Below are 56,114 nucleotides of genomic sequence, written 5' to 3'. Positions count from 1 at the left end.
AGATACAGCAGGTACTGGGTGAACACGGACTGGTCGAGACCCATGTCCGCCCTGATTCGGGCGAGGTCCTCGGTGCTGGCCAGCGGGCCGGCCATCGAGTAGGCGGGGTCGCCGGGTGCCATCCGGATGAGGACGAACACGGTGGTCAGTGTCAGGAAGACGGCAAGCGCGCTCTGTGCAAGGCGTTTTGCGACGTAGCGGGGCATGGCCGCCGTCAGGACCCTCGGGACACGGGAGGTCGGGGTCCGGCGGGGCGCCGGTGATGCCGAGCCGGCGGGCTGGGCTGCAAATGCCGTGTCGGCGGCGTGCTGCGTCATGAGGTCACCGGCCGTTCGGTGTCTGCGTGAGGGGTCATCGTCGACCTTTCGATAACGCCGGCGATGGAGGTGTCGACACCGCGGCGTGTCGGGTACAGCAGCTTCGTGTGTAACTCAGCTCACAATCGCACTAATGCGCGTTGTGCGCAAGTCTTGCCCGCCATCTTGCGCATCTCAAGCAACTCTGAGTAGAGTTCGGATGTGCCGGCGATCACATCGCGTGATGATCAACCATCTCGCGCCGTGCCTGATCGCCGCGCCCCACACCCTTAGTCCCGAGAGGTCGACGATGACCAATTCTCTTTTCGAACAGCGTTTTTCGAGGAGAACGCTGCTCCGGTCGGGTCTCCTCCTCGGTGCCGGCCTCACGCTCGGATCCGCCGCTGGATGCGCGACACCGACGGGAACCCCCGGACCGAGGACGGTGAGCCTGGCCCTGAACCGATCGCTCGTGAGCCTCGACAACAAGCTGAACCAGTTCGATGCCGCACTCACCGTGCAGCGCGGCGTGCGGCAGGCCCTCACCGAGATCGACCGGAACCTGCGGCCCCAGCTGGTTCTGGCCGATCGGTTCGAACTCGTCTCGCCCACCCAGTGGTACGTGCACCTGCGGCCCGGAATCCGCTATTCGGACGGCAGTCCGGTGCAGGTGCGGGATGTCGCGACAGCGTTGCAGATGTACAGCCAGGTGGACGGGTCATTCGTCGGCGGGTTCTTCCCCGAGTGGCCGACGGTCGACCAGATCGACGACACCAGCTTCACCCTGAACACCGAGCGTCCGGTCCCGGTGCTCGACTACCTCATGTCGAATATCCTCATCACCCCGGCGGCCGCGAACGTGCCGGAGGAACTGCAGTCCGGCGTGGGATCCGGACCGTACGTCGTGACGGAGAGTGACCGCGGCACCGGAAACTACACCCTGGTGCGCAACGAGAACTACTGGGGAACACCGGCACAGATCGAATCGGTGCGTGTCCGCTTCGTTCCGGACGAGTCGAACCGTGTCGTGACCTTGCGGAGCGGCGAGGTCGACGTGATCGACTCGATCACCCCCGATGCGGCCGACCAGCTCGCCGGTCTGTCGGGTGTCGCGATCGATCGGATCGACGGTGTCCGGCTCAATCAGCTCTTCTTCAATTTCCGGAAACCCCAGGGGCACCCGCTGGCCGACGCGCGGGTGCGCAGGGCGCTGACGTATGCGATCGACGGGCGGGCCCTCGTCGACCAGGTTCTGCAGGGCTCCGCCACCCAGTCGCGCGGCGTCATTCCCCTCACTCTCGACGGTGCCGTCGAGACCGGTGAGTACAGCTACGACCCGGCCCGCGCCCGCGGGGAACTCGACGCTCTCGGAATCCGGGATCTGGAGTTGAAGATCATCTGGGAGACGGGCGAGTTCGCGGCCGACACCGACATCATGGAGTCGGTGCTGCAGATGCTGTCCGCGGTAGGCGTGCGAACCACCCTCCAGCAGTTCGAACCCGGCGGCGACATCTCGCAGTGGCGGCAGGGCAAGGTCGGCGACTGGGACGTGCTGGGCAACGGCTTCCCGAGCCCGACCGGACTGGCCCTCACCATCATGCAGGGCATGTACGCCGGCACCGCGGAGAAGGAAGCGACCCGGGATACCTACCACGGATACATCTTTCCCGAGATCACCCGGACCATCACCCAGGCCTCGGAGGAGGCCGACGCCGTCCGGCGCGCCGAACTCCTCGCGGACGCGCAGCGCCAGATCTGGGACACGTGCCCGTGCCTGTGGGCGTTCGTTCCGAAAGCGGTTCTCGCGCGCCGCTCGCGGATCGACGGTGTCGCGCTGCGCCCGACGAACTCCTATGACCTCAGTGTCGCGGCGCTGCGTGCCCAGACGTGACGTGACCGCTGCCCCGAGAACTCGCCCGCCCCTATCCACGCACTGGAGACGCAGATGACCACACCGAGTCCCGCAACCGATACCCGAGCCACCGACGGCGTCGTCCGTGACGTCGAGACGGGTCGACGCGACGCGCTGCTTCCCGCACCGCAGGTGCAGAACCACGCGGCGAATCTCACCGTCCTGCCGGACGGCTCCCTCGGTTGCGTGTGGTTCGCGGGCACCCAGGAGGGCGTGCCGGACATCAGCGTCTGGTTCTCCCGGCTCGCCCCGGATGCAGACGCGTGGTCGGAGCCGGTGCAGCTGTCCGGCGATCCGACTCGTTCGGAACAGAATCCTGTTCTCCACGTGACGAATACGGAAACCGTGTGGCTACTGTGGACGTCCCAGCACGCCGGCAACCAGGACACCGCACGTGTCATGCGGCGCATCTCCGCCGACGGCGGCCGAACGTGGGGCGAGGCGCACACGCTGCTGCCGGAGACGGACGCCGGCGGTGTGTTCGTGCGACAGCCGGTGGTTGCGCTCCCGACCGGGCGGCTTCTGCTCCCCGTGTTCCACTGCGTCCGTATCGAGGGCCGGAAGTGGGTGGGCGATCGCGACTACAGCAGCGTGATGATCTCCGACGATCACGGCGACTCCTGGCGTGAGGTGACTGTGCGGGGCAGCGTCGGCTGCGTGCACATGAACATCGGCCGCCTCGCCGACGGCACCCTCGTGGCCCTCTATCGCAGCCGCTGGGCGGACTCGATCTACCGCAGCGTCTCGACGGACGACGGCGATACCTGGACCCAGCCGGAGGCGACCGAGCTTCCCAACAACAACTCGTCCGTTCAGTTCGTCGTGCTTCCGGGCGACCGTCTCGCCCTGGTGTTCAACGAGTCCAGCGCGGCGAACGCCACCGCGCGGCGGACGTCCCTGTACGACGAGATCGACGACGACGGTCTCGCCGACGGGGTGCCCGAGCAGGCGGACACGGAGCTCGAGCCGCTCGACGACGGGGACAGTCGCAGCGCGTTCTGGGGTGCGCCCCGCGCCCCGATGACGCTGGCGATGTCCGAGGACGGGGGCCGGACGTGGCCGGTTCGCCGCGACATCGAGATCGGCGACGGGTACTGCCTGTCCAACAATTCTCGTGACGGGCTGAACCGCGAGTACTCGTACCCCAGCATCACCGCCGGGAACGACGGCCGCCTGCACGTCGCGTTCACCCGGTTCCGGCAGGCGATCGAGTACGTCGAGCTCGATCAGGCCTGGGTCGCCGACGGGAGCCGGTCGTGACGCACGGCGACTCGAAGCGTGCGGTCGTGACCGGGGTCAGCTCCGGCATCGGCGCCGCCACCGCCCGGCAGCTTCTCGGCGACGGATGGTCGGTCACCGGATTCAGCCGACGCGACCCCGGCATCGACGACGACCGATTCTCTTGGACGGCCGTCGATCTCGGCGACCTCGACGCACTCTCGGAGCACGCGGCCGCGGCCGGTTCGGTGGACGCCGTCGTGCACGCGGCCGGTCTGCAATCGTCAGCACCTCTCGGGAAACTGCAGGTCGACGACGGCCTGAAGATGTGGCGGATTCACGTCGCAGCCGCGGAGGTTCTCGTCAATGCACTCGCTCCGTCGATGCGCAACGGTGGCCGGGTGGTCCTGGTCGGCAGCCGCACGATGTCCGGAGCGGCGGGCAAGAGTCAGTACGTCGCCACCAAGTCGGCACTCGTGGGAATGTCGCGGTCCTGGGCTGCGGAGTTGGTGGACAGAGCGATCACTGTCAACGTGGTTGCCCCTGGTCCGACGGACACCCCGATGCTGAACGATCCGGCTCGCACGTCGACGCCTCCGCGGGTCCCACCGCTCGGTCGCTTCATCGCCCCCGACGAGGTGGCGGGACTGATCGGATTCCTCCTGGGACCGTACGGCGGGAGCATCACGGGTCAGGCCATCGTGCAGTGCGCGGGAGCATCCCTGTGAACGTTCTGCGCGTAACGCGCAAAACTGCTACCATAAACTGCACGAAACACGCATATTCTCCATCGAAGGCGGCATCATGAGACCGAAATCGATCGGATCCGATCCGACCGTCGCGGTCCTCGCCGACGACCTGTCCGGTGCCGCTGAAGTGGCGAGCGCGTTCCTCCATCGGAGTGCGCCCGTATCGCTCCTTCTCGGCGCCGCCGAAACTCATGAACCGGGCGGAGTCGTCATCGCGGATCTCGATACGCGGTCGATGAGCCCGGAGGATGCGGCACGCGCGGTTCGACACGCGCTCGCCGGAGTTCCGTCCGATGCGCTCGTGGTGAAGAAGATCGACTCACTACTCCGCGGAAACATCGGGCCCGAGGTGGGAATCCTCGCCGACACCGGTCCGGTGGTCGTCGCAGCAGGGCTGCCGGCACTCGGCCGGACCGTTCGCCATGGCGTCGTGCACGTCGGAGCGACGCCGCTCCACCGGGCTGGGGTGTGGTCGGCGGAATCCACGCCGCCGCCGGAGTCGATAGCCGGTCTCTTTCCGGACAGTCCCACGCAGTGCGTGCGCCGCGGTCCCGGTGTCGAACGGTCGCTCGCCCGCGCGGTGTCCGCCGGAGCCATCGCGATCTGCGACCTCGAGACCGACGAGGATCTCGACTCGATCGTCCACGCCTGCCGGGCAATCCCCAGAGTGCGACTGGTCGGGACTTCCGCCCTCGCGGCGGCGGTGGCACGCACGCTGCCGCTCCGGCACGTCCCCACCACGGCGGCCAGGCGGGCGGAATCCGTCCTGATCGTCGTCGGGACCGCAGAACCCGTTGCCGTGCAACAGGTTGCGTCGCTGGTCGCCGACGGTGTGCGGCACGTGCCGGTCGACGCGACGCAACTTCTCCGCGGCGATGTGGACACGACACCACTGCGGCACGTTCTCGACGACGGGCCTACGGTCGTGACGGTCTCCGGCGCCGTGGAGCCGTCGAATGGCCGGGCGTTGTCGGCGGCGCTCGGACGGCTGGTCGCGGCCCTGCAGAACGACCGCCGAGCCGACCTCGTGCTCACCGGCGGTGAGACGGCCCGCGCCGTCGTCGACGCGCTGGGGATCACGTCGCTTCGACCGGTCCACGAAGTGCACCACGGCGCCGTCGCCTCCCTGGCGTCCGACGGACGGCGAGTCGTCACGAGGCCCGGCAGCTTCGGCGACCCGACCAGTCTCTCCGCGATCGCGGCCTACCTGCGCGGCGCTCAGCCGCCCACCCATACCCCCACACAGCGAGGACCTCACATGACAGCGTCAACTGATACCGCGAACCTTCCCGTCGTCGCCGTCACCATGGGCGACGGCGCCGGAATCGGCCCCGAGGTGATCGTTCCCGCCTTGCTGGACGAGGCCACCCGGTCCTGGTGCACACCCGTCGTCATCGGCGACGCGAAGCGGCTTCGTCTCGCGGCGAATGTGCTCGGCCTCGACGTCGACATCGTGACCGTCGAGTCGGTCGCGGACGCGCAGTCGGTACCCGGGCGCGTCAACGTCATCGATCTCGACCTCCTTCCCGACGACCTGCCGTGGGGTGAACTGTCGCCGGTCGCCGGTCACGCGGCGTACGAGTACATTCGCGTCGCCAGCGAACTCGCGGTGCGCGGGGAGGTGCAGGCCATCTGCACGGCCCCGCTCAACAAGGAGGCGCTGCATGCCGCCGGCCACATCTTCCCGGGCCACACGGAACTTCTCGCGCACCTCACCGGCACCGAGGAGGTGTCGATGATGCTGTCGACGCCGAAGCTGAAGGTGATCCACGTGACCACCCACATCGGACTGCTCGACGCCGTCGCGAAGATCGAACCCGGACTCGTCGAGCGGACGATCCGGCGCGGGCACGACGCGCTGGTGCGCTCCGGAATCCCGGAGCCGAAGATCGGGGTCTGCGGCATCAACCCGCACGCCGGGGAGCACGGGCTGTTCGGCTACGGAGAAGAAGAACAGAAGATCATTCCCGCGGTCGAGGTGCTGAAGGCGGACGGCATCGACGTCCACGGTCCGTTGCCTGCGGATACCGCATTCTTCCTCGCGGGACGCGGGGACTACGACCTCATCGTGGCGATGTATCACGACCAGGGGCACGGGCCGGTCAAGGTCCTCGGCATCGAGGCGGGGGTCAACATCACGGTGGGACTGCCCGTCATCCGGACCTCCGTCGACCACGGCACCGCCTTCGACATCGCAGGCAAGGGTATTGCGGAGGCCGGTAGTATGGTCGAAGCTCTTCGTCAGGCTGCCGAATTGGCAACCAGCACAGCGGTTGTGAAGTAGGGGGACGAAACATGGCGGTTCGCGAGTCGGAAGCACGCCGATCCGAGATCGTGCGACTGGCCCGCTCGAGCGGGTTGGCGAGTGTCGACGACCTGTCGGCGCAGTTCGGTGTCACCGCCTCCACCATCCGGCGGGACCTGAGCCAGCTCACGTCCCAGGGTCTGATCGCCCGGACCTACGGTGGGGCGATCGCCCTCGACCCCCAGCAGGAATCGTCACTCCGCCAGCGCGCGCTCGAGGGATTCGACGCGAAGCGTGCGATCGCGGAATGGGCCGCCAACCAGGTTCGGCCGGGCGAGACGATCCTTCTCGACGCCGGCACCACCGTGGGCGCGATGGGGGAGTTCCTACGCGACATCGACGACATCACCGTCATCGCTGCGGGCCTGACCGCCCTCGAATCGCTCGCCGACGCGGACTCCGTGCGCGTCGAGTGCATCGGCGGAACACTCCGGCACCTCAGCCAGGGGTTCGTCGGGCCGTTGGCCGAGGCCACGCTCCAACGAGTCACCTTCGACCGCGCGTTTCTCGGCGCGGACGCCGTCACCGCGGATCTGGGGATCTGTGAAGCAGAACTGGAACAGACGCGCCTCAAGGAGATCATGATCGCCCGTGCCGACGAGGTGTACGTGCTCGCTCACGCGGCGAAGCTCGGGCAGCGCCCCTTCCACGCCTGGGCACCGATCCCGCCGGGAACCACGATCGTCACCGACGCCTCGGCCGCGACCGGGGAGACGGCGCCTTTCGAAGCCGCGGGGATGCGGGTCGTGCGCGTCTGAGGAAGGGCGACGGGGACTTACCGCTTGTCCTTCTTCGCTTGCCGTCGTGCGCCTGCGGCGATAGTGGATGCTTCGAACTTCCTGCGGCCGGAGGATTTCCGGGTGGCGTCGACGCGTGCCTTGCCGGACGAGGCGACCTTTCCGTCGCTGTCGCCGAGCTCGCTGAAGGATGGGGCGTCGCTGCGGGCGCGGGCGAGTCGCGCGTCCTTCAAGTCCCGAGCGCTGGCGCGGGCCGCCGTCGCCAATTGGCCGCTCACCCTGCTCAGCGCGGCCTCGAAGACCTCCACCTTGTCGGCATTGCGCGTGTTTGCCGCCTTACCGGCCCCACGCGCACCCTTGTCCGCGACCTTCGCCGCGCCTTCTTGGCGGTACAGCTTGACGTGCTTGTTGCGGGCACGGCGAACTCGGGTGTGCAATTTGATCAGCTTGTCCTCGTCCAAGTCGGCCATCTGTGCCTTCTTGGTCTCGCGGATCAGGACGAACTCGTCTTCGGACAGTGAGTTCAGGATCTTCTTCATGTCTGCTCCGATCCGGCCACAGGCCGTGAGTTGTAGTCATGGTAACTGGGAAACGTTCGTGCCGGTCCGTTTCCGCGAGGTCGAGGTCGCTTGCCGAAAAAGGCGCTGATTGGTCTGTGCAAGTTGCCATTCCGTTTGCGCGCACAACCGGTCCACCCGATCCGGGTCGAGACGGTCGCACACGAAATCCCAGTGCACCGCCACCTGGTCGCCCACAGTGAGGTCGTTCACGAAAGTTCCGTCGGGAACGCGGTAGTCGGCCCGGTCGTCCTGTTCGGGCCCGAGGGACAGCCGGCTGCCGTCCCAGGACAAACGGCGGGATCGGACGACGGCACGGTCGGTGTCGAGACCGATCACCTCACCCCAGCGGATGCGGCACGAGTCGAGAACCTGCAGCGGCTGAGGCATTCCGGTGTCCAGTAGCCGCGACCACGGGTACACGCCGAACACGTGAAAGTTGTGGGTGGGCGCCGCCTCACCGAGCAGGTCCTCGGTGAGGTGCTTCCAGTAGTGTCCGGCCTGAGATGCGAGGCGGGCGAGCAGTGCCGCGCCGAACTCGGCCCGGTCGATGCGGTCGGAGAGTTCGCCCGAGGTCCAGTAGGCTCGAACGACGTTCTCGTCCAAGGGATCCGGGATTCCGGCGAGCTGGGCGATCACCTCCTGGTACGGCCAGGCGCCGCTGAACTGCTTCGCCAGCACCACCACGTCGGTGTCCGGCGCCGCACCGCACGCGACCGCCTGCAGTCGCTCCGAACCGGGAGGGCCGCAGTAGCCCAAGGCATTCGGGGCGTGCGCATATTGCGCGAACACGCGGTGCCCGGACGGCATCCTGTGTTCGCGCCGCATCACCGGTCAGCCTCGCTGACCCAGCAATTGGGCCGTCTCGCGGTGGAGTCGGCCGAAGTTGTAGTACGCGGCGCACGCACCCTCGGGGGACACCATGCACGTGCCGATCGGCGTCTCCGGAGTGCAGGCCGTCCCGAAGACCTTGCATTCCCACGGTTTGATGACGCCCTTGAGAACCTCACCGCACTGGCACGCCTTCGGATCCGCCACCCGCACACCCGGCATCGAGAACTTCTCCTCGGCGTCGAACTCGGCGTAGTTCCGGTGGACCTTGAGCGCGCTCTGCGAGATGAAACCGAGTCCGCGCCACTCGAAGTGCGGGCGCAGTTCGAACGTCTCGGCCATCAGCTTCAGCGCCTGCACGTTGCCCTCCGCGCGCACCACCCGCTTGTACTGGTTCTCGATCTCGCAGCGGCCCTCTCGGATCTGCTGCAGCAGCATGTGTACCGACGCGAGGATGTCGAGTGGCTCGAAGCCCGCGACCACCATCGGTTTGCCGTACACCTCGGACACGAACCGGTACGGGCGCAACCCCACCACGGTGGACACGTGGCCCGGTCCGAGGAAGCCCGACAACCGCAGGTCGGGCGACTCGAGGATCGCCTTGATCGGCGGCACGATCGTGACGTGGTTGCAGAACACACTGAAGTTCTTCACGCCCAGCGCCCGCGCGCGCACCAACGTCACCGCGGTGGACGGAGCCGTCGTCTCGAACCCGACGGCGAAGAACACCACCTGGTGGTCGGGATTGTCGAGCGCCACCTTGAGCGCGTCCAGCGGCGAGTACACGAAGCGGACGTCCGCGCCGCGGGCCTTGGCCTCGATGAGATTGCCCTTGGATCCGGGCACCCGCATCATGTCGCCGAACGTCGTGAAGATGACGCCGGGCTGTTCGGCCAGCCACATGGCGTCGTCGACGCGGCCCATGGGGATGACGCACACCGGACATCCCGGTCCGTGCACCAGTTCGACCGACTCCGGCAGGAGATGCTCGATGCCGTGCCGGTAGATGGTGTGAGTGTGGCCGCCGCACACCTCCATGAACTTGAACTCGTCGCCACGGGCCAGTTCGGTGATGGATTTGACCAGGGCGCGAGCCGCCGCCGGGTCCCGGAATTCGTCGACGAACTTCATCCCTGTTACCTCGTTCTTGCTGTTGTCACGCGATTTCGGACGAGTTGAACGCGTCGATCTCGTTCACGTAGTCGGCGCCCATCTTCTGCACCTGATCCAACGTCAGCTGCGCCTCGATCTCGTCGATCTTCGCCATCGCGAAACCGACGTGCACGAGCACCCAGTCACCGACGACGAGACCTTCTTCGGCGAGCAGTCGCACACTGATCGTTCTCTGGACGCCGTTCACATCCACCTTGGCCAGATGCTGTTCGGCGTCGACGATGTCGACCACCTGACCGGGTATCCCCAGACACATCGTGGTTCTCCTTCTCGGGCTGTTCTTCAGCAGATTCGGGGAAGCGGGTCGCCGACGAGCATGTCGACGATCCGGCTGCCGCCGAACGAGGTTCGCAGTGCGACGATGCCCGGCGGTTCGGCCAGGATCTCGCCGACCACGGTGGCATCGGCTCCCCGCGGGTGGGCTCGCATCGCCGCGACGGCCGCATCCGCCTCGTCCGCCGCGACGATGGCGACGAACTTGCCCTCGTTCGCGACGTACAGCGGGTCGATGCCGAGCATGTCGCAGGCGCCCAGCACCTGCGGCTCGATGGGCAGGGACTGCTCGTCCACGATCACGGCGAGCTGGCAGGCGTGAGCGAGTTCGTTGCACACGGTGCCGACGCCGCCGCGGGTGGCGTCCCGCATCCACCGCGTCGACGGGGCCGCGTCCAGCAGCGTCTCCACCAGCGAGTTCACCGGGGCCGTGTCGGAGGCGATGTCGGCCTCGATAGCCAGGTCACCGCGGGCGAGCATGACCGCCATGCCGTGTTCGCCGATGGTGCCCGACAACAGCACCTTGTCGCCCGCACGCACGAGATCGGCCGACAGCCGCCTGCCCTCCGGGATGACACCGACACCGGCGGTGGAGATGTAGACGCCGTCGGCGGCGCCCTTGCCGACGACCTTGGTGTCGCCGGTGACGATCTGCACTCCGGACAGGACGGCCGCTTCGCTCATGTCGGCGACGATCTCCCGCAGTTCGGCGATCGGGAAACCCTCCTCGATGACGAACGCCGCCGACAACCACCGGGGGCGCGCGCCGGACACGGCGAGGTCGTTGACGGTCCCGTGCACCGCGAGATGCCCGATGGAACCGCCGGGAAAACGCAATGGCTGGACCACGTACGAGTCGGTGGAGAACGCGAGCCGCTCACCCGAGGGCATGGTGAGCGCGGCCGCGTCACCGAGTTGCTCGAGTTCCTCGTTGCGGAACGCCTCGACGAACACCGCGTCGACGAGGGCCGCCGACGACTTCCCGCCCGCACCGTGAGCGAGGGTCACCACCTCGTCCAGCAGCCGCGGCCGGCGCTGCCGGAACTTGTCGATCCGCTCGAGGACCCGGTCTTCGCGTTCCGCCGAGGTGGCCGGTTCGGTGGTGCTCATGAAGCCTCCACGGAGTTGGGAGCGGGCCGCGTCATGTGTTCCTGGGCCACCGACCACAGCCGGTACCCGAGCATCGCGTGGCTCTCCTGGATCCGGTGGATGCTCTGCGAGTGGACGGTGTAGCAGAAGTCGAGTTCGCCGGCGGACGCCATCGCCGCCATCCGGCCGCCCTCGTGCCCGGCGAACCCGATGGTCAGCAGGCCTCTCTGCTTCGCCTCGGTGAGCGCGGTCATCAGGTCGTCGGAGTTGCCCGACGTCGACAGTGCGATGGCGACGTCGCGGTCGCGGGCGTGGGCGATGATCTGCCGCTTGAAGATCAGATCGAAGCCGACGTCGTTGCCCAGCGCCGTCACCACGGCCTGATCGGCGGCGAGCGACCATGCCGCCACCGGGCGTCCGCGGGCGGGACGGCTGAACAGCGATGCCAGCGTGGCGGCGTCGGTGGAGCTGCCACCGTTGCCGAACGTGTAGAGCCGGCCGCCGCGACGGAACCTGTCGGCCATGTCGATCCCGGCAGCGGTCAGTCCGTCGCCGTACTCGTCGAGGGACTCCTTCTGCAGGCGAGCGCTCTCGGCGGCCTTCCCCCGCGCGGACGCCGCGAGGTCGTCGAGGAGGCTCTGGGCGTCGGTTTCCTCCGAGTCGATGAACGGGTAGAGGAAGCTGGTGCTCTCCGAGTCGTGCGTCGTCATCGGTTCGCCTCCTGACCTGCGTCGTCGAGTCGGGTGATCGCGGCCCCCGCATGCACCAGCACGAGGTCGTTCGGCTGGACGTCGCCGAGGATGCTCACGTCCACCCATTCCTCGCCCGCGGCCGTGCGGACCAGGGCGGGCCCCAGCGGTTCGGCCGGCTCGATCACCACCTCGCCGAGACGACCCTCGTCGCTGCACGTGACGCAGACCGTCTCGTCGCACTCCTCGGCGTCGGGCTTCAGCAGTCCCGAGTGCTCGAAGCAGACATGGGTGAGTTCCCACAGCAGGTGATACATGAGGACGAACCGCCCGGTGGCCGGCACCATCGGATCCTCCGAGTCGACCCAGAGGATGTGGTTCGCCGCACCGGCCGGAGGTCGGGGGCCTGCCCCGATCCACAGCGTCATCGCGCCCCACGCCGGTGCGCGGCGCATCGCGTCGACCACGGCGGGCTCGTTCGCCGACGCCACGGCCAGCAGGATGTCGCCGGGCCTGCTCGCCACCCGTGCCTGCGCCACCGGATCGGGTTCGACGAGTGCCACCGACGGCAGCGCCCGTTTGCCCATGATCACGGGATGGACGAATTCGACGGCGACGTGATGGGCGTGCGGCTCCCACTGGGGTGAGATCACCCAGAGCGTCGCGCCGTCATGGAATCTGCGGGCGAGTGACAATGCTGCGGCAGCGAGATCCGCAGACAGGTCCGTGTCGACAAGGTGCCCGCCCGCCTCTGCGGTGGTGGTCATTCACTAGCTCCCGTCCCGGACCGGCCGGTCGGGGGCTGCCGACGTCACGGTCCGCGCATGGTCGCCGCGGCACCGATCACCGCCTGGCCGAGGGAGAGTCCTCCGTCGTTGGGAGGCACCCGGTGGTGGGTGAGGACTCGATAACCGCTGCTCTCCCAGTGTGCTCTCACCTGTGCGAGGAATAAACGGTTTTGAAAGACTCCTCCGGTGAGTCCGATCGTCGACGCTCCGGTCGCGGTGGCGGCCCGGTCGACGAGGTCGGCGGTCGCGGCGGCGAGGGCATGGTGGAAGCCGAGTGCGAGCGCCGCGGGCGGGGTCCCGTCGCGGAGACCGGTAACCAGTCCGGACACCAGAAGAGGCAGTCTGAGCTGGTCGTTCTCCACGTCCATGGCCAGGGGAGCCGGGTGCGGGGCCGTCCGGGCGAGGGCCTCGAGTTCGATGGCCGCCTGCGCCTCGTAGGTGACCCGGTGCCGGACCCCCAGCAGCGACGCGACTCCGTCGAACAGGCGGCCCGCGCTCGTCGTCCTGACGCAACCGAGACCCGACCGAAGTTGCGACTCCACGGCCGCGCGTTCCGCGGTGGGGATCGCCTCGACGCACGGCAGCCCGTCGACGTCGGTGATCCCGCACTCGTGCAGCAGAGCCAGCGCCACCCGCACCGGATTCCGGACCGCGGCGTCACCGCCCGGCAGTGAGAAGGGCTGGACGTGTCCCACCCGCCTCGTGTCGAGGATGTTCGGGCCGACCAGGAGGAGTTCGCCGCCCCACACGGTGGTGTCGCAGCCGTACCCCGTCCCGTCGAACGCGACACCGAGCACCGTCGTCCCGACCAGTCCGTGTTCGGCCATCAGCGACGCGACGTGCGCGTGGTGGTGCTGCACGGTGAGCAGGGGGACACCGGTCCTCTCGCTGTAGCGCCGGGCCCAGTGGTGCGTCGAATATCCGGGGTGCCGGTCGGCGACCACGGCCTCCGGCGTGATCCCGTGCAGATGCGTCAGCTGTCGCACCGACGTCTCGAAGGCGCGCTGACTCTCCAGGCTGCCCATGTCACCGAGGTGCGCCGAGCAGAACGCGTAGTCCTGCCGGGTCAGGCAGAAGGTGTTCTTGATCTCCGCGCCCACCGCGAGGATCTCCGGGCCGTGCGCGGGAAGCACGACCGGCAGCGGTGCGAACCCGCGCGAGCGGCGGATCGGCAGCACCGCGCCCGCCTCCACCGCCAGGACCGAATCCTCGCAGGGCACCGCGATGCGGCGGTCGTGCATCAGGAACACGTCGGCGATGTCCCGCAGACGGGTACGGGCGTCGTCGTTGTCGAAACAGAGAGGTTCGCCGCTCAGGTTGCCGGACGTCATGACGAGCACGCGCGGTGGGTCGACGTGGCTGCCCGGCGTCCGGGTGAACAGGAGATGGTGCAGCGGGGTGTAGGGGAGCATCACCCCGAGATCGTCGATCCCGGGTGCGATGCCGTCGGCAACCGACACAGTGTTCTTCTTGCGCAGCAACAGGATCGGCCGGGCCGCGTGTCGAAGCAGTGCGCTCTCGGGCTCGGAGATCTCGCACAGCTCGGCGGCGGCGGACAGGTCCGCGGTCATCACCGCGAACGGCTTGTCCGGGCGGTGCTTGCGCGCCCGCAGGGTCTCGACGGCGGTGGGGTCGGCGGCATCGCAGACGAGATGGAATCCGCCGAGGCCCTTGACCGCCACGATCCGGCCGTCCCGCAACGCCCCCTGCACCGCGGTGAGGACGGCGTCGTCCCCGTCGACCCGGTGCCCGTCGACCTCGGCGAACAGGTGCGGACCGCAGTCGGGGCAGCACACCGGTTGCGCGTGGAACCGTCGATCCGCGGGGTCCCGGTACTCGGCGAGGCACGCCGCGCACAGCGGGAACTCGGCCATCGTGGTGTTGGGCCGGTCGTAGGGCAGGTCGGTGATCACCGTGAACCGCGGCCCGCAGTTGGTGCAGTTGACGAACGGGTGGCGATACCGCCGATCGCGCGGATCGGCCAGTTCGCGAAGACAATCCGCGCACGTCGCCACGTCCGGCGACACCAGCGTCCGCGCGCCGGGGACGTGCCGGCTGTCGATGATCCGGAACGACTCGTCCCCGCGCACCGGAACAGGCTGGGCGGTTGCGTCGACGATCACGGCCATCGGCGGTGCATCCGTGCGGAGCCGGCGCACGAACTCGGACACCGACGCGGACTTGCCCTCGACCTCGATGAACACGCTGACGTCGTCGTTGCCGCAGTGGCCGTGCAGTCCCAGATCGTCAGCGAGACGCGCGACGAACGGGCGGAAGCCGACCCCCTGCACGACCCCGTGGACCGTGATGCGCGATCGTTCGACCGTCATCCTCGGATGATTCCCCCGTCGAGGTGCGGGGCGCAAGAGCCCTTCCCGCGGCGGGCGGCGGCACAGACGCACCCTTTCTCGGTTCGCGCACTCGAAATTGGGCCTGAATTCGTGCGCGCGAGCCGAAAACGAGTGCGTCCGCCGGATTACTCCCCGTCGACCGAGCGTGCGCCGGTGACGGCGTCGATCAACCCGTAGTCGCGCGCCTCGTCGGCGGTGAGGATCCGGTGGTCCCGCATGTCGGCGATCACCGTGTCGACGGGACGTCCGCAGGAGTCGGCGATGCGCTGCTGCAGCCTCCGCAACTGCTGCTCATGGTGTTCGGCGGCGATAGCGACGTCCGACGCCGGACCGGTGCACGACGTCTGCGGTTCGCGGAGGTGGAACGCGGCGTGCGACGCCGACGTCCGGCGGTCGGCGGGCGCGAGGAGGGCGATCGCCATTCCGCGGACGTCGCCGCGGCAGTGGACGTGCAGCGGGACCCCCATCAGGTCCAGGGTGTCGAGGAGGGTGGCGGCCGCGTCGACGTCGGCGTCGACGCCGTGCAGCCACAGCTGGACCTCCCCGTCGTCCGAGGCGTCGAGCAGTGCCAGCGACGCGGCCGCGCGGTTGGTGGCCTCGGCGTCGAGTCGGCCGGTCAGCGACACGATCCGTCTGTCGAACAGCCGCTCGGCCAGCCAGTCGGGACCCGGAGTGGGGACGGACGTGACGTGCAGCGGCGCGGGCGGCTGCTGGGGATCCGGCTGCCAGGGGGTGTGAAACGGCGGGACCGATGGTGGGGTGGGTGGTGGCCAGATCATGGTGGTGACTCCCGGTGCGCTGAGATCGTCCAGTCGACCGTCCGGCCCACGGCCTCCGCATACCGTTCGAGCGTCGACAGGCGGGGATCGACGTCGCCGCGTTCGAGCCGTGCCACGGCCGACTGCGACGTGCCCATGTGGGCGGCGATCTCCGTCTGTGTCAGGCCGCGCTCGCGGCGAGTGGTGACGAGCTCGTCCAGCAGCGCTCGACGCCGATCGGACAGGTGCTCCAGTCCGGGAAAAGACGTGCGTCGAGGGGTGGTCGACATACCATCGATGATATCTCGAAAACGGTATACGGAGGGGTGCTCATGGCGAAGGTTCGTGCGGCCGTCATCGGCGGCGGCATCATCGGTCTGGCGGTCGCCCGGGAACTTCTGCACCGGATGGACGATGTCGAGGTAACGCTGTTCGAGAAGGAATCCCGGGTCGCGGCCCACCAGACCGGCCACAACAGCGGCGTCGTCCACGCCGGCCTGTACTACCCACCGGGCAGCCTCAAAGCGCGCCTGTGCCGCCGTGGCGTCACCCTCCTGCAGCAGTACGCGGCGACCAAGGGCGTGGCCTACGAGGAATGCGGCAAGGTGGTGGTCGCCCACGACTCGTCCGAAGTGGCGCGGATGGACGCCATCTTCGACAGAGCGGTGGCCAACGGCGTCCCCGGCATCCGCAAGATCCCGGGGGAGGAGATCCCCGAGATCGAACCGCACGCACGCGGAGTCGGCGCCGTGCACTCGCCGCACACCGCGATCATCGACTACGTGGCGGTCGCGGAGGCCCTCGCCGCGGACATCGCCGCCGCGGGCGGACGCGTCCTGCTCGGCCGGGAGGTCGTGGGCCTGGACAGCCGGACCGCCGAAACAGTGGTCACCACCCGGCAGGGCAGTGAGGCCTTCGACCTGGTGGTCACGTGCGCGGGATTGCAGTCCGACCGGGTGGCACTGATGTCGGGTGAACCGCGATCGCCTCGCGTGGTGCCCTTCTTCGGCGACTACTTCCTGCTCGAGCCCGAGCGGTCCTCGCTCGTGAAGGGGCTGATCTACCCGGTTCCGGATCCGCGGTACCCGTTCCTCGGCGTTCACCTCACCAAGCGGATCGACGGGCGAATCATGCTCGGACCGAACGCGTTTCTCGCCTTCGGGCGGGAGGCGTACGACCGGCGGGGATGGTCGGCGTCGGACGTGATGTCGGCGGTCGGGTTTCCCGGATTCTGGCGCTTCGCCGTGCACAACACCGCGGCGGCGGTCCGCGAGGCCCGCACCGTCCTCAGCACGGGCCAGTTCGTGAAGGAGGCGCAGAAGTACGTCCCCGACGTGCGCCGCTCCGACGTCACCCGCGGACCCCGGGGCATCCGCGCTCAGGCGATGAACGCCGACGGCAGCCTCGAGGACGACTTCGTCATCACCGGGTCGGGACGCGTCGTTCACGTCCGGAACGCACCCTCCCCGGGTGCGACGTCGTCCCTCGCCATCGCCGAACACGTCGTGACGGAGGTTCTCGCCCGCGCGACCACCTGACGGCTCCGCCCGATGTCACACCGGTGCAGTCGAGGTAGACCGATGCGACATCGGGCGCCGGGTCTACGACGTGGCACGCCCGAGCGGCAACCCGTCCTCGAGGAATTCCAGTGCGCGCAGGGCGAGCGGCAGATCACCGGGCAGCAGATCGACGACACCGAGAACGACGCCGACGATGGCCCCGGCGAGCGCGCGGACCTCGAAATCGTCAGCGGAGCGTCCGACCCTGCGCGCCATGACACCGGCGATCATGTCGATGCTGCGCACCATTTCCTGCATGATGGCCCCACGAAGTTCCGGGACCGAGTACAGCAGTTCCTGACGCTTCCGCTCGAAGTCCATGTCTGCCTCGGACAGGCCGGCGAACACGGACTCGGCCGCCTTCCGGAATGCGGTGATCAGCGGGACGTCCGGTGGTTGTGCCTCGATGGCCTCGATCATCAACGGATCGAGGTCGTCGGCGAGCACCAGTTGTTCCTTGGTGGGGAAGTAGCGGAAGAACGTGCTCGGCGACACGTCCGCGGCCTCCGCGATCTGCTCGATCGTGGTTTCCGGGTAGCCCTGCTCCCGGAACAACCGAAATGCCTCGGTCCGGATGGTCAGCCGGGTGCGCGCCTTCTTCCGCTCCCGCAGGCCTGGTCGAGCGTCAATGGACATGTACCGATTTTGACTCATTCTGCTCCCGGGCCGGGGTATCGCGGGGCGTGAAGCGTGCTGCGAGCACCATCGCGACGGCGCAGATGCCCGCGCACACCCACAGCATGAGGCTCATCCCGGACAGGAACGACGCCTGGACGTGCGCGAGCATCGACGGGTCGCCGGTCGCCTCGGCCACCGCGACGCCTGCGTTGACGCCGTCGCGGACCGGGTCCACGTCGAGGGCTCCCAGTTCGGTCCGGTAACGGGTGGCGAGGACGGTGCCCAGCACCGCGACCCCGATCGTTCCACCGGCCTGCCGCAGCGCCTGGATCAGTGCCGAACCGGAACCGGAACGTTCGGCCGACAATGCGCCCAGGGCCGCACCCATCGCCGCCGGCATCACGAAACCCATTCCCGCGCCGACGAGTGCGATCCATGTCGCGCTGAACCAGTACGCGGAATCGACGGAGGTCAGGGCGCCGGTCGCGAGTCCCGCCGTGAGGAGGGCGAACCCGATGACGATGACCGGCCGGGCGCCGGCCCGCCGAAGCAGTCGGTCGCAGAGCCGGGTGCCGACCAGCAGTCCGCCGATCAACGGCAGCAGTCGGAGGCCGCTGCCCAGCGCGTCCACGCCGAGCACGGCCTGGAAGTACTGCGGCACCGTGAAGAACAGCCCGAACATCCCGAAGTTGACCAGCGTGGTGAAGATCGTGCCCCAGCGGAATCCGGGGCTGGCGAACAACGACGTGTCGATCAGTGGATGACGCGACCGACGCTCCCACATCGCGAACAGTCCGAGCGCGACCACGGCCACTACGATCGACGCCCACACCAGTGCGTCGCCCCAGCCGTCCTGGCCTGCCCTGATGAAACCGTAAGTGAGGCAGAGAAGTCCGAATGACGACAGTGCGGCGCCGAGATAGTCGGTGGGCGACTGCTCCTCGCTGCGCGATTCCGGGACCAGGGTCGCGACGGCGATCGCGCCGACGACGACCAGGGGCACGTTGATCAGGAACACCGATCCCCACCAGAAGTTCTCGAGCAACCATCCGCCGAGAATCGGGCCGAGGGGCAGGCCGATCGCGGTGGACGTTACCCAGATGGTCAGTGCCCGCGATCGTTCGTCGGCGTCGGGGAACAGCACGGGCAGCACCGCCATCGACAGCGGCATCATCACCGCGGCCCCCAGCCCCAGCAGGGTGCGTCCGGCGATCAGCTGACCCGATGTGCTCGCATAGCTGCAGAGCAGTGACGCGACGCCGAACAGGACGAGGGCGCCGAGCAGGAGCTTCTTGCGGCCGTACCGGTCGCCGAGCGCACCTGCAGGAAGCAGCGCGGCGGCGAGGACCAGCGTGTATGCGGAACTGAACCACTGCAATTGCGAGTTGTCCGCTCCGAGATCGACCGCCAGTGTCGGCAGCGCCACCGTCAGGACCGTGATGTCGAGACCGATGGTGAGCATGGCCACGGACAGGGCTCCGAGTGCCCACCAGCGGCGAGGGGCGACTTCGATGACCGTCGTTTCACTCATGACAGCTCCACTCGAAAGGAAGTTACTATTTTTTGATAGTAGCTCTCACTTTGTGGCTGTCAAGGGCTGTCGACGGTCAGCGCCGGCGGAGCTGCAGCGTGAAGCCCTCGGGCATGAGGGTGAGCCGCTCGGCGACCTTCAGCCGATAGCCGGGGTCGCCCACGATGTCGTATCGACGCAGGATGGTGCCGAGGACCAGGACCGCCTCGTGGAGGGCGAACTGCCTTCCGATGCAGGCGCGCTCGCCCGTCCCGAACGGCTTGTACACGTGCGCGGGACGGGACCGGATGCGCTCGGGAAGGAAATGGTCGGGGTCGAACGCCTCGGGATCGTCACCCCACACGGGGTCGCGGTGCAATGCGGGGATGAGGACGAGCATCCAGTCGCCGACCTTCATCGGGTACTTGCCGACGAGGGTCGTGTCGACGGTCGCCTCCCTGCCGTACGCGGGCGCCGTCGGCCACAGCCGTAACGACTCGTCGAGCACCCGGCGCACGTAGCGGAGCTTCGCGATCTGCTCGAACGCGGGCTCCTCGTCGCCCCAGACCGCATCGACCTCCGCCTGCGCCTGAGCGAGGACGTCGGGGTGCCGCGACAGGTAGTACAGGGCGAACGACAGTGCACCGGAGGTGGTCTCGTGTCCCGCGACCAGGAAGGTCACCACCTGGTGGCGGATGTTCAACTCGTCGATCCGATGGGGGTCGTCTTCCCGGGCCGCGCGCAGCATGAGTTCGAGCAGGTCCTCGGGACCGGCCTCCGCGCTGTCGCGGCGGGCGCGGATCACCTCGTCGACCACCTCGGCCATGTGTTCCAGGTTGGCGACGTTGCGGCGATCCGATCGTCGGGCCAGCAACCGTCCGAGCGCCGAGGACTTCACGAACGTGGTGCGCTGCGAATGGCTCAGCGCTCCGACCATCGCCTGCACGAACGGGTGCGGGCGCTCGCGTCTGAACGAGTCGAAGGAATAGCTGAAACCGGTGCGGCCGATGGTCTCGAGCGTCAGCTTCGTCATGTCGGAGGAGACGTCGACGGGGGTGCCGTCCACCCGCTCGTCCCAGTGCTCCGTCAACTCGCCCGCGACGTCCAGCATCGTGCGGTGATACGACCGCATCGCGGATTTCGTGAACGCCGGGGCGAGGAGGTTGTGCGCCTTGCTCCAGTTCGGCTCGTGGTTGTAGGCGGTGAACAACCCGTCGCCGCCGACTTCGCGCAGCGACGCGACGCCCGGTGCCAGGTGCTTCGCGAACCGGGATTCGTCGGAAAGTTCCGCCACCATGTCGGCGCCGGACGCGAACACGAACCGATTGCCGAGAACGTTGCGCTCGAAGATGGGCCCGAGTTTTCTGCCGATCTCCATCGAGTTCTGCAGGGGAGTGCGGATGCTGATCCCGAAGACGTCGCCGACGACGGGGAGCCGCCATCGAGGATGCGGGATGGTCGCCTCCGCCGTGGTGTGCAGTGATTCGACGCTCATAGTCGACCCCCGTGTCGATGTGGGCAGCGTTACTGAATTGGTGTCTAGTACGCAAGGTACGCCTTACTGAACCGGTGTCAAGCAGTACGGTGACTGGCATGACCAGCGCCCGCCGACGACTCGCCCCGGAGCAGCGGCGCGCGCAGTTGCTCGACATCGGCGCGCGACTGTTCGCGGACCGCCCCTACGAGGACGTGTGGATCGAGGAGGTCGCGGAACTCGCCGAGGTGTCGCGCGGCTTGATGTACCACTACTTCCCGACGAAGCGGGACTTCTTCGCCGCGATCGTCGAACGCGAATCCGAACGCCTGCTCGACGTGACGGCCCCCGACTCCACCCTCCCCGTCGAGGAACAGGTCGCGGCCGGCCTCGACGCGTACTTCGAGCACGTCGCGAGCCACCGGCACGGAGTCCGGGCCATCAACCACGGCGCGCTGTCGGCCGACGCCGACATCCGGGCCATCGTGGAGCGGGAACTCGACGCCCAGCAGCGCCGCATCGTCGACGCGCTCGATCCCCCCGACAGTGAGCGGGAACTCGTCGGCGTCGCGGTGCGCGGGTGGATCGCCTTCGTCCGCGCCGTCTGCATGGACTGGCTCGACCACCCGTCGATCGCCGAGGGCGAGTTACGTGAACTCTGCCTGCGCTCGCTGCGGGGCATGCTGGGTGGGCGGCTCGACTGAGCCGAGGGCTGGCACTTAAATAAATCAGTTGATATATTTAAGCCGAAATCCCTTCGGTGATCAAGGAGATCCCGCATGAGTGCACCCACTGTTACGTCGCAGGGCCGAACGAGCCCGGCGAAGACCGAGGCGGAACTGCGTCGTGAACTCGCGGCGGTGTACCGCCTGCTCGCGCATTTCAAGATGACCGACCTCATCTTCACGCACGTCTCGGTCCGGATTCCCGGGCCCGAACATCATTTCCTCATCAACCCGTACGGCCTGCTCTTCGAGGAGATCACCGCCTCCAACCTGGTGAAGATCGGCCTCGACGGCGAACTCGTCGAACCGTCCGAATATCACGTCAACCCTGCAGGATTCGTGATCCACGGCGCGATTCACGAGGCCCGGCCGGACGCGCAGTGCGTGCTGCACACCCACACGAAGGCCGGGTGCGCAGTCGCCGCGCAGGAACAGGGACTGCTGCCGCTGAACCAGATCTCGATGGAGTTCTACAACCGGGTCGGCTACCACGACTACGAGGGCATCGCCCTCAACACGGCCGAACGTGTGCGGTTGGTCGAGGACTTGCGCGACCATCCCGCGATGATCCTGCGCAACCACGGGCTGCTCACCGTGGGTGAATCCGCCGCCGAGGCGTTTCTGCGAATGTTCTATCTGGAGAAAGCGTGTGACATCCAGATCGCCGCCCAGGCGTCGGGTGACCTGCGCGTTCCGTCGCCCGAGATCGCCGAGCACACCGCTCGCCAGTTCGCCGGCGAGGCCACGGACGACTACACCGACGATCAGGCCTACGAGATGGCGTGGGCGGCGCTGCTGCGGATGCTGGACCGGACCGCCCCCGATTACAAGGACTGACAGCGGCTTACCGAGACTGGCAGGGCGGTCACATCCCCGGTGCGGCAACGACTCCCGCCGGGGATGCGCCCGTCAGGACCGCCGCGACATTGCGCGCCGACTGCTGCGCCAGGGTGTGCGCGACCTGCGGTGAGTACCACGCGGCGTGCGGGGTGATCACGAGGTTCGGGATCTGCAGGATCGGATCATCCTGTGCGGGAGGTTCGTTCGGAAGGACATCGACGGCCGCACCCGCGAGGTGTCCACCGCGAAGTGCGGCTCCGAGTGCGTCGTGGTCGACGAGTCCGCCCCGGGAGACGTTCACCAGATACGCGCCGCGTGTCATCGCCGCCAGCGCACGTTCGTCGATCAGCCCCTTCGTCTCGGGAGTCAGGGGGACGTGCAGGCTCAGCACGTCGGAGCGGCGCAGCAGTTCCTCGAACCCGACCACCTCGATGCCCTCGGCCGCCAGGTCCCCGGCGCGGTCACCCAGCCCACGGCCGCTGACCAGCACGGTCATCCCCACGGCTCGGGCCCGCAGCGCGAACGCGCCGGCGATCCGGCCGAAACCGTAGAGGCCCAGCACGGTTCCCGCGATCCGTCGCGGCGGCGCTGCGGTGACGTCCCACCCGCCGGCATGTACGGCTCGGTCCAGGGCGTGGGTGGATCGGAGTAGTCCGAGGGTGAGACCGAGTGCGTGGTCCGCGACCTCCTCGGTGCAGTAGTCCACTGCCCGCGTGACCCAGAGGCCGCGTTCGTGGGCCGCCGACACCGGCAGGTGGTCGTACCCGGCGGACGTGGCCGAGAGCAGGCGCAGGTCCGGGAGATCCACCAAATGACGGGGCTCGAGTCCGGTGTTCTCCGGGCCCACGAGCAGGGCGATTACGCCGGGTCCGGACGGGAACTCGGACTGGTGCACGACGTCCGCGGAAATACCCGCGGCGGCAAGCGAATCGGACAGCGCTTCGGCCGGAATGAAGTCGTCGAGGACGACGACGCGGTCGGTCATCTGCCTACTGCTCCCGCTTCTTCGGTGGTCCGTCGCACGGCGGCGTCGACGCAGCGGGCGGCGGCGTCGCCCTCGCTGATCGACTCCATGACGACGGGATCCAGGATGGCCTGCAATGCCAGACCGTCGGTCAGTGCCACCAGCGCGACGGTGACGGCGTCCGCGTCGAGGTCGGCGGAGACGGTGCCCTCCCGCTGTGCGGCGGTGACCGCCTCGCGCACGACGCCCCGCCAGCGGGCGAGGAAGGCCGCGATCTCACCGCGTGCCGTTTCCTCGGCCGCGCCCTCCGCGTAGAAGAACAGGAACACGCGGGTCATCGCGAGTCGGCGTTCGTCGAGCGGCAGGATGGTGGCGGTGATGTTCCGCAGCTTCTCGAGCGGGCCGGCGCTCTCCTCGTCGAGAATCGCGCGGTACAGGTCGCCCTGGATGTCGCCGGCCCGGCGCAGCGCCGCGAGGAGCAGTTCGTGCCGGGACCCGAAGTAGTGGTTCAACACTCCGGTCGACCACCCGCTCTCCTCCGCCACCGCTCGCGTGGTGACGGCGGAGATCCCCTCCCGGGCGATCAACGCGAGAACGGCGTCGGCGAGCGCCCGTCTCCGCTCGTCGTGGTCGACGATCTTCGGCACGATTTTCCTCTCGCTGGTGCGCATTCACTCTCGTGCGCTGGTGCCACTCAGGCTATCGGTGCCGGCACCGGAACCGGATCTTCCTCGTCCTTTCCCGACACTCGCGCATTCCACACGGACATCACGTTCGCCGGGGTGGGTTCGGTGAACAGGCTGGTGGCCACGAACACCACCAGCGCGCTGACCAGTCCGACGTACACCGGCTCGTTCGCCATGACGTCGCCGACGACGAACATCGTCGCGATGGTCCCCACCGTGCCCACCGCCATGGCCGCCATCGCGGCCGTTCCGGTGGCGCGCTTCCAGACCAGTCCACCGAGGATGGGGACGAGGAGGCCGCCGACCAGGATGTCGTAGGCGATCGTGAGTGCGGAGACGATGTCGTTGATGAGCGCGGCGATCACGATGCTGACGAGGCCGATCACGATCACGTAGAGGCGGTTGCCGCGCACGTCGGCTTCCGGATCGGACGTGTCCAGTTCGGGGCGTGTGCGGCCGAAGATCTGGGCGACCAGCGGAAGGACGTCCTGCCGGGCGACCGTGGCGGTGGCGATCAGCGCGCCGGAGGCGGTCGACATCATCGCCGCCACCGCGGCGGCGAGGACGATGCCGCTGAGACCGACGGGCAGGACGTGGACGGCGACGTCGGCGTACACGTCGTCGGACGAACCGATGTCCGGCATGAGTGCCGACGCGGCCAGACCGATCAGGGCGCCCGCGACGCCGTACAGCAGGCAGTAGACGCCGGCGGTGACGCCGCCCCACCGCGCGACCTCGGGCGACTTCGCGGTGAACACGCGCTGCCAGATGTCCTGTCCGATGAGGATGCCGAGGGTGTAGACGACGAAGAACGTGACGATGGTGCCGGTGCCGATGGTGCCGAGCCCGAGTGCCTGTTCGCCCACGCGCTCCTTGATGCCGGCGTAGCCGCCCGCCTTGCTCCACGTGAACGGGAGAAGCAGGACGAAGACGCCGATGGTCTTGATGACGAACTGGACGACGTCGGTGAGCGTGATCGACCACATGCCGCCCATCGCGGAGTAGGCCACGACGATGAGGCCGCCGAGAATCACCGACAGGGTCCGGTCGAAGCCGAACAGCACGTTGAAGATGGTGGCGTAGGCGATCGTGGAGGTGACGGTGAGCATGAGCGTGTAGGCCATCATCACGAGACCGGACGCGCCGGTGGCGTCGATGCCGTACCGGAGCTTCAGCATCCCGGAGACGGTGTAGACCTCGAGGCGCTGGATCCGCGCGGCGAAGAGCAGGCTGAGCAGGAGGACGCCGGCGGCGATCGACACGACCAGCCACATTCCGGAGATGCCGTACTTGTAGCCGAGGCCGACGCCGCCGACGGTGGAGGCGCCGCCGATGACGACGGCCGCCATCGTGCTGGTGTAGAGGAATCCGCCGAGGCGGCGGCCGGCGACGAGGTATTCGCTGGAGTTGCTCGCCCGGCGTTTGCCCCACCAGCCGAACGCGAGCATCGCGCCCAGGTAGATCAGGATGATGGTGATGTCCATGGTGCGTCCTTCACGTGTCCTAGCGGATCGGTGATGACGGGCGCGGTGGTCCCGTCGGTGCCGGTCTCGTCAGACCGTTGCCCTAGACGGTAGGAGAACATTGACGTGAAATAAATCACTTGATACAAATAATCACTTCAGAAATTCGTGAAGTAATGGTGCGAGCCAGCTCACACCCTGTTTTCGACCCCGACGGAGGAGCGCGATGCGCAGCTCGCTACCCGATCTGAAGCTCCTCCAGATCTTCGCGGCGGTCGTCCGCCACCAGGGGTTCGCGCCCGCGCAGCAGGAGCTCGGACTGTCCGCCTCCGCGATCAGCACCTACATGAGCCAGCTCGAACGCCACCTCGGCATCGTCCTGTGTCATCGCGGCCGGGGCGGATTCGGCCTCACCAGCAAGGGCGAGCTCTACCACAAGGAATGCCTGCGCATCCTCGGCGAACTCGAGGGCTTCGAACGCTACGGCGCAGCGCTGCAGGGCGAGCTCCGGGGAACCCTCACCATCGGCGTTCTCGATTCCACCGTCACCGACACCACCCTGCCGCTCGCCGACGTGATCGGCGTCTTCAGCCAGGACCACCCCGCCGTCTACCTCGACCTGAAGATCCAGACCCCGCACGAACTGCAGGTCGGCGTGCTCGACGACCGGATCGACGTCGCCGTCGGCGCGTTCGCCTCACCGATGAACGGCCTCGTCTCCCAGGCGCTGCACCGGGAACAGCACTGGCTGTACTGCAGCGACAAGCATCCGCTGTTCGGCAGGAAGCGGGTGCCGTCGGAGGTCATCACACAACAGCGGATGGTGACCCGCGGCTACTGGTCCGAGCAGGAACTCGCCCGCCAGGGGTTCCCGCAACCGTCGGCGACGGTGGAGAACATGGAGGCGCAGCTCATTCTCGTGCTGTCCGGCGCCTACATCGGATACCTGCCCGAGCACTACGCGGAGTACTGGGTCGACCGGAACCGGCTGCGGCCGATCCTGCCGGCGTCGTTCGGCTATCAGGCGCCGTTCTCGCTGATCTACCGGCGGGGCCGGGCCCGCGAACCGATGGTCCTCACGTTCCGCGAGTTCGTCCGGACCAGCATGGGGAGCTGACCGCGGCTCACGGGACCGGGGAGCCCAGTTCCGCCGACAGTGCCCGGCAACGCTCGACCAGGACGAGACCGTGCTGGGCGCAGAGTGCGTCGTCGAGACGGAACGTCGGCCCGACGACGCTGAGCGCGCCCACGATCCGCCCCACCGCGTCGTAGATGGGGGCCGCCACACCCGTCGAGTGGTCCTCGATGGTGTCGTGGGCGATCGCGTACCCCTCGCTGCGCAGGTCGCCCCGCAGCGCGGCGCCGACGGCCGTGCCCACGAGCGGCACCGTCTGACCCACCCATCCCATGTGCCGAATCGCGTGGGTGCCCTCGATCTGCGCGAGATACAGGGCGGTGCCCTTGGGGCCGTGGGTCGACAGGTAGGTGGATTCGCGCGTTTCCTCCGCGATCGCGACCATCGCGGGTCGGGCCCGGGACAGCAGCTGATTGTCGCTGATCGCCCGGGCACCGATCTGGAGAAGTCGCGGCCCGGCCCGGTAGACGTTGTCGTCGCCGCGGACCAGGAACTCGCTCTGCTCCATGCTGCGGATCAGGCGCAGGGCGGTACTCGTGGCGAGACCGGCGGCTTTCGCGGCGTCGCCGAGTGTCAACCCGCCCTGCTCGGTGATCGCGCCGAGCAGTTCGAAGGTGCGGCTCGCGCTGCGGGTCACATCTCCGGGGGCCATGGGTCGTCTCCTGACGGTCGCGGGTGTCGGCGTGAATCTACCGCGACGCGATCTCGGACAGCAGGGGCTGCCGGTGTTCGTCGAGCAGCGGGCTGCGGCGGACCCCGGGACGTGCGCTGTCGCCGAACACGACCGGCTGCCGGACATAGTCGATCGTTCCCGCGACCGGATGATCGAACGACTCCACGAGCCCCCGGTGCCTGCTTTGCTCGGACGACAACGCCTGCTTCACGTCCCAGATCTCGGAGCTCGCCAGTCCGGCCGCGCCGAGGAGCGCGACCGCCTCGGCGACCGTCTTGTCCTTCGCCCAGATCTCGATCTCCGCGCGCAGGGCGGGTTCGTGATCGGTGCGGGACGTGTCGTCGGCGAAACGGTTGTCGCCGAGAAGGTCTGCCCGATCCATGGTGTAGGCGAGCTTCTCGAATCCGGACTGGCTGGCGACGGCGAGGACGAACAGGCCGTCCGACGCCCGGTACGTGTCGAACGGGGTGGAGACGGGGTGGCGATTACCCACACCCACCGGCGCGACACCCGATGCCTGCAACTGGCTGTGCGCGGTGGGAAGCATGGCCAGCATGCTGTCGAACATGGCGACGTCGAGGTGTTGCCCCACACCCGATTCCCGGGTGCCGACCAGGGCGGAGCTGATGCCCCACGCCGCGAACAGTCCCGCGACGAGGTCGCCGAACGATTCGCCGAGCCGGGTCGGCCCGGATTCGGGGGAACCGGTGATGCTCATGATCCCCGACATCGCCTGCACGACGAGGTCGTAGGCGGCCGAACCCGCGAGCGGCCCGTCCTGCCCGAAACCGGAGATGGACGCGTAGACGAGCCGGGGGTTGCGGGCGTGGACGGTGTCGTAGTCGATGCAGAGCCGGGCGGTGACGCCGGGCCGGAAATTCTCGACGAGAACATCGGCCGTGTCGAGGAGGTCGAACAGCACCTTCCGATCCGCGTCGTCCTTGAGATTCAGTGCCAGTGAGCGTTTTCCGCGGTTCAGCACGTTGAAATAGATGCTCTCACCGTCGCGGAACGGGCCCAGGTGCCGCGAGTCCTCGCCGGCGGCGGGCTCGATCTTGACGACGTCGGCACCGGCGTCCGCGAGCAGCGCCGTGCAGTACGGTCCGGCCAGGACGCGGGAGAGATCGACGACGCGGATGCCGTCGAGGGGAGGCAGGGTAGGCATGACGGGCCCCTCTCAGAATTCGGTCGAGCGCGGCGAGGGCGCGTTGGCGGCGATGGTGAGCAGCTGGATCTGCGAGGTGCCCTCGAAGATCCGGAGGATCCGGCAGTCGCGGTAGAGGCGTTCGATCTCGGATTCGCGCATGAAACCGGCACCCCCGTGAATCTGCACGGTCTGGTCGACGATCGAGAAGCAGGCCTCCGTGGCCACGTACTTCGACACGGACGCGGCCCGGCGCAGGTCGGCCCCGGCGTCCTTCACGTCCGCCGCCCAGTCCGCGGTGACGCGGGAGGCGACGAGTTGCGCGTCGCACGCACCCAGCAACAGCTGAATCGCCTGGAACTCGGCGATGGGGTGTCCGAACTGTTTGCGCTCGGCCGCGTAGGAGCGACCCAGTTCCCAAGCGCGCAGCGCGATTCCGTTGGCCATCGCGGCCACGTCGATGCGGGCGCGGTTGAGGGCGGTGAGCGCGATGTTGCCGCCGCGGCCCTCCGTTCCCACCACGGCGTCGTGCGGGAGCACCACGTCGTCGAGGTAGACGGTGTAGGTGGGGGCAGACCGGATGCCCAGCTTGTCCTGGGGCTCCGAGTAACTCACGCCGGGGGTGCCCTGGGGGAGGACGAACGCGGTGATGCCGCGGAAGCCTGCGGATGGATCGGTCTTGGCGAAGAGGACGACCAGGTCGGCCTCCTTGGCGTTGGAGATGTACGTCTTCGAACCGGACAGGTGCCACCCGTCGTCCTCGCGCCGCGCCGTCGTGTGCATCGAGGCGACGTCGGAGCCGGCGTCCGGTTCGGTGAGGGCGAACCCGGCGAGCAGTTCACCGGACGCCAGCCGGGGCAGCCAGCGGCGCTTCTGCTCCTCGGTTCCGCCGACGAGGATCGGCTCGAGCCCCAGGTAGTGCGCGGTGTAGATCGAGGCGAGGGCGGCGTCGGTGCGGGCCACCTCCTCGATGGCGATCAGCTGTGTCTTGGTGGACAGGCCCAGTCCGCCGAATTCTTCGGGCACCGAGATGCCCATCAGGTCCTGTTCGCCCAGGCGCTTCACCAACTCCGCCGGGAACTCCCGCGTCTCGTCACGGAAGGCCGCGCCGGGGTGGATCTCACGGTTGGCGAATGCGCGCACTGCGTCGCGGAACTCGGCGGCGTCGAGCAGCTGATCGGTCACGGAAACTCCTGTCGGATGATCAAAATTGCCACCTAGTGAAATGGCAATGCCACTTGGTGGCATATCGACTATGAAGGAGGCCGACGAATTTGTCCAGAGCTGCCGGTGTCCACGGCACGGGAGCGGGTACTCGACCACGGACGGCGGCGCACAACCCGTGCGGCACGGCAGAGGGAGGCATCATGCGCGCGATCACGCGAGGGATCGTCACCGTGGGAACAATGATCGGCGCCGTACTCGCAGGCGCGGGGACGGGCGTCGCGGAACCCGGCGCCGTGCCGTCCGGCACCTATCAGGGAACGACCACCGCGCCGGCGGGGGAGTTGATCTGGAAGGGCAAGACGTTCCAGGGCGGCACGGTCGTCAACAACTTCGCGTTCGGCCTGACCGGACTTGCAGGCACGACCTCGCGGGACGGGAACGGAAACACCGTCATCGATTACAGCCCATCCGGTCTGGGGTTCCTGACCGACAGGATTTCCCCCAACGCAGACGGGACCTACACCGGGGCCGTGTACGTCAACGGCAACCAGGTGGGAAGTTTCGGCCTCTCGAGATAGCTGTCCCGGGGCCTACTACGACAACGAGGCCGCACCGCTCGGGTGCGACCTCGTCGTCACAGTGGCATCTGCGACCTCGTCACAGTGTCATCGGGGCGTCGGTCAGACGGCCCGGACATTCTGGGCCTGCGGGCCCTTCTGGCCCTGTCCGACCTCGAATTCCACCCGCTGGTTCTCCTCCAGCGACTTGTAGCCGCTGCCCGAGATCTCGGAGTAGTGAACGAACACGTCCGCGCTGCCGTCGTCCGGCGCTATGAATCCGAAGCCCTTCTCGCTGTTGAACCACTTCACAACACCCTGCGCCATACCGTTCACTCCCTGCAGTTGCCGCCCGGGACCTCACATCGAGATCCCGTTCGCGTGGATATCATCCTCGCATCCTGGCGCGCGTGCTTCCAGTGGTACGCCCACGATTCCTTCGGATCCGGGGCGCCGTACCAGGTCTGCGCAAGAAATTTTCCTGGACGACCGATGATTCTGCCCGTCGGCGGCGGTCCTACCTGCGACCGATAATCATCGCCCCGAACGAGGAGAACCCGATGAATCGCACACCGACCGCCACCGCCGCTACCCGGATCCTCGACGTCCCCGGTGCCAGGCTGTACTACGAGGTCCGGGGCACGGGCCCCGTCCTGGTGCTCGTCGGCGCTCCGATGGACGCCGACTCCTTCGCGCCCGCGGCCGATCTGCTCTCGTCCGACTACACCGTGCTCACGACGGACCCGCGGGGCATCCACCGCAGCCCGGTCGACGACCGCGACCGCGATTCCACCCCCGAGATGCGTGCCGACGACCTCGCCCGGCTCCTGAGGCACCTCGACGCAGGCCCTGCCGTGGTGTTCGGCTCCAGCGGCGGCGCCGTCAGCGCGCTCGCGCTCGTGCAGGCGCATCCCGAGCTGGTCCACACCGTGATCGCCCACGAACCGCCGCTGGACGAGCTCCTCGACGACCGCGGGCAGCTGCGCGTGAAAACCGACGAGATCATCGACACCCACCTCGCCGGGGACGTCGTGGGGGCGTGGAGGAAGTTCCTGGCCCTGGCGAACATCCACATGCCCGAGGAGGCGTTCCAGCAGATGTTCGCGGGCGAACGGGATGCGCAGACCGAGGCGGACGACTACTTCCAGCATGCGCACATGCTGCGCCCGACCACCCGCTGGTGCCCGGACGTCACCGCCCTGCGCTCGGCGCTCACCCGCATCGTCGTCGGTATCGGCGAGGAGTCGGGTGGCCAACTCTGCGACCGTACGTCGCGGGCGCTCGCCGCCGAACTGGGCGTCGATCCCACCCTGTTCCCCGGCGACCACATCGGCTTCGCCCACGACCCCGCCGCGTTCGTCACCCGCCTGCGCGCCGTGTTGCGGGCGGCCTGAACGGACCGGCCTCAGCGGACGATGGGAATCCGCTTCGTGACGATCCGATGGATCAACCGGGCGGCGGTGCGGGCGGTGCGGTTGTCGACGTCGAACGACGGATTGAGCTCGGCCACATCGCACACCGCGAGTTTTCCGCTGGCGGCGACCGCGTCGCACACGAATTGGATCGTCTCCGCGGGCACGCCGTACGCGGCGGGAGCGCTCACTCCCGGCGCGACCGCGGCGGGAAGGACGTCGAGGTCGATGGTGAGGTAGACGAGATCGACGTCCGACAGGAACTCGCTGACGAAGACGGCCACCCGGTGCCGGTCGGAGACCGAGCAGTCGTCGTCCAGGAGGTACCGGACGTCGTATCCGCGTGCGGTGTCGAACAGCGCGGTGGTGTTGCTCGGCTGGCTGATCCCGAGCACGGAGTACTGCAGGGCGGTGCCCGCCGCATGCTCCTGCTCGAGGATCTGCCGGAACGGTGTGCCCGAACTCGGGACCGGATCGGACCGCAGGTCGAAGTGGGCGTCCAGGTTCAGGATCCCGATCCGCCGCTTGGGTGTGCGGACGGCTGCCTGCGCGAGACCGAGGTACGTGCCGTAGGCAACCTCGTGGCCGCCGCCGAGGACCACCGGGAACTGGCCGGCGTCGAGGGTTGCGGCGACCACGGCACCGAGAGCCATCTGCCCCGCCTCGAGGCGGTTGTCGGTGACCGCGACGGTGCCGGCGTCGTACGCGCGGAGCGGCTCGGCGAGCGCCATCGACGACAGCGCGCCCCGCAGCGCGTCCGGGCCGCGGGCCGCCCCGCGGCGGCCCTTGTTCCGCTCCACACCCTCGTCGCTCGAGAAGCCGACGAACACACAGGCGCCGGGCTCGGCGCCGTCGTGAAACGGCGTGACCGCCTGATGCCAGCGGAGGTGGTGACTCGACGTGCCGTCCTCCCTGCCGACCCAGGGGGGTGGGGGAATCAGCAGGTTCTCCATCATCGCAGGGCCCTCGCTTTCTCGTGACCGGTGTGCGCGGACCAGGCGAGTTCGCCGCCCCGCCACACATCGCTGACCAGGGGGACGCCGGGCCGGTAGGCCAAGTGTAGGTACGACGGCGCGTCCAGGGCGAGGGCGTCGGCCCGCGCCCCGGGACGCAGGACCCCGACGTCGGCACGTTGCAGCGCGCGAGCCCCGCCCGCGGTCGCCGCCCAGATGGCTTCGTCCGGGGTCATGTGCATGTCCCGCACCGCGATCGCGATGCAGAACGGCAGGCTGGTGGTGTAGCTGGTGCCGGGGTTGCAATCCGCACCCAGCGCCACCGTGACACCCGCGTCGAGCAGGGCCCGGGCGTCCGGGTACTTGTTCCGGGTCGAGAAGTCCGCGCCGGGCAGGAGAGTGGCCACCGTCGAACTCTGTGCCAGCGCATCGATGTCGGCCTGTGTGGTGTAGCAGACGTGGTCGACGGACGCGGCCCCCAGTTCGACGGCGAGCTGGACTCCGGGGCCCTCGCGGAGCTGGTTGCCGTGGACGCGGGGGATCAACCCCTTCGCCATCCCGGCGGTGAGAACGGCGTGTGCCTGATCGCGGTCGAACGCGCCGGTCTCGCAGAACACGTCGATCCATTTCGCCTGCGGTGCACAGGCGTCGATCATTTCCGCGCACACCATGGCGACGTAGTCGTCGGCCCGCCCCGCGTATTCCGGCGGCGGGACGTGGGCGGCGAGCAGCGTCACCTCGTCGGTGAGGGACGCCGCGATCTTCGTGCTGCGCAGTTCGTGCGCGACCGTCTGCCCGTACCCGGTCTTGCATTCCACGGTGGTGCTGCCGGACCGCAGGGACTCGTCCAGCAGCCGCCGCGTGTTCGCCTGCAGCTGTTCGTCGGTCGCATTCCGTGTCGCCTCGATCGTGTTGCGGATGCCACCCGCCGCGTACGGCTGGCCCGCCATCCGCGCCGCGAATTCCTCCGCGCGTTCCCCGCCGAACACGAGGTGCGAGTGGCTCTCGACGAAGCCCGGGAGCACCGCCCGGCCGTCGAGATCGTGCCCGACGTCCCCGGCCGGCGCCGAGTCGGCGCTGCCGACCCAGGCCACCACGCCGCCGTCGAAGACGACGGCGGCGTCGCGGATCAGCCCGAGCGGACCTTCCCCCACTGTCGGGTCGTTGGTCACCAGGGTGCCGATGCCGGTCAGCACTGTGGAGCGGGAGGTGTTCGCTGTCACTGCTGTTCCTTCCAGTGGTTCGAAAATGCGGTCGCTCGGGCCTGCGGTCATCCTTCGGACATCGGCACGCGCACGCCGCGCTCCTTGGCGACGTCGATGGCGTGGTCGTATCCGGCGTCGACGTGCCGGATGACACCCATGCCGGGATCGTTGGTCAGGACCCGCTCCAGCTTCTCGGCGGCCAGGTCGGTGCCGTCCGCGATGCACACCTGACCGGCGTGGATGGACCGTCCCATGCCGACGCCGCCACCCTGGTGGATGGACACCCACGACGCGCCCGACGCCGTGTTGACGAGTGCGTTGAGCAGCGGCCAGTCGGCGATCGCGTCGGAGCCGTCGAGCATCGACTCGGTCTCGCGGTACGGGGACGCGACGGATCCGGAGTCGAGGTGGTCGCGGCCGATGGCGACGGGCGCGGACAGCTCGCCGGACGCCACCATCTCGTTGAACTTCAGGCCGGCCTTGTGCCGTTCGCCGTAGCCGAGCCAGCAGATCCGGGCGGGCAGACCCTCGAACGCCACCTTCTCGCCCGCCATCGTGATCCAGCGCTTGAGGTGCTCGTTCTCGGGGAACAGTTCGAGGATCGCCTTGTCGGTGGCGGCGATGTCCTTCGGGTCACCCGACAGCGCGGCCCAGCGGAACGGGCCGAGGCCCTCCTCGAACAGCGGACGGATGTAGGCGGGCACGAATCCGGGGAAGTCGAATGCGCGGTAGTAGCCGGCCTTGCGGGCCTCGTCACGGATGGAGTTGCCGTAGTCGAACACCTCGGCGCCCTTGTCGAGGAAGCCGACCATCGCGGCGACGTGCCGTGCCATCGACGCGCGGGAGTCCTCGGTGAACTTCACCGGGTCCTTGTCGGCCATCGCCTTCATGTCGGCGAAATCGACTCCGAGCGGCAGGTACGACAGCGGGTCGTGCGCCGACGTCTGGTCGGTGACGATGTCGATGGGGGCGTTCATGGCGAGCAGTTCCGGGAAGATCTCCGCGGCGTTGCCTTCGAGGCCGATCGACAGAGGGCGCTTTGCGTCGCGGGCCTCGATCGCGAGACGCAGGGCGTCGTGGATGTCGGTGGCCTTGGTGTCGAGGTACTTGTGTGCGATCCGGCGGTCGATGCGGGTGACGTCGCAGTCCACGCAGATCGCGACGCCGTCGTTCATCGTCACGGCGAGGGGCTGGGCGCCGCCCATGCCGCCGAGTCCCGCGGTCAGCGTGATGGTGCCGGCGAGCGTGCCACCGAAGCGTTTCCGGCCGACCGCGCCGAACGTCTCGTACGTGCCCTGCAGGATGCCCTGCGTGCCGATGTAGATCCACGACCCGGCCGTCATCTGCCCGTACATGATCAGGCCGAGGGCGTCGAGCTTGCGGAACTCCTCCCAGTTGGCCCAGTCGCCCACCAGGTTCGAGTTCGCGAGGAGGACGCGGGGAGCCCACTCGCTGGTGCGGAACACACCGACCGGCTTGCCGGACTGCACCAGCATCGTCTCGTCCGACTTCAGGGTCTTCAACGTCCGGACCATCGCGTCGAACGCCTCCCAGCTGCGCGCGGCCTTGCCGGTGCCGCCGTAGACGACGAGGGAGTCGGGATGCTCGGCGACCTCGGGGTCGAGGTTGTTCATCAGCATGCGCAGGGCGCCTTCTTGCTGCCAGCCGAGTGTCGTCAGTTCGGTGCCGCGGGGCGCCGACACGTGGCGGGGTCCGGAAACCGGAGGCGTCGTGGTGGTCATGTCGTGTACTCCTTGATGGTCGAACGTGGGAGAGGGGAAAGTCTGGGGGTCGGCGTGATTCACAGTCGTGAATCCGCCATCGCGGTATTCGCGGGATAGATCATCGAGGCGGGTGGGTTGCTGTTGCGCCGGGCGAGCGGGTAGTAGATGGCGCCGGTGAAGACGATGCCGACGATCCACGAGATGTCCGCGCCGCCCAGCATTTCCGTGACGGGTCCGGTGTAGAGCTTCTGGGCGAGGAACGGGATCTGCGCGAGAACGCCGACGGCGTAACAGATCATCGCCGTCTTGTTCCAGCGGCCGTAGCGGCCCGCCGGGTCGTACAGCGCCGGGATGTCCACGCGCTCCTTGGAGATGAGGTAGTAGTCGATCAGGTTGATGGCGCTCCAGGGGGTGAAGACCATCAGCAGCACGAGGACGAAGTTCTTGAAGTTGTTCAGGAAGTCGGCGCTGGCGCCGATCGCGATCAGCATCGACACGGCGACGAACCCGATGATGTACAGGGTGCGGGCACGGGACGAGATACGCGACTGTCCGTTGAAGGCGGTCACCGTGGTGAGGATCGACATGAAACCGCCGTAGGCGTTGAGGCAGTTGACGGTGAGCTTCCCGACCAGGATCACCAGGTAGATCATCAGGGCGATCGCGGCGGGTCCGGCGAGTTCACCGATGAAGCCGACCTGGTCGCTGAGGAACGCATCGCCGGCGACGGCGGCGACGAGCGCGCCCAGCGTCATCGACCACTGTGAGCCGATCACGCTGCCCGCGAACGTCGACCAGAACGTCGTCCGCTCGCTGGTCGAGCGCGGCAGGTAGCGGGAGTAGTCCGCGACGTACGGTCCGAACGTCAGCTGCCAGCCCGCGCCGAGCGAGATCGCGAGGAGGAACGTGACGATGTCGAAGCCCTTGTTCCCGACGAACGCGGCCACGTCGTACTCGGCGAACAAGCGGATCGCGAGGTAGGTGAATCCGAGGATGCCGACGACGGTCGCGATCTTGCCGACCACGTGGATGAGTTTGTAGCCGGTCACCGCCACGAACGCGGTCATCGCGCCGAAGATGAGGATGCCGACCGTCGGGCTGTCGATGTGGAGGATCTCGTTCACGGCCTGACCCGCGAGGACGCTGCCGGTCGCGGCGAAACCGAGATACATCAGGACGACGAGAACCAGCGGTAGCACGGCGCCCAGAACGCCGAACTGGGCCCGGCTCGAGATCATCTGGGGCAGGCCGAGGCGCGGTCCCTGGGCGGAGTGCAGTGCCATGACGGCACCGCCGAAGACGTTTCCGATCAGCAGGCCCACGATGGCCCACAGCGCGTCGGCGCCGAAGACGACTGCGAGGGCGCCGTCGACGATCGCGGTGATCTGCATGTTGGCGCCGAACCAGAGTGTGAACTGGCTGCGCGGAGATCCGTGGCGCTCGTCGTCCGGGACGACGTCGATGGTGCGACGCTCCGGCGCGAGGCTGATCTCGGGAGGTCCCTCGTGTGTCATAGGCCCTGTGTCTCTCTGTGACGAGTCCGGCGCTGCTGGGTCGGTCCCGGGTGCTCTGTCCCATGTCCTGAATCCAGTGTGCTCTGACTCACGTTTTTTATCGCCTTAGATGTATAGTCCTGTATAGACAACCCCCTGTCAAGCGTTCTCCAAGGACCCAGCCGAGAGGCGTGCCGGCCCGCCACTGCACCAGTCGGGAGTGTCGATGCTCCCGACGGAAGGTACTGACATGAGAGTAATTTCGACGTCCTCACATTCGCTCGAGCGCGATGAACAGCAGTTTTCCGCTCCGGAAGCGCCCGGGCGCTTCCGTGACCTCTACCTCCGCGCCGCCGGTCATCCCTCTGCCGACGGCGCAGATCCGGAGGCGCGTGATCGCATCGCGAACACGCATCTCGAGACCGGGTGGAACCGGAACCCCGGGACCGCGGTGGTGCGCGGAATCAACGCAACAGACCCCAGCGGGATCGGGCCTGCGGTGCAGATCGTCACCGACGACATGGCCCTGCTCGTCGAATCGGTACTGCTGACCGCGGCCAGGGTCGGCGCCCCGATCGAGGAGGCGCTGCATCCGGTCCTCGTCGCCCGCCGCTCGGAGTCGGGCACCCTCACCGACCTTCTGCCTGCCACCGACTCGGGGACGCCGGAGTCGTGGATTCACGTCGGTCTGCGCTTCGACACCGCGAACTCCCTCGTCGCCGCGCTGGTCGAGGCGTTGAACACCGTCCTCGTCGACGTGCGCCGGGTGGACCGCGATCTGGCGCGCATGCGCGAACTCCAGATCCAGGTCTCCGAACAACTCGACTCGCAGAGCGGGCAGGACTCGTTGTCCGAAGAACTCCGCGAGGCCGCCGACTTCCTGCGCTGGTGCGAAGCGGGCAACTTCACCGTCCTCGGGTACGCGCGGTACGGCGCCGACGGTGCACCCGAGGAGAGTCTCGGCGTGCTCCACGACCGGGAGGGCGATCGGGCGCCGGCCACGGAACCCGGCCCCGTCCTCGCGATCGGGCAGGCGGCCCTTCCGGTGTCTGTGCACCGTTCGTCGTACCCGTCGGTGGTCGGTGTCCGGGCCGGAGGGGTGGAGCACCGCTTCGTCGGCGCGTTCACCCCGGCGGGCAGGCACGAGAACGTCCTGGACATTCCGGGTGCGGGACGCCGGGTGCGGGCCCTGCTGGACCGTGCCGGTTTCGACATCGACTCCTTCTCCGGGCAGGCCGTGCTGCAGGTCGTGCAGGCGCTGCCGCTGACCGAGTTGTTCGCGGCCAGCCCGGACTCGCTGCATTCGGCCCTCACCGAGGTCGCCGGCATCACCGCGCGTGAACACATTCACCTCTTCCTGCGCACGGACGTCCCGGGCGAGAGCATGTCGGCACTGGTGTTCATTCCGCGAGATCGGTACAACACGCGCACGCGCCTGGCGGCCCAGCGCGTCCTGCTGGACGAACTGGACGGCACCGCAGTCGAATACACCACGAACGTGTCCGAGTACCCGCTGGCGATGGTGCACTTCACGATGCGGGTCCCGGCGGACACCGAGGTGACGGACACCCGGCGACTGGTGATCCAGCGTCGGATCTCCCGGGCCTGCCGGACCTGGGACGACCGATTCCACGACGAACTCGACACAGCCGAACGCGATCTCCTCGCGCATTATTCGGAGCATTTCCCCGAGGTGTACAAGCACGACTTCGACGCCCGGCGCGCCCGTGCCGATCTGGCGGTGTTCGAGAGGCTGACGGACGGCGCGATCGAAACGCGGCTCGACGCTAACGCGGCGGAGTGGCGCTTCACCTTCTTCGTCGGCGGTGCACCCGCCTCCCTCAGTGACGTTCTCCCGATCCTGCAGAGCATGGGTGTCGCGGTTCTCGACGAGCGTCCGTACACGGTCGCGAACAGTCGCGGAACGGTGTGCTGGATGTACGAGTTCGGGATTCGCTACCCATCGCCGGGGCCGGTGGACGACGCGCTGCCGGGTCGCTTCACGGAGACGTTCGCCGCGGCCTGGGAGTCCCGGGCCGAGACGGACAGTTTCAACGAACTCGTACTCCGCGCCGGCCTGGACTGGCGTCAGGTGGAGGTGCTGCGGGCATACGCGCGGTACCTCCGGCAGGGTGGATTCCCGTACAGCCAGAACCACATCGCGACGGTCCTCGGTGATCATCCGGAGATCTCCCGGGCACTGATCCGGCTGTTCGCCGCGAGGTTCGATCCGGACGGCACAGCGGAGTGCGGTGACCTGATCGCGTCGCTGGAAACGGCGATCGGCGACGTCCTCGGCCTGGACGCCGACCGCATCCTGCGCGCCTACCTGAACGTGGTCCTGGCGACGCTGCGCACCAACCGCTACGCCCCCTCGGGCCGGGAACGTCAGGTCCTGTCGTTCAAATTCGATCCGCAGCGGATCCCGGAACTGCCGCAGCCGCGGCCCCGCTTCGAGATCTACGTCTACTCGCCGTGGGTCGAGGGCGTACACATGCGGTTCGGCGCCGTGGCGCGGGGAGGGTTGCGGTGGTCCGACCGCAAGGAAGACTTCCGCACCGAGGTGCTCGGCCTGGTGAAGGCACAGGCGGTCAAGAACTCGGTGATCGTGCCCGTCGGCGCGAAGGGTGGGTTCGTCGTCGCGCGTCCGCCGGCTCCCACCGGCGACCCGCTGCGGGATCGGGACGCCCAACGCGCCGAGGGCGTTCGCTGCTACCGCAGCTTCATCAGCGGACTGCTGGACGTCACCGACAACGTGGACCTCGCGACCGGTGCCGTGATCCCGGCGCAGCGGGTGGTGCGGCACGACGGCGACGACACGTACCTCGTCGTCGCCGCGGACAAGGGCACCGCGACGTTCTCCGACATCGCCAACGACGTTGCGGCACAGTACGGGTTCTGGCTGGGTGACGCGTTCGCGTCGGGCGGATCCGTCGGCTACGACCACAAGGTGCTCGGCATCACCGCCCGGGGCGCGTGGGAGAGCGTGAAGCGGCACTTCCGCGAACTGGGCGTCGACACCCAGTCGCAGGAGTTCACGGCCGTCGGGATCGGCGACATGAGCGGCGACGTGTTCGGCAACGGAATGCTCGCGAGCCCGCACATCCGGCTCGTCGCCGCGTTCGACCACCGTCACGTGTTCCTCGACCCGAACCCCGACGCGGCCACGTCCTTCGCGGAGCGGGAACGGCTCTTCGCGCTGCCGAGGTCGTCGTGGGCGGACTATGCGCCCGGTCTGATCAGTGCCGGCGGCGGGGTGTGGGAACGATCGAGGAAGAGCGTTCCGATCAGCGAGGAGGCGAGGCGCGCTCTCGGACTGAGCCCCGGGACCTCCGAACTGTCCCCACCCGACCTCGTCCGCGCGATCCTGCAGGCTCCGGTCGATCTGCTGTGGAACGGCGGCATCGGGACCTACGTGAAGTCGGGCACCGAAACCCATCTCGACGTGGGAGACAAGGGCAACGACGGCGTCCGCGTCGACGGCGCCGACGTCCGGGCACGGGTGGTCGGAGAGGGCGGCAACCTCGGCTTCACCCAGCTGGGACGCATCGAATTCTCCCGCTCCGGAGGACGAATCAACACGGACGCCCTCGACAACTCGGCGGGCGTGGACTGCTCCGACCACGAGGTCAACATCAAGGTCCTGCTCGATGCTCTGGTCAGCAGCGGCCGTCTCGCCGCCGACGACCGCGCCGGCCTGCTCGCCGAGATGTCCGGGGAGGTGTCACGTCTCGTGCTCTCCGACAACGTCGCCCAGAACGACGTGCTGGGCACGAGCCGGGCCGATGCCGCCGCGTCCCTCACGGTGCACGGACGGCTCGTCGGCCATCTGGAAAGCCGCTACGGTCTGGACCGCGCCATCGAGGTGCTGCCGTCCAGGAAGGAGATCGCCGCCCGGGAGCGCGCGGAGACGGGACTCACGTCGCCCGAACTCGCGACCCTCATGGCGCACGTCAAGCTGGCGCTGAAGTCGGACCTGCTCGCCGGCGACCTGCCCGACAGCCCGGCATTCGCGGACGCCCTCGCCGGGTACTTCCCGCGCAGGCTCCGGGAGTCCTTCGGCGACGCCGTCGGCGACCATCCGCTGCGCCGGGAGATCGTCGCAACGGTCCTCACCAACGACGTCGTCGACAACGGCGGCATCACCTACGCCTTCCGGCTGGGCGAGGAGGCCGGAGCGAGCGGCGCCGACGCCGTGCGGGCCTTTGCGGTGGTGTCGGCCGTGTTCGACCTGCCGTCGCTCCGGCGCGACATCCGGGACGCCGACCTCGACGCCGCGCTCTCGGACGACCTCACGCTGTTCACCCGGCGGCTGCTCGACCGTGCGTCGCGCTGGATGCTGACCCGCAGGCCCCAGCCGCTCGCGGTCGGGGCCGAGATCAGCCGATTCCGTGACCGCGTCGCGGACCTGACACCGCACGTCGCGGGCTGGCTGTGCGGTGAGGACGCGGAGAATCTCCGGAGTCGCACGGCCGCGCTGGTGGCTCGCGGTGTCCCCGTGGACCTGGCCGGGCGGGTGCAACTGCTCCTGGATCGGTTCGCGCTGCTGGACATCGTCGAGATCGCCGACATCACCCAGCGCGATCCCCGCGAAGTGGCCGAGGTGTACTACCGGCTCGGGGAGTGCCTCGGGTTGGTGCACCTGCTCGTGGGCGTCTCGCAACTGGGACGGGGAACCAGGTGGAACGCGCTGGCCCGGTTGTCGCTGCGCGACGAGTTGTACGACACCGTCCGGGCGCTGTGCCTCGACGTGATCTCGGGCAGTGAAGTGATCGACACGGCGGAACAGAAGATCGGGGAGTGGGAGGACCGCAACGCCGCCCGGCTGGCGCGCGCCCGCCACACGCTCGACGCCGTCACGGAATCGGGGGAGCACGACCTGGCCGCCCTCTCCGTCGCGACCAGACAACTGCGCAGCATGGTGAGGTGACACGGGGCGCACCGCGCGATGAGGGCTTGCCCGTGCAGTCGGCCGATAGACTGCAACGGCCGACTGCACGGGAAGTTCATCGGTGTTGCAGAGGGATGGGTGTCAGTGGTGGTGGAGATCGCAGTAGTCGACGCGGAGCTTGCTGCGTTGTACAACGGACCGGGGACGGAGTCGGCCCCGGCGTACGAACGCGTCAAGCAGCTGATCGTGTCGCAGATCAACGCCGGCCGCTGGCAGGAGGGCGATCAGCTGCCCTCGGAGAATCAGCTCGTGGGCGCTCTGGGTCTGTCCCGCATGACCATCAACCGCGCGCTGCGCGAACTCAGCGCCGAGGGCCTCGTGGTGCGCCTGATGGGTGTGGGGACGTTCGTGGCGGCCACGAAGACGGCGTCGTCCCTGTTCGAGGTCAAGAACATCGCGGACGAGATCCAGCAACGCGGACACCGCCATCGCACCGAAGTGGTGTACGTACGTGAGGAAGACGCCGATCCGGCGAACGCGTTCATCCGGGATTCGATCCGCGGCAAGGTGTTCCACTCGCTGATGATCCACTACGAGGACGACACACCGATCCAGCTCGAGGACCGGTTCGTCAATCCCGCCGAGGCGCCCGGGTATCTCGACCAGGACTTCACCCAGCAGACACCCAATCACTATCTGAGCGTGGAAGCTCCGCTGACGAGGGGCGAGCACGTCGTCGAAGCGATCCTCGCCTCACCCGACGAATGCCGGCTCCTCCATATCGAGCGCACCGAACCGTGCCTGATGATCCGGCGTCGCACATGGTCCTCGCGGGGGCTCGTCAGCGCCGCGCGTCTCGTCCATCCCGGTTCTCGGAATCGGCTCGAAGGGACGTTCGGGACGGGCTGACATCGTGTGGGGCGGGCCAGGTGAGGCGGCCCGCGTGGATGTCGGAGATCGTCGACGCGATCCAGGCGAGTTCGCCCCGCGCCGCGTGGAGTGCGTAGTCCGCTTCGACGACGAACAGCGCAGGCACTCCGTCGTCGAGCGCTCGGGTGAGCCGTTCCTGGTCGGATTCGATTCTCGCGGTGAGTCGTTCGGCGCGTTCGGTCAGCGCGTCGACGGCGCCCGCGCGTCCCAGCGCGCCGAGGTAGCTGATCGCCGCGAAGAACGGGGAGAACTCTCGTGCGGCACTGCGGATCTGGAGGTCGAGGCGGTTCACGAGTTCCGCGCGCCCGGTGTCGGTGAGGGCGTAGACGGTGCGGGCGGGCCGACCTTCCCGTTGTGCACGTTCGTGTTCCTCGATCCAGCCGACCGCGGCGAGGGCCGCGACGACATTGTTCAGCGAGCCGCGATTGAGCGGCCACTGGCCCTCCTCGCTGCGGTCGCGCAGCGTGACCTCCAGTTGGTACGGGTGCATCGGCGATTCGAGGAGCAGGCCGAGCACTGGCAGGACGAGGGGATTGTCGAGGACGCGTCCGGGCATGGTTGAAATATATCGGTCTGAATAAACTATGACGAAGTGCGCGCTTCGGGCACCATGACCTCGCCTTTGTCACGATTGGGTCACGGCCCGCTACGGTGGATCGTTGACCACGACGCCGATCATGAAAGAACAAATTCTTGTTACAGAGTGAATCGAAGTTCAGGGCTTATCGTCTCCACGCCGTCGCGCTCCTCGTGGGCGTCCTCTCCTTGGGGGCGGTGGCCTACCGAGAGTTCGATGCGGCGACGGGCTACCTGATGGACCTCTCCGTGTTCCGCGACGCCGGCTACGCCTTCGTCAGTGGACTGCCGCTCTACTCCGCGGACTTCCCGAGCAGTTCCGGGTTCAGGTTCATCTACGCACCCTTCGCGGCGATCCTCTTCGCGCCGATGGCGGAGATCGACCCGGCGGTCCTGCAGGCGCTGTGGTGCGCCCTCAACCTCGGGCTCGTGTGGTGGATGGTCAAGGTGGCGCTGTCCAAGCTCGACGTCGGACGCCCCGAACTTCTCGCTCTGCTGTCCATGGGGCCGGTGCTTCTGCTCGAGCCGATGCGCTCGAACTTCGACTTCGGTCAGATCAACATCATCCTGATGGCGCTCGTGGTCGCCGACTGCACCGGTGTGATCCCGAAGCGGTTCCGCGGAGTCGCGATCGGCCTCGCCGCGGCCGTCAAGATCACCCCGGCAGCCTTCCTGCTGGTCCTGCTCGTCCGCCGCGACTTCCGCTCGATCGGACGATCCCTCGCCACGATCCTGGTCACCGTCGGCCTCGGCTTCTGGCTGCTGCCGCAGTCGTCGATGTGGTTCTGGACCACCGAATTCTTCGCCACCGGCCGTGCGGGTGCGCCCGACTTCTTCCGCAACCAGGCCGTCACCGGCGTCATCGCGCGGCTCGGCGCGGAGGGCCGGCTGGCCAGCATTCTCTGGGTGCTCAGCGCAGCCGTCATCGTGTCCGCCGCGGCGTGGTCGGCGTATCGCTTCACCCGGTCCGGTGAGCACCTGATCGCGCTGTCGATCGTGGCCCTGGCGTCCCTGCTCGCCGCGCCGTTCGCCGTCACCCACCACTGGGCATACAGCATCCTGTTGATCCCGATCCTGATCGCACCGCAGTACCGCAGCTGGCGACCCCTGATCGGCACCGCGACCCTGATCTTCCTGATCGGCCCGAACTTCGTCCTGCAGTCCTCGTCGTCCGGCTGGGTGGAGGCGGCCGTACGTGAGGTGATCGGAAGCTCGCAGTGTCTCATCGCGCTGGTCCTGCTCGGAGCGGCAGTCGTGGCCGCACGGTCCCGCACCCCGCTGCCGGACGTCGAGACGGACGCCGTGCCGGCGGACGACGACGCGCTGGAGCCCGCCCGCAGCTGAGGCCGCCCCACCCCCCGGCGGGCGAATGTACCTTCCGGCGCCTCAGGTGCGCCGAAAGGTACATTCGCCCAGCGCCGAGGAGCCGCGGAGAGGGCCGAGCGGCGCTATCGTCGAGTCATGTGCCGAAACATCACCGAGCTGCGCGGACTCGAACCGGCGGCCACCGCGGAGGAGATCGAGGCGGCGGCGCGTCAATACGTCCGGAAGGTCAGCGGAATCCAGAAGCTGTCGGACGCCAACCGTGAGCCCTTCGAGGAGGCGGTAGCCGTCGTCACCGAGGCCACCACGAAGCTGCTCGCGGCACTGCCGCCGCGGAAGCAGCCGCCGCAGACGGTGCCCCCGCTGCGACGGCCGGAGGTCCGGGCGCGCATCGCGGCGAAGGCCGCGTCCTCCTAGCCGGACGAACGGGACGCTCGTTGCGTCTGATCGAACGAGCGTCCCGTTGGTTCAGGCGCGCAGGGCGCCGAGCGCGTCGATGCGTTTGATCGCGTCGGCGACGATGCTGTCGATGAGGTCCTTGCACGTGGGCAGGTCGTCGAGCAGTCCGACGACCTGCCCGGAGGCGAGGACGCCGGCGTGGGTGTTGCCCTCGACGAGCCCGGCCTTGAGCAGCATCGGGGTGTTGGCGGCCATGATGATCTGCTGCCAGGTGCGGTCGCTGGACTTCTTCATGGCGAGGCCGTCCTTGACGAGGGTCGACCATTTCATGCCGGTCATGGCCCGGAACTTGGACGCGTTGCGGGCGGCCGCGACCAGGCCGCGCACGTTCCCGGAGTGTTCGAGGCTGTTGACGAGGTCGGTGTTGAGGACCCGGTGGGGCATGCCGTCGACCTTGCGGGAGACGGTGGTGTCCTGCAATCCGCGGGCGAGGTATTCCTGTTTGACGGAGTCGGGGACCGTCGATTCCTGGGTGAGCAGGAAGCGGGTGCCCATCGCGACGCCGGCGGCGCCGTAGGCGAGGGCGGCGGCGAGCCCGCGTCCGTCGTAGAAGCCGCCCGCCGCGACGACGGGGATGTCGACGGCGTCGAGCACCGACGGCAGTAGCAGCGTGGTGGCCACCGGGCCGGTGTGCCCGCCGCCCTCGCCGCCCTGCACGATCACCGCGTCGGCGCCCCACGACGCGACCTTCTTGGCGTGTTTGGCGGCGCCGATCGACGGTATGACCACCACCCCGGCGGCTTTCAGCTTCGCGATCAGTTCCTGCTTCGGTGCCAGCGCGAACGACGCGACGCGCACGTTCTCCCGGATCAGCAGGTCGATGCGTTGCGGGGCGTCGGACGCGTCGGCGCGGATGTTGACCCCGAACGGTCTGTCGGTGAGGGTCTTCGTCTTGGCGATCGCCGCCTCGAGTTCGGCGTACGTCATCGTCGCCGACGCCAGGATGCCGAGACCGCCGGCGTTGGCGGTGCCCGCGACGAGCCGCGGTCCGGCCACCCAGCCCATCCCGGTCTGGACCACCGGGTGCTGCACGCCGACCAGTTCGGTCAGCGGCGTTCTGAGACTGCTCATGCCGACACCTCCCGGTCGCGCAGGCTGCGGGGGTCGAGGACCTCGCGGATCAGCCGCAGTTCTTCGTCGGTGGGGTCGCGGGTCACGCCGGCGTCGGCCAGCCCGGCCACCTCGAACGAGGTGTTCTCGGCGACCTGGTCGGCGGTGACGCCAGGGTGCAGCGACAGCGCCCGGAACGTGTGGTCGGGTCCGCCGAAGTCGAACACCCCGAGGTTGCTCACCACCCGGTGCAGGTGATGGAAGCGGTAGGCGGGGTTCTCCGGGTCGATCTGGTCGTAGCCGACACCGGAGACGATGTCGACCTTGTCGCAGAACACCCGTGAGGAGTGTTTGCCCACCCAGTAGCTGGTGGGATGGTTGATCGTGTTGCCGGGAGCACCGCGGACGCCGAACATCTGACGTGTCGGCTGCTGCAGCGGACCGAACGCCGACAGGTTCTGGTTGCCGTGCCGGTCGATCTGGTTGGCGCCCATCACCACGTGCCGCCGGCCGGAGGCGACGACGTCGAACACCTTCCGGAACGGCATCCAGCCCTCGATCGGGGCCTTCGCGCCGACTGCGGGGGTGTCCGCGAAGATCAGGGCCTCGCCGTCGGTGATCAGCAGGTCGGGTTCGGTGGTCAGTCGCGCGAGCCGGGCGCCGATCAGGGGCAGGGTGGCCATCGGGCTGGCCATGATCTCGCCTGCCCCGGAGAAGATTTCGGCGCACGCGATCGCGCAGTACTCCGCGCGGGTGACTTCGGTGATCGTCTCGCTCATGCCTGCTCCTCTGCAAATTTCTTCACGGCGGCCTGGTAATCGTCCTCGCTGCCGGACAGGTAGGTGTCGACGAACTGCTGCCACGCCTCGGGGGTCTTCGCCGATTCGGCGTAGTGGCGCTGGAACTTCTCGTCGCGGCCGTAGCTGTCTCCGGCGAGGGTGAAGTGGGCGCCGTTCGGGGCCTCCACCATGCCGTCGACCATCATGCGGTTGAGGATGAGGTTCTGCAGCGGAACGGTTTTCACCAGTTCCTCGGTCTCCACCACGCGTTCGACGGAGACGAACCGCTTCTCGGCGGCCGCGCAGTACAGGTCGTCGAAGTAGGGGTCGACGCCGGTGTAGGCGGCGTTGCCGTGCTTGTCGCCGAGGTTCAGATGTACCAGTGCCGCATCGAGTTTCAGGGCGGGCATCGCGATCAGCGTCTCCGACTTGCCGGACGCGTCCGGGTAGGGGGAGGTGACGGTGCGCAGTTCGTCGCCCCAGAAAGCCCGGACGTCGGAGCCGAGCCCGGCGCGGATCGGCAGGAACGGCAGCCGGGCGGCGGCCGCCTCGAGGCCGCACTTGACCATGCCCTCGTCCATTTCGCGGACCTCGATCTCACCCGCGGTCCGCGCCTTCGCGAACCACGGGTCGTAGAACGGTGCCGAATCGAGGGACACGAAACCGTAGTACGCCTTCCTGACCTTGCCCGCCGAGCACAGCAACCCCAGGTCGGGGCCGCCGTAGGTGACGACGGTGAGGTCGGTGACGTCCGAGCGCAGCAGCGCCCGGACCAGCGCCATCGGCTTGCGGCGCGAACCCCAGCCGCCGATGCCGATGGTCATGCCGCTGCGCAGTTCCCCGACCGCGTCGTCGAGCGACATCCTCTTGTCGCGCTTGCTCGCCATCGATGTCAGCCTTTCCTGTTGTTCGAGTTGGAGCGGGGCTTGCCGGTTTCGACGAACTCGTCGCGGTGCTGGTCCGAGACGCCGGCCAGGTTGAGTTCGAAGGTGTAGCCCTGCTCGAGGCGGTAACTGGTCTTCACGTCGACGGGGTCGATGCCGTTGATGGCTTCCTTGGCGCAGCGGATGACCCGGGTGTCCTTGGCCGCGATCTTGGCGGCGATGTCGCGGGCGGTGTCGTCGAGTTTCTCGCGCGGCACCACCTCGTACACCGATCCGAAGTGCTGGAGTTGCTGGGCGGTGACGTTCTGCGCCGTGTAGTACAGCGTGCGCATCATGTGCTGGGGGACGAGGCGGGCGAGGTGGGTGGCGGCGCCGAGCGCGCCGCGGTCGACCTCGGGCAGTCCGAAGACGGCGTCGTCGGACGCGACGATCACGTCGGCGTTCCCGACCAGGCCGATACCGCCGCCGACGCAGAATCCGTTGACCGCGACCACGACGGGCACAGCGCAGTCGTAGACGGCGGCGAACGCGGCCGCGCAGCCGCGGTTGGCGTCGACCAGTGCGCCGTATCCGTCGGTGGCCTGCATTTCCTTGATGTCGACGCCGGCGTTGAACCCGCGTCCCTCCGCTCTCAGGATCACCACGTGGGTGTCCGGATTCCGCCCCGCGTCGAGTACGGCGTCGGCCAACTCGAACCAGCCCCGGGACGGGATGGCGTTCACGGGCGGGTAGTCGACGGTGACCGTGGTGATGCCGTCTCCGTCGGTGGTGGAGGTGATGCCCATGGCATGTTCCTAACGTCTTGTACCGAACCAAGCGATTGCTTGGTAAGTTAGCACATGTGCGGGCCGGAGAGCTCTGAGCTGGGCCTGCGAGAACATGCAACAGCGGAGGTATTCGTGGATTCAGGTCTGGACGGGGCGATCGTGCTCGTGACCGGCGGCGTTCGCGGGGTGGGCGCGGGCATCAGCCGTACCTTCCTGCGGGCGGGTGCGACGGTGGTGGCCTGTGCCCGCCGCCCGGGGGAGGCGGCGGTGGAGGCGGACGGCCGGGAGGTCGAATTCCTGCCGTGCGACATCCGCGATCCGGAACAGGTGCAGGGCCTCGTCGATCGGATCGTGGAGCGGCACGGCCGGCTGGACGTCCTGGTCAACAACGCCGGTGGAGCGCCCTTCGCGCTCGCCGCGGATGCGAGTCCGAAGTTCCACTCCAAGATCGTCGAGCTGAATCTGCTCGCCCCGCTCCTGGTGTCGCAGATCGCGAATGCGGTGATGCAGAAACAGGATTCGGGTGGCGCGATCGTGAACATCTCCAGCGTCAGCGGCTCGCGACCGTCGCCCGGCACCGCGGCGTACGGTGCGGCGAAGGCGGGCGTCGACAGTCTCACCAGCAGTCTCGCGGTCGAGTGGGCGCCCAAGGTGCGGGTCAACTCGGTGGTCGTCGGCCTCGTTCGCACCGAACTCGCGCATCTGCACTACGGCGACGAGGCGGGCATCGCGGCGGTCGGGGACACGGTCCCGCTGGGCCGGATGGCCTGCCCCGAGGACATCGGCAACTGCGCGGTGTTCCTGGCTTCACCGCTGGCGGCGTACGTCAGCGGATCGACACTGACCGTCCACGGCGGCGGAGAACGTCCCGCCTTCCTGGCGGCAGCTACAGCATCAACAGAGGAGAAGGCATGAGTGGAGTGGTCGACGGTCGCGTCGTCATCGTGACGGGCGCCGGGCGCGGAATCGGACGCGCCCACGCGCTGGCGTTCGCTGCCGAGGGCGCGAAGGTGGTGGTCAACGACATCGGAGCCGGTATCGACGGATCCGCCACCGGTGAGAGTCCCGCCGAGCAGGTGGTCGCGGAGATCGTCGCCGCGGGTGGCGAGGCCGTCGTCAACGGCGACGACGTCGCGGACTGGGCCGGCGCCGAGAATCTGATCAACACCGCCATCGACACCTTCGGACGCCTGGACGTCCTGGTGAACAATGCCGGGTTCCTGCGCGACCGCATGCTCGTCGGGATGAGCGAGCAGGAGTGGGACGCCGTCGTGCGCGTCCATCTGAAGGGGCATTTCGCGACGCTGCGCCACGCCGCCGCGTACTGGCGCGCCGAGGCGAAGGCGGGCAACCCGGTCGACGCCCGGATCGTCAACACCAGTTCCGGTGCCGGACTGCAGGGTTCGATCGGGCAGGGCAACTACGCCGCCGCGAAGGCGGGGATCGCGGAGATGACCATTCAGGCGGCCGCGGAACTGAAGAACTACGGCGTCACCGTCAATGCGATCGCCCCGGCCGCACGCACCCGGATGACGGTCGGCGCGGGCGGTGCGATGGCGGAGGCTATGGCCGCGCCCGAGGAGGGTTTCGACGCGATGGCGCCGGAGAACATCTCCCCGCTCGTCGTGTGGCTGGGCAGCACGGAGTCGAAGGACGTCACCGGACGCGTGTTCGAGGTGGAGGGAGGCAAGATCACCGTTGCCGAGGGCTGGCGGCACGGCCCCACCCAGGACAAGGGTGCGCGCTGGGAACCGAAGGAGATCGGGCCGGTCGTCGCCGACCTGCTCGCGAAGGCCGAAACCCCGGTTCCGGTGTACGGCGCCTGAGTACGTGAGTGGCGAAGTGTGCCGGGGCACGCATTGCCACTCACCTGCGCCGGACGGACGGGACGCTCGTTGCCTCAGATCGAACGAGCGTCCCGTTCGTCCGGCTGCGCGGAGAACTAGAGTGGTGTTTGGACACATTGATAAACAGGTGTCCAGAAGTTAGGGTGCAGGAAGGAAAAGGCTCTCGGCCAAGGAGAATTCGTGAAATTCGGCATAACGTTGTTTACGAGTGACCGCGGGATCGGGCCGGCCTCGGCCGCGAGGGGTGCAGAGGCCAACGGATTCGACTCGTTCTACGTGCCCGAGCACACGCACATTCCGGTGAAACGCGATGCGGCGCATCCTCAGACGGGTGACGCGTCGCTGCCCGACGACCGGTACATGCGCACCCTGGACCCGTGGGTGGCGCTGGCGTCGGCATCGGCGGTCACCGAGCGGATCGAGCTGGGGACGTCGGTGGCGCTGCCGGTCGAGCACGACCCGATCACGCTGGCCAAGACGATCGCCTCGCTCGACCACCTCAGCGGCGGACGGGTGACCCTCGGCGTGGGGTACGGGTGGAATCTGGACGAGCTCACCGATCACAATGTCCCGCCGGGACGGCGCCGGACGATGCTGCGCGAGTACCTCGAGGCGATGCGTGCGCTGTGGACGCAGGACGAGGCGTCCTACGACGGCGAGTTCGTGAAATTCGGTCCGAGCTGGGCGTGGCCCAAGCCGGCCCGGGTGCCTCCGGTGATCGTCGGCGCCGCCGGTAACGACAAGAACTTCCGGTGGATCGTGAAGTCGGCCGACGGGTGGATGACCACTCCGATCGAGCAGGACATCGACGACCGCGTCGCCACGCTGCGACGGATGTGGCGAGAGGTCGGCCGGGACGGCGAACCACGGATCGTCGTGCTCGACGGCAAGCCGGACGTGGACAAGTTGCGTCGGTGGAAGGACCTCGGCGTCACCGAGGTCGTGTACGGACTGCCCGACCGCAGCGAGGAGGACGTCCTGGCGTATCTGGGGCGTCTGTCCGGAAAACTCGAGGGATTGCGCGAGTCGACCGCGGTGGGGTGAGTGAGTGCGGTTGGATGGGATGAGGGCACACCCCGAGTAAGAACGTGTTCTAGTATTGCTTGCCAACTGCTCGAGGAGAGGCCGAAGTCCGTGCGCATCGCACTCTTGTCGTATCGAAGCAAGCCCCACTGTGGTGGGCAGGGTGTGTACGTACGCCATCTCAGTCGTGAGCTGGTCGAACTCGGCCATCAGGTCGAGGTGTTCTCGGGGCAGCCGTACCCCGACGTCGACCCGCGGGTGACTCTGACGACGGTCCCCAGCCTCGACCTGTATCGCGAGCCGGATCCGTTCAGAACGCCGCACCCACGCGAGTTCCGCGACGCCGTGGACGTGCTCGAGGTCGCGACGATGTGGACGGCCGGTTTCCCGGAACCGCTCACGTTCAGCCTCCGTGCCGCGCGACTGCTGAAGGAGCGCGCCGACGAGTTCGACGTGGTGCACGACAACCAATGTCTCGGCTACGGGCTGCTGCAACTCCAGAAGGCCGGACTTCCGGTCGTCGCGACGATCCACCATCCGATCACCCGCGACCGCGAACTGGACCTGGCGTCGGCGAAGTGGTGGCGCCAGGTGACGGTCCGGCGCTGGTACGGCTTCCTGCGCATGCAGAAGCGGGTGGCGCGTGCCATCCCCGCGCTGGTGACGGTGTCGCAGTCCTCCGCCGACGACATCAGCGCGGCCTTCGACGTTCCCGCCGACAACCTGCAGACCATCCCGCTGGGCGTCGACACCGAGATTTTCCGACCCCCGGTCACCGCGCGGGTCCCGGGCCGCATCGTGTGCGTCGCCAGCGCCGACATGCCCCTCAAGGGCGTGTCGACGCTCCTCGAGGCGGTCGCGAAGGTGCACACCGAGCGCGCCGTCGAACTGGTGCTGGTCACCAAGCTCGCGCCCGGGGGAGTGACGGAGAAGCTCATCGAGGAGCTGGCCATCGGCGACGTCGTCCGGACGGTGTCGGGTATCGACGACGCCGAACTGGCGTCTTTGCTGGCGTCGGCCGACGTCGCGTGCGTCCCGTCGCTGTACGAGGGCTTCTCGTTGCCCGCCGTCGAGGCGATGGCGTGCGGCACCCCGCTGGTGGCGAGCCGCGCCGGCGCCATTCCCGAGGTGGTGGGAACGGACGAGGAGGCGTGTGTGCTCGTGACACCCGGCGACCCCCAGGAACTCGCGGACGTGCTGGGCGCGTTACTCGACGATCCGCAGCGCCGGGCCCGGCTCGGTGACGGTGGCCGTCGACGCGTGCTCGAGCGCTACAGCTGGGCCGCCGTGGCCGCGAGAACCGCACAGACCTATGCCGATGCGATAGCGCAGACCCGTGAAGGAGGCCGACCGTGCTGACCGTGGACTTCGACCGGCTGGGTGTGAAGCCCGGCGACAAGGTGATCGACATCGGGGCGGGCGCCGGGCGGCACTCGTTCGAGCTGTATCGACGCGGCGCCGACGTCATTGCCTTCGACCAGAACGCCGACGAACTCGCGGACGTCGAGAAGATGTTCGTGGCGATGGCCGAGGTCGGTGAGGTCCCGGCGGGCGCCTCGGCTCGGGTGGAGGTCGGCGACGCGCTGAACCTGCCGTACGAGGATGCGACGTTCGACGTGGTCCTCATCTCCGAGGTCCTCGAGCACGTGCCGCGCGACGGCCGCGCCATCGCCGAGCTGACCCGCATTCTCAAGCCGGGTGGTGTTGCGGCCGTGACTGTTCCGCGGTGGCTGCCGGAGAAGATCTGCTGGGCGCTGTCCGACGCGTACCACGAGGTGGAGGGTGGCCACGTCCGCATCTACCGCGCCGACGAGCTGGCGGAGAAGCTGACGGCCGCCGGTCTGGAGGTCCGGGGACGGGATCACGCCCACGCCCTGCATTCGCCGTACTGGTGGCTCAAGTGCGCGGTGGGGGTGGAGAACAACGACAACCCCCTCGCGAAGGCCTATCACCAGGTTCTGGTGTGGGACATGATGAAAGCCCCCTGGCTCACGCGCACCGCCGAGAAGGTCCTCAACCCCGTGGTCGGCAAGAGCGTCGTGCTCTACCTCGAGAAGCCGAGGGAACCGAGCGTGGTGAAGGCGCCGCGGTGAGAGCCGCCGGCGTCCCGTCGGTACCGAACGTGTTGTCGGAGAGCCAGGTCAGGCAGACAGCACGGTCGATCGCGGCAGCGCAGGAGTCGTCGGGGGCGCTGCCGTGGTTTCCCGGTGGGCACACCGACCCGTGGGATCACGTCGAATCCGCCATGGCCCTCACCGCCGCCGGCCTGATCGACGAGGCGGAGGGCGCGTACGAGTGGTCGCGGCGCACGCAACGATCGGACGGTTCGTGGCCGATGACGTTCCGCGACGGGGCCGTGGAGAATCACGACTCCGACAGCAACTTCTGCGCCTACCTCGCGGTGGGGGTGTGGCACCACTATCTGATCACCGGTGATCGGGATTTCGTCGACGCCCTGTGGCCGTCCGTGCAGGGCGGTCTCGATTTCGTCGTCGACATGCAGTCGTCGAGCGGCGAAATCTGGTGGGCCCGTGGCGAGAACGGTCAGGACTGCACCGAGGCACTGCTCACGGGGAACTCCAGTATTCATCACAGCCTGCACTGCGGGCTCCTCCTCGCCCGGTTGGTCGACGACCCGCAGCCGGAATGGGAGTTCGCGAAATACACGCTGGGCCATGCGATCAGGCAGCACCCGGAGGCGTTCGCGATCAAGGACGAGTACTCGATGGACTGGTACTACCCGATCCTCGGGGGCGCTGTCCGCGGTGAGGTCGCGTCGGACCGCATCGCGTCGCGGTGGGACGACTTCGTGGTCGAGGGACTCGGCATCCGCTGCGTGGACCACCGGCCGTGGGTGACCGGCGCCGAAACGTGCGAACTGGTGCTGGCGCTCGACGCGATGGGGGAACACAGCCGCGCGCTCGCACAGTTCGCCGCCATGCAGCACCTGCGGGATCCGGACGGCTCGTACTGGACGGGTCTCGTCTACAGCGACGGCAAGCGGTGGCCGGTCGAACAGACCACGTGGACGGGCGGGGCGATGATCCTCGCCGCGGACGCGTTGTCCCGCACCACGCCCGGACACGGAATCTTCCGGGACGCGGCGCTGCCCGTGGGACTACCGATCGGCCTCGACCGCTGCGGCGACTACTGTCACGCCAGCGGTTCGCCCGTCTGACCGCCCACCCGCTCGAGAACGCGCAGCGACCCGGTGACGGACGTCTCCTTGAATTGCCCTGTCCCCAGGGCCCGTTCGTAGATCTCGAACGGCGGTCGTCCGCCGTCCGCGGGGTCCGGGAACACGTCGTGGATCACCAGGGCGCCGCCGACGTTCACCCACGGCGCCCACCCCTCGAGATCCGCCGACGCCGCTTCCGACGTGTGGCCGCCGTCGATGAACACGAAGTTCACGGGAGTGCGCCAGAACGTCGCCACCGTCGACGACCGGCCCAGTACACCCACGACATACTCCTCGAGTCCGGAATCGGCCATCGTGTGCCGGAACCGGCCGACCGTGTCGAGCAGACCGGTGTGCGGGTCGACGAACGCCGGTTCGTGGTACTCCCAGCCGGGCTGATGTTCCTCGGAACCGTGATGGTGATCGATGGTGACGATGCGGGCGCCCCGTGCTCTCGCCGCCGCCCCGAGGTAGATCGTGGAGCGGCCGCAGTACGTGCCGATCTCGACGCCCACCCCGCCGGGGGTCAGGTACTGCATCGCGGCCTCGTGCAGGGCGGTCCCCTCGTCCTCCGGCATGAAGCCGGGGGTGGAGTCGGCGAGTCGGAGAAGCTCTGGTGTCAGGTGTTCGGTGCTCATGTGGCCTCTGCGTCCGGGGCGGCCGCTCTGGCCGCTTTCTTCCGCTTGTGTAGCACCCCGCCGATCATCGAGTCGAGTTTCGTCCCCAACGGCCAGCCCACGTAGTGGCACAGGAACAGGGCGATCTCCCGGAGTTGGTCCTCGTCCAGTTCCTCGTTGTGGAGGGCCGCCCCCACCTGGATCTCGGCGACGTCGACGAGCCCCTGCGCGGTGAGGGCACCGAGGAGGAGAAGCCGGCGGTCGCGGATGCTCAGCCCGGGCCGCGACCAGATGTCGGCGAACAGGTGGTCGGCGGTGACGGCGAAATGCGCGCCGGGTCCGTCCTGCATCTCGAATCCGTAGACCTTCTCCATCATGGCCAGTCCACGGGTGCGGGTGTCGTCGGTCATGGTTGCTCCTTCTTGTCCACGGTGCTGTCGACGCCGAGTCCCGGTCCCAGGCCCGTGAGCGCGAGTCGTGCGAGCGGCAGCGCGACGTCGAGTCGTTCGCCGAGCCCGATCGCCAGCGACAAATCCTTCTCCCCGAGGTCGCGGACGTGGGTCATGATCGGGTACCAGTTGTCGTTCTCGTCGAGAGCGTCGGTGGTGTCGCGGAGCATGATCGCTCCGGCACCACCGGTGATCGCGTCGGTGTGCCGGACGACCTTGCCGAGTTCGGTGATGTCGAGACCGGCGGCCTCGGCGAGCCGCTGCGCCTCGGCGGCAGCCGTGAACGAGACGAAGTGCAGCAGGTTGCGGGCCA

The 56,114-nt window shown here is 68.2% G+C and carries 54 protein-coding genes (2 of these 54 only partly in view); 21 read left to right on the top strand and 33 right to left on the bottom strand.

What is annotated here, in order from left to right:
• On the bottom strand, positions 1-317 hold the 5' end (the start) of the coding sequence (locus WKC72_RS37555) for an ABC transporter permease (protein WP_245973367.1). The gene continues 730 nt to the left of window position 1, outside the view; 317 of the gene's 1,047 nt are visible here — the first part of the coding sequence; it begins with the start codon at positions 315-317; the stop codon falls past the left edge of the window.
• A 289-nt stretch (positions 318-606) separates the two neighbouring features.
• Here WKC72_RS37555 and WKC72_RS37550 point away from each other — a divergent pair, with 289 nt between their 5' ends.
• The 5 genes from WKC72_RS37550 to WKC72_RS37530 all read left to right on the top strand — a co-directional run bounded on the left by WKC72_RS37550 (position 607) and on the right by WKC72_RS37530 (position 7,238).
• On the top strand, positions 607-2,187 hold the full coding sequence (locus tag WKC72_RS37550) for an ABC transporter substrate-binding protein (protein ID WP_037242463.1): 1,581 nt from the start codon (positions 607-609) through the stop codon (positions 2,185-2,187).
• Positions 2,188-2,241: 54 nt separating this feature from the next.
• Positions 2,242-3,468 carry an exo-alpha-sialidase gene (locus WKC72_RS37545; RefSeq protein ID WP_370181293.1) on the top strand — a complete coding sequence of 409 codons (1,227 nt, stop codon included), beginning with the start codon at positions 2,242-2,244 and terminating at the stop codon, positions 3,466-3,468.
• Complete coding sequence (locus tag WKC72_RS37540) at positions 3,465-4,154, top strand: SDR family NAD(P)-dependent oxidoreductase (RefSeq protein ID WP_037241772.1); 690 nt, start codon at positions 3,465-3,467, stop codon at positions 4,152-4,154. Before WKC72_RS37545 ends, WKC72_RS37540 begins: the two co-directional genes overlap by 4 nt.
• A 76-nt stretch (positions 4,155-4,230) precedes the next feature.
• Positions 4,231-6,459 carry a 4-hydroxythreonine-4-phosphate dehydrogenase PdxA gene (gene pdxA / locus WKC72_RS37535; protein ID WP_370181292.1) on the top strand — a complete coding sequence of 743 codons (2,229 nt, stop codon included), beginning with the start codon at positions 4,231-4,233 and terminating at the stop codon, positions 6,457-6,459.
• Positions 6,460-6,470: 11 nt separating this feature from the next.
• Positions 6,471-7,238, top strand: a complete 768-nt coding sequence (locus WKC72_RS37530) for a DeoR/GlpR family DNA-binding transcription regulator (RefSeq protein ID WP_112299648.1) — start codon at positions 6,471-6,473, stop codon at positions 7,236-7,238.
• 17 nt (positions 7,239-7,255) lie between these two features.
• Here the strand turns inward: WKC72_RS37530 and WKC72_RS37525 are convergent, their stop codons facing one another.
• The 10 genes from WKC72_RS37525 to WKC72_RS37480 all read right to left on the bottom strand — a co-directional run bounded on the left by WKC72_RS37525 (position 7,256) and on the right by WKC72_RS37480 (position 16,016).
• On the bottom strand, positions 7,256-7,756 hold the full coding sequence (locus WKC72_RS37525) for a hypothetical protein (protein ID WP_370181291.1): 501 nt from the start codon (positions 7,754-7,756) through the stop codon (positions 7,256-7,258).
• Between the two features lie 36 nt (positions 7,757-7,792).
• Entirely contained in the window at positions 7,793-8,584 is a 792-nt protein-coding gene (locus tag WKC72_RS37520) for a DUF6390 family protein (protein WP_370184651.1), read from the bottom strand.
• Between the two features lie 24 nt (positions 8,585-8,608).
• Positions 8,609-9,736, bottom strand: a complete 1,128-nt coding sequence (gene hypD, locus WKC72_RS37515; RefSeq protein ID WP_005258643.1) for a hydrogenase formation protein HypD — start codon at positions 9,734-9,736, stop codon at positions 8,609-8,611.
• Positions 9,737-9,761: 25 nt separating this feature from the next.
• Complete coding sequence (locus WKC72_RS37510) at positions 9,762-10,034, bottom strand: HypC/HybG/HupF family hydrogenase formation chaperone (RefSeq protein ID WP_005244643.1); 273 nt, start codon at positions 10,032-10,034, stop codon at positions 9,762-9,764.
• A 26-nt stretch (positions 10,035-10,060) separates the two neighbouring features.
• A complete protein-coding gene (gene hypE, locus WKC72_RS37505) occupies positions 10,061-11,161 on the bottom strand; it encodes a hydrogenase expression/formation protein HypE (RefSeq protein ID WP_037241762.1) in 1,101 nt (366 codons plus the stop codon).
• Complete coding sequence (locus WKC72_RS37500) at positions 11,158-11,850, bottom strand: SIS domain-containing protein (RefSeq protein ID WP_011596981.1); 693 nt, start codon at positions 11,848-11,850, stop codon at positions 11,158-11,160. The genes hypE and WKC72_RS37500 overlap by 4 nt, the downstream gene beginning before the upstream one ends.
• Positions 11,847-12,596: a HypC/HybG/HupF family hydrogenase formation chaperone gene (locus WKC72_RS37495; protein WP_037241759.1), complete on the bottom strand. Its 750-nt coding sequence runs from the start codon at positions 12,594-12,596 to the stop codon at positions 11,847-11,849. Before WKC72_RS37495 ends, WKC72_RS37500 begins: the two co-directional genes overlap by 4 nt.
• Before the next feature lie 44 nt (positions 12,597-12,640).
• Positions 12,641-14,947, bottom strand: coding sequence for a carbamoyltransferase HypF (gene hypF, locus WKC72_RS37490; RefSeq protein ID WP_370181290.1), 2,307 nt, complete (start codon positions 14,945-14,947; stop codon positions 12,641-12,643).
• 146 nt (positions 14,948-15,093) lie between these two features.
• Positions 15,094-15,663 carry an ATP-dependent Clp protease proteolytic subunit gene (locus WKC72_RS37485; RefSeq protein WP_370184650.1) on the bottom strand — a complete coding sequence of 190 codons (570 nt, stop codon included), beginning with the start codon at positions 15,661-15,663 and terminating at the stop codon, positions 15,094-15,096.
• 80 nt (positions 15,664-15,743) lie between these two features.
• Positions 15,744-16,016 carry a helix-turn-helix transcriptional regulator gene (locus WKC72_RS37480; RefSeq protein WP_037241752.1) on the bottom strand — a complete coding sequence of 91 codons (273 nt, stop codon included), beginning with the start codon at positions 16,014-16,016 and terminating at the stop codon, positions 15,744-15,746.
• Positions 16,017-16,058: 42 nt separating this feature from the next.
• On the opposite strand from WKC72_RS37480, the gene lhgO reads away from it, so the two are divergent.
• On the top strand, positions 16,059-17,264 hold the full coding sequence (lhgO, locus tag WKC72_RS37475; RefSeq protein WP_037241748.1) for an L-2-hydroxyglutarate oxidase: 1,206 nt from the start codon (positions 16,059-16,061) through the stop codon (positions 17,262-17,264).
• 63 nt (positions 17,265-17,327) lie between these two features.
• On the opposite strand, the gene WKC72_RS37470 is transcribed toward lhgO, so the two are convergent.
• The 3 genes from WKC72_RS37470 to WKC72_RS37460 all read right to left on the bottom strand — a co-directional run bounded on the left by WKC72_RS37470 (position 17,328) and on the right by WKC72_RS37460 (position 20,908).
• Positions 17,328-17,921, bottom strand: coding sequence for a TetR family transcriptional regulator (locus WKC72_RS37470; RefSeq protein ID WP_112299654.1), 594 nt, complete (start codon positions 17,919-17,921; stop codon positions 17,328-17,330).
• Positions 17,911-19,434 (bottom strand): DHA2 family efflux MFS transporter permease subunit, encoded by a 1,524-nt coding sequence (locus WKC72_RS37465; protein ID WP_112299655.1) that lies wholly within the window; start codon positions 19,432-19,434, stop codon positions 17,911-17,913. The genes WKC72_RS37470 and WKC72_RS37465 overlap by 11 nt, the downstream gene beginning before the upstream one ends.
• A gap of 76 nt (positions 19,435-19,510) precedes the next feature.
• Complete coding sequence (locus tag WKC72_RS37460; protein WP_037241739.1) at positions 19,511-20,908, bottom strand: cytochrome P450; 1,398 nt, start codon at positions 20,906-20,908, stop codon at positions 19,511-19,513.
• 98 nt (positions 20,909-21,006) lie between these two features.
• Between WKC72_RS37460 and WKC72_RS37455 the strand changes: the two genes are divergently transcribed.
• Positions 21,007-21,591, top strand: coding sequence for a TetR/AcrR family transcriptional regulator (locus tag WKC72_RS37455; protein WP_128640024.1), 585 nt, complete (start codon positions 21,007-21,009; stop codon positions 21,589-21,591).
• Between the two features lie 75 nt (positions 21,592-21,666).
• The gene (locus WKC72_RS37450) at positions 21,667-22,449 is read left to right on the top strand and encodes a class II aldolase/adducin family protein (RefSeq protein WP_037241736.1); all 783 of its coding nucleotides are present in this window, start codon (positions 21,667-21,669) and stop codon (positions 22,447-22,449) included.
• 28 nt (positions 22,450-22,477) lie between these two features.
• On the opposite strand, the gene WKC72_RS37445 is transcribed toward WKC72_RS37450, so the two are convergent.
• Genes WKC72_RS37445 through WKC72_RS37435 form a run of 3 tightly spaced genes read right to left on the bottom strand, consistent with a single transcriptional unit; the run spans position 22,478 to position 25,586 of the window.
• A complete protein-coding gene (locus WKC72_RS37445; protein ID WP_370181289.1) occupies positions 22,478-23,437 on the bottom strand; it encodes a C-terminal binding protein in 960 nt (319 codons plus the stop codon).
• Positions 23,434-24,063: a TetR/AcrR family transcriptional regulator gene (locus WKC72_RS37440; protein ID WP_037242456.1), complete on the bottom strand. Its 630-nt coding sequence runs from the start codon at positions 24,061-24,063 to the stop codon at positions 23,434-23,436. Before WKC72_RS37440 ends, WKC72_RS37445 begins: the two co-directional genes overlap by 4 nt.
• 47 nt (positions 24,064-24,110) lie before the next feature.
• Positions 24,111-25,586: a sodium:solute symporter gene (locus tag WKC72_RS37435; protein ID WP_112299659.1), complete on the bottom strand. Its 1,476-nt coding sequence runs from the start codon at positions 25,584-25,586 to the stop codon at positions 24,111-24,113.
• A 205-nt stretch (positions 25,587-25,791) separates the two neighbouring features.
• Here WKC72_RS37435 and WKC72_RS37430 point away from each other — a divergent pair, with 205 nt between their 5' ends.
• Positions 25,792-26,682 (top strand): LysR family transcriptional regulator, encoded by an 891-nt coding sequence (locus WKC72_RS37430; RefSeq protein WP_037241728.1) that lies wholly within the window; start codon positions 25,792-25,794, stop codon positions 26,680-26,682.
• 7 nt (positions 26,683-26,689) lie between these two features.
• On the opposite strand, the gene WKC72_RS37425 is transcribed toward WKC72_RS37430, so the two are convergent.
• From WKC72_RS37425 to WKC72_RS37415, 3 genes are read right to left on the bottom strand one after another with little or no spacing between them, the layout of a single operon-like run.
• Complete coding sequence (locus WKC72_RS37425) at positions 26,690-27,352, bottom strand: IclR family transcriptional regulator (RefSeq protein WP_037241726.1); 663 nt, start codon at positions 27,350-27,352, stop codon at positions 26,690-26,692.
• Between the two features lie 37 nt (positions 27,353-27,389).
• Positions 27,390-28,538, bottom strand: a complete 1,149-nt coding sequence (locus tag WKC72_RS37420) for a CaiB/BaiF CoA transferase family protein (protein ID WP_370181286.1) — start codon at positions 28,536-28,538, stop codon at positions 27,390-27,392.
• A 12-nt stretch (positions 28,539-28,550) separates the two neighbouring features.
• The gene (locus WKC72_RS37415) at positions 28,551-29,702 is read right to left on the bottom strand and encodes an acyl-CoA dehydrogenase family protein (protein ID WP_370181285.1); all 1,152 of its coding nucleotides are present in this window, start codon (positions 29,700-29,702) and stop codon (positions 28,551-28,553) included.
• Positions 29,703-29,884: 182 nt separating this feature from the next.
• On the opposite strand from WKC72_RS37415, the gene WKC72_RS37410 reads away from it, so the two are divergent.
• Positions 29,885-30,262, top strand: coding sequence for a hypothetical protein (locus tag WKC72_RS37410; protein ID WP_370181284.1), 378 nt, complete (start codon positions 29,885-29,887; stop codon positions 30,260-30,262).
• A gap of 102 nt (positions 30,263-30,364) precedes the next feature.
• Here WKC72_RS37410 and WKC72_RS37405 read toward each other — a convergent pair whose 3' ends face one another.
• Positions 30,365-30,568, bottom strand: coding sequence for a cold-shock protein (locus tag WKC72_RS37405; RefSeq protein ID WP_005244612.1), 204 nt, complete (start codon positions 30,566-30,568; stop codon positions 30,365-30,367).
• A gap of 233 nt (positions 30,569-30,801) precedes the next feature.
• Between WKC72_RS37405 and WKC72_RS37400 the strand changes: the two genes are divergently transcribed.
• Positions 30,802-31,635 carry an alpha/beta fold hydrolase gene (locus WKC72_RS37400; protein WP_370181283.1) on the top strand — a complete coding sequence of 278 codons (834 nt, stop codon included), beginning with the start codon at positions 30,802-30,804 and terminating at the stop codon, positions 31,633-31,635.
• Positions 31,636-31,646: 11 nt separating this feature from the next.
• Here WKC72_RS37400 and hutG read toward each other — a convergent pair whose 3' ends face one another.
• Genes hutG through WKC72_RS37380 form a run of 4 tightly spaced genes read right to left on the bottom strand, consistent with a single transcriptional unit; the run spans position 31,647 to position 37,049 of the window.
• A complete protein-coding gene (gene hutG, locus WKC72_RS37395; RefSeq protein ID WP_370181282.1) occupies positions 31,647-32,609 on the bottom strand; it encodes a formimidoylglutamase in 963 nt (320 codons plus the stop codon).
• Positions 32,606-33,829, bottom strand: a complete 1,224-nt coding sequence (gene hutI / locus WKC72_RS37390; protein WP_268791695.1) for an imidazolonepropionase — start codon at positions 33,827-33,829, stop codon at positions 32,606-32,608. The genes hutG and hutI overlap by 4 nt, the downstream gene beginning before the upstream one ends.
• 47 nt (positions 33,830-33,876) lie before the next feature.
• Positions 33,877-35,553 carry a urocanate hydratase gene (gene hutU / locus WKC72_RS37385; RefSeq protein WP_037241713.1) on the bottom strand — a complete coding sequence of 559 codons (1,677 nt, stop codon included), beginning with the start codon at positions 35,551-35,553 and terminating at the stop codon, positions 33,877-33,879.
• 59 nt (positions 35,554-35,612) lie between these two features.
• Positions 35,613-37,049, bottom strand: coding sequence for a cytosine permease (locus tag WKC72_RS37380; protein ID WP_037241711.1), 1,437 nt, complete (start codon positions 37,047-37,049; stop codon positions 35,613-35,615).
• 229 nt (positions 37,050-37,278) lie between these two features.
• Here WKC72_RS37380 and WKC72_RS37375 point away from each other — a divergent pair, with 229 nt between their 5' ends.
• Both WKC72_RS37375 and hutC read left to right on the top strand, forming a co-directional pair.
• Positions 37,279-41,958: an NAD-glutamate dehydrogenase gene (locus WKC72_RS37375; RefSeq protein WP_370181281.1), complete on the top strand. Its 4,680-nt coding sequence runs from the start codon at positions 37,279-37,281 to the stop codon at positions 41,956-41,958.
• A gap of 105 nt (positions 41,959-42,063) precedes the next feature.
• Positions 42,064-42,828: a histidine utilization repressor gene (gene hutC / locus WKC72_RS37370; RefSeq protein WP_037241705.1), complete on the top strand. Its 765-nt coding sequence runs from the start codon at positions 42,064-42,066 to the stop codon at positions 42,826-42,828.
• Here hutC and WKC72_RS37365 read toward each other — a convergent pair.
• Complete coding sequence (locus tag WKC72_RS37365) at positions 42,761-43,405, bottom strand: helix-turn-helix transcriptional regulator (RefSeq protein WP_370181280.1); 645 nt, start codon at positions 43,403-43,405, stop codon at positions 42,761-42,763. The genes hutC and WKC72_RS37365 overlap by 68 nt on opposite strands.
• A gap of 137 nt (positions 43,406-43,542) precedes the next feature.
• On the opposite strand from WKC72_RS37365, the gene WKC72_RS37360 reads away from it, so the two are divergent.
• Together WKC72_RS37360 and WKC72_RS37355 are read left to right on the top strand one after the other, a co-directional pair.
• Entirely contained in the window at positions 43,543-44,769 is a 1,227-nt protein-coding gene (locus tag WKC72_RS37360; RefSeq protein ID WP_112299667.1) for a glycosyltransferase family 87 protein, read from the top strand.
• A gap of 117 nt (positions 44,770-44,886) precedes the next feature.
• Positions 44,887-45,165: a DUF2277 domain-containing protein gene (locus WKC72_RS37355; protein WP_037241699.1), complete on the top strand. Its 279-nt coding sequence runs from the start codon at positions 44,887-44,889 to the stop codon at positions 45,163-45,165.
• Positions 45,166-45,216: 51 nt separating this feature from the next.
• Here the strand turns inward: WKC72_RS37355 and ipdC are convergent, their stop codons facing one another.
• Genes ipdC through echA20 form a run of 4 tightly spaced genes read right to left on the bottom strand, consistent with a single transcriptional unit; the run spans position 45,217 to position 48,705 of the window.
• Positions 45,217-46,278, bottom strand: coding sequence for a (3aS,4S,5R,7aS)-5-hydroxy-7a-methyl-1-oxo-octahydro-1H-indene-4-carboxyl-CoA dehydrogenase (gene ipdC / locus WKC72_RS37350; RefSeq protein WP_128640012.1), 1,062 nt, complete (start codon positions 46,276-46,278; stop codon positions 45,217-45,219).
• Positions 46,275-47,036 carry a cholesterol ring-cleaving hydrolase subunit IpdB gene (gene ipdB, locus WKC72_RS37345; protein ID WP_128640011.1) on the bottom strand — a complete coding sequence of 254 codons (762 nt, stop codon included), beginning with the start codon at positions 47,034-47,036 and terminating at the stop codon, positions 46,275-46,277. Before ipdB ends, ipdC begins: the two co-directional genes overlap by 4 nt.
• The gene (gene ipdA / locus WKC72_RS37340; RefSeq protein ID WP_128640010.1) at positions 47,033-47,923 is read right to left on the bottom strand and encodes a cholesterol ring-cleaving hydrolase subunit IpdA; all 891 of its coding nucleotides are present in this window, start codon (positions 47,921-47,923) and stop codon (positions 47,033-47,035) included. Before ipdA ends, ipdB begins: the two co-directional genes overlap by 4 nt.
• A 5-nt stretch (positions 47,924-47,928) precedes the next feature.
• Positions 47,929-48,705 (bottom strand): (7aS)-7a-methyl-1,5-dioxo-2,3,5,6,7,7a-hexahydro-1H-indene-carboxyl-CoA hydrolase, encoded by a 777-nt coding sequence (echA20, locus tag WKC72_RS37335; protein WP_037241688.1) that lies wholly within the window; start codon positions 48,703-48,705, stop codon positions 47,929-47,931.
• 114 nt (positions 48,706-48,819) lie between these two features.
• Between echA20 and WKC72_RS37330 the strand changes: the two genes are divergently transcribed.
• From WKC72_RS37330 to WKC72_RS37305, 6 genes are all read left to right on the top strand, one after another.
• Positions 48,820-49,602 (top strand): SDR family oxidoreductase, encoded by a 783-nt coding sequence (locus tag WKC72_RS37330; protein WP_037241685.1) that lies wholly within the window; start codon positions 48,820-48,822, stop codon positions 49,600-49,602.
• Complete coding sequence (locus WKC72_RS37325; RefSeq protein ID WP_370181279.1) at positions 49,599-50,513, top strand: SDR family oxidoreductase; 915 nt, start codon at positions 49,599-49,601, stop codon at positions 50,511-50,513. The genes WKC72_RS37330 and WKC72_RS37325 overlap by 4 nt, the downstream gene beginning before the upstream one ends.
• A 201-nt stretch (positions 50,514-50,714) precedes the next feature.
• A complete protein-coding gene (locus WKC72_RS37320) occupies positions 50,715-51,578 on the top strand; it encodes an LLM class F420-dependent oxidoreductase (RefSeq protein ID WP_112299675.1) in 864 nt (287 codons plus the stop codon).
• Positions 51,579-51,668: 90 nt separating this feature from the next.
• Complete coding sequence (locus WKC72_RS37315; RefSeq protein ID WP_128640009.1) at positions 51,669-52,916, top strand: glycosyltransferase family 4 protein; 1,248 nt, start codon at positions 51,669-51,671, stop codon at positions 52,914-52,916.
• Positions 52,910-53,650 carry a class I SAM-dependent methyltransferase gene (locus WKC72_RS37310; protein ID WP_037241675.1) on the top strand — a complete coding sequence of 247 codons (741 nt, stop codon included), beginning with the start codon at positions 52,910-52,912 and terminating at the stop codon, positions 53,648-53,650. The genes WKC72_RS37315 and WKC72_RS37310 overlap by 7 nt, the downstream gene beginning before the upstream one ends.
• The gene (locus WKC72_RS37305; RefSeq protein WP_370181278.1) at positions 53,647-54,735 is read left to right on the top strand and encodes a prenyltransferase; all 1,089 of its coding nucleotides are present in this window, start codon (positions 53,647-53,649) and stop codon (positions 54,733-54,735) included. The genes WKC72_RS37310 and WKC72_RS37305 overlap by 4 nt, the downstream gene beginning before the upstream one ends.
• Here the strand turns inward: WKC72_RS37305 and WKC72_RS37300 are convergent.
• The 3 genes in view from WKC72_RS37300 to WKC72_RS37290 are tightly spaced (each overlapping or abutting the next) and all read right to left on the bottom strand, a layout consistent with a single transcriptional unit that may run on beyond the window.
• Complete coding sequence (locus tag WKC72_RS37300) at positions 54,711-55,373, bottom strand: class I SAM-dependent methyltransferase (protein WP_037241669.1); 663 nt, start codon at positions 55,371-55,373, stop codon at positions 54,711-54,713. The two genes, WKC72_RS37305 and WKC72_RS37300, sit on opposite strands and share 25 nt — an antisense overlap.
• The gene (locus WKC72_RS37295; RefSeq protein WP_005244588.1) at positions 55,370-55,762 is read right to left on the bottom strand and encodes a carboxymuconolactone decarboxylase family protein; all 393 of its coding nucleotides are present in this window, start codon (positions 55,760-55,762) and stop codon (positions 55,370-55,372) included. The genes WKC72_RS37300 and WKC72_RS37295 overlap by 4 nt, the downstream gene beginning before the upstream one ends.
• Positions 55,759-56,114, bottom strand: partial view of an NAD(P)-dependent oxidoreductase gene (locus tag WKC72_RS37290; RefSeq protein WP_370181277.1) — the 3' end only. Its footprint extends 520 nt past the window's final position; the window shows 356 of its 876 coding nt (coding positions 521-876); its start codon lies off the right edge, out of view; the stop codon is at positions 55,759-55,761. The genes WKC72_RS37295 and WKC72_RS37290 overlap by 4 nt, the downstream gene beginning before the upstream one ends.

The organism is Rhodococcus wratislaviensis, from assembly GCF_041228765.1.
In the GTDB taxonomy this organism is placed as follows: Bacteria; Actinomycetota; Actinomycetes; order Mycobacteriales; family Mycobacteriaceae; genus Rhodococcus_F; species Rhodococcus_F wratislaviensis.
The sequence above is the reverse complement of the archived record's forward strand: the minus strand, read 5'-3'. Positions and strand labels throughout refer to the sequence as shown.

What these genes read in the sequence shown, in the direction of transcription:
- WKC72_RS37500 (WP_011596981.1), bottom strand. Translation starts at nt 11,850, where the DNA reads ATGACGACGCACGACTCGGAGAGCACCAGCTTCCTCTACCCGTTCATC.
- lhgO (WP_037241748.1), top strand. Translation starts at nt 16,059, where the DNA reads ATGGCGAAGGTTCGTGCGGCCGTCATCGGCGGCGGCATCATCGGTCTG.
- hutU (WP_037241713.1), bottom strand. Translation starts at nt 35,553, where the DNA reads ATGACCACCACGACGCCTCCGGTTTCCGGACCCCGCCACGTGTCGGCG.
- WKC72_RS37355 (WP_037241699.1), top strand. Translation starts at nt 44,887, where the DNA reads ATGTGCCGAAACATCACCGAGCTGCGCGGACTCGAACCGGCGGCCACC.
- WKC72_RS37380 (WP_037241711.1), bottom strand. Translation starts at nt 37,049, where the DNA reads ATGACACACGAGGGACCTCCCGAGATCAGCCTCGCGCCGGAGCGTCGC.
- hypD (WP_005258643.1), bottom strand. Translation starts at nt 9,736, where the DNA reads ATGAAGTTCGTCGACGAATTCCGGGACCCGGCGGCGGCTCGCGCCCTG.
- WKC72_RS37455 (WP_128640024.1), top strand. Translation starts at nt 21,007, where the DNA reads ATGACCAGCGCCCGCCGACGACTCGCCCCGGAGCAGCGGCGCGCGCAG.
- WKC72_RS37450 (WP_037241736.1), top strand. Translation starts at nt 21,667, where the DNA reads ATGAGTGCACCCACTGTTACGTCGCAGGGCCGAACGAGCCCGGCGAAG.
- WKC72_RS37460 (WP_037241739.1), bottom strand. Translation starts at nt 20,908, where the DNA reads ATGAGCGTCGAATCACTGCACACCACGGCGGAGGCGACCATCCCGCAT.
- WKC72_RS37425 (WP_037241726.1), bottom strand. Translation starts at nt 27,352, where the DNA reads ATGGCCCCCGGAGATGTGACCCGCAGCGCGAGCCGCACCTTCGAACTG.
- WKC72_RS37400 (WP_370181283.1), top strand. Translation starts at nt 30,802, where the DNA reads ATGAATCGCACACCGACCGCCACCGCCGCTACCCGGATCCTCGACGTC.
- WKC72_RS37530 (WP_112299648.1), top strand. Translation starts at nt 6,471, where the DNA reads ATGGCGGTTCGCGAGTCGGAAGCACGCCGATCCGAGATCGTGCGACTG.
- WKC72_RS37410 (WP_370181284.1), top strand. Translation starts at nt 29,885, where the DNA reads ATGCGCGCGATCACGCGAGGGATCGTCACCGTGGGAACAATGATCGGC.
- ipdC (WP_128640012.1), bottom strand. Translation starts at nt 46,278, where the DNA reads ATGAGCAGTCTCAGAACGCCGCTGACCGAACTGGTCGGCGTGCAGCAC.
- ipdB (WP_128640011.1), bottom strand. Translation starts at nt 47,036, where the DNA reads ATGAGCGAGACGATCACCGAAGTCACCCGCGCGGAGTACTGCGCGATC.
- WKC72_RS37510 (WP_005244643.1), bottom strand. Translation starts at nt 10,034, where the DNA reads ATGTGTCTGGGGATACCCGGTCAGGTGGTCGACATCGTCGACGCCGAA.
- WKC72_RS37325 (WP_370181279.1), top strand. Translation starts at nt 49,599, where the DNA reads ATGAGTGGAGTGGTCGACGGTCGCGTCGTCATCGTGACGGGCGCCGGG.
- WKC72_RS37550 (WP_037242463.1), top strand. Translation starts at nt 607, where the DNA reads ATGACCAATTCTCTTTTCGAACAGCGTTTTTCGAGGAGAACGCTGCTC.
- WKC72_RS37430 (WP_037241728.1), top strand. Translation starts at nt 25,792, where the DNA reads ATGCGCAGCTCGCTACCCGATCTGAAGCTCCTCCAGATCTTCGCGGCG.
- WKC72_RS37525 (WP_370181291.1), bottom strand. Translation starts at nt 7,756, where the DNA reads ATGAAGAAGATCCTGAACTCACTGTCCGAAGACGAGTTCGTCCTGATC.
- WKC72_RS37480 (WP_037241752.1), bottom strand. Translation starts at nt 16,016, where the DNA reads ATGTCGACCACCCCTCGACGCACGTCTTTTCCCGGACTGGAGCACCTG.
- WKC72_RS37405 (WP_005244612.1), bottom strand. Translation starts at nt 30,568, where the DNA reads ATGGCGCAGGGTGTTGTGAAGTGGTTCAACAGCGAGAAGGGCTTCGGA.
- hypF (WP_370181290.1), bottom strand. Translation starts at nt 14,947, where the DNA reads ATGACGGTCGAACGATCGCGCATCACGGTCCACGGGGTCGTGCAGGGG.
- WKC72_RS37295 (WP_005244588.1), bottom strand. Translation starts at nt 55,762, where the DNA reads ATGACCGACGACACCCGCACCCGTGGACTGGCCATGATGGAGAAGGTC.
- WKC72_RS37445 (WP_370181289.1), bottom strand. Translation starts at nt 23,437, where the DNA reads ATGACCGACCGCGTCGTCGTCCTCGACGACTTCATTCCGGCCGAAGCG.
- WKC72_RS37300 (WP_037241669.1), bottom strand. Translation starts at nt 55,373, where the DNA reads ATGAGCACCGAACACCTGACACCAGAGCTTCTCCGACTCGCCGACTCC.
- pdxA (WP_370181292.1), top strand. Translation starts at nt 4,231, where the DNA reads ATGAGACCGAAATCGATCGGATCCGATCCGACCGTCGCGGTCCTCGCC.
- WKC72_RS37420 (WP_370181286.1), bottom strand. Translation starts at nt 28,538, where the DNA reads ATGCCTACCCTGCCTCCCCTCGACGGCATCCGCGTCGTCGATCTCTCC.
- hutG (WP_370181282.1), bottom strand. Translation starts at nt 32,609, where the DNA reads ATGATGGAGAACCTGCTGATTCCCCCACCCCCCTGGGTCGGCAGGGAG.
- WKC72_RS37495 (WP_037241759.1), bottom strand. Translation starts at nt 12,596, where the DNA reads ATGACCACCACCGCAGAGGCGGGCGGGCACCTTGTCGACACGGACCTG.
- echA20 (WP_037241688.1), bottom strand. Translation starts at nt 48,705, where the DNA reads ATGGGCATCACCTCCACCACCGACGGAGACGGCATCACCACGGTCACC.
- WKC72_RS37470 (WP_112299654.1), bottom strand. Translation starts at nt 17,921, where the DNA reads ATGTCCATTGACGCTCGACCAGGCCTGCGGGAGCGGAAGAAGGCGCGC.
- WKC72_RS37545 (WP_370181293.1), top strand. Translation starts at nt 2,242, where the DNA reads ATGACCACACCGAGTCCCGCAACCGATACCCGAGCCACCGACGGCGTC.
- WKC72_RS37465 (WP_112299655.1), bottom strand. Translation starts at nt 19,434, where the DNA reads ATGAGTGAAACGACGGTCATCGAAGTCGCCCCTCGCCGCTGGTGGGCA.
- WKC72_RS37520 (WP_370184651.1), bottom strand. Translation starts at nt 8,584, where the DNA reads ATGCCGTCCGGGCACCGCGTGTTCGCGCAATATGCGCACGCCCCGAAT.
- WKC72_RS37435 (WP_112299659.1), bottom strand. Translation starts at nt 25,586, where the DNA reads ATGGACATCACCATCATCCTGATCTACCTGGGCGCGATGCTCGCGTTC.
- WKC72_RS37365 (WP_370181280.1), bottom strand. Translation starts at nt 43,405, where the DNA reads ATGCCCGGACGCGTCCTCGACAATCCCCTCGTCCTGCCAGTGCTCGGC.
- WKC72_RS37375 (WP_370181281.1), top strand. Translation starts at nt 37,279, where the DNA reads ATGAGAGTAATTTCGACGTCCTCACATTCGCTCGAGCGCGATGAACAG.
- hypE (WP_037241762.1), bottom strand. Translation starts at nt 11,161, where the DNA reads ATGAGCACCACCGAACCGGCCACCTCGGCGGAACGCGAAGACCGGGTC.
- ipdA (WP_128640010.1), bottom strand. Translation starts at nt 47,923, where the DNA reads ATGGCGAGCAAGCGCGACAAGAGGATGTCGCTCGACGACGCGGTCGGG.